Origin of the sequence: Mesobacillus zeae (assembly GCF_003570705.1) — a bacterium.
Taxonomy (GTDB): Bacteria; Bacillota; Bacilli; order Bacillales; family Cytobacillaceae; genus Mesobacillus_C; species Mesobacillus_C zeae.
Window position 1 is genome coordinate 1 of sequence record NZ_QWVT01000033.1, and the last position, 57,671, is coordinate 57,671.

Below are 57,671 nucleotides of genomic sequence, written 5' to 3' on the forward strand. Positions count from 1 at the left end.
AACCAGTAAAAACTGGTTAACCTTATAATACGAACGCACCCGTTGGACAAGACTTATTGTAGTGTTGACTTATTATGTGAAGTGAATAAAAAAGACGTCTAGTAGTATAGAACGTCTCTCTTTCAAAAATTATTTGGTAAGGGACTTAAATGCTCGTGAATTAAAAGCCAGACATCGGATTCTTTGACGAATACATTTGTGGCCCTTCCATGGCCGCTTGCATATTTATCATTGACAAAGCCTTCATAGAAATAGGTATAAGTACAAGTTGCCGAGTTACTTCCTGTGAATAGCCAGTGCACTTCTTGTGCTTCGTAGTTTTCATTTTTAACAATTGACCATGCGTTTTCAAAATATGTCTGTATTTCTTCGTGAGTTGTACAATTTCGATCTGAGAAGAAATAAACAGCATTAGGATGAAGAAATTTTTTAACTTCATCAAATTTATGAGTGTTTGTTGCCTGGATGTAATTGTGTAATACCTTCAATTTTATACCCTCCTATCGTCTCTTATAAAGAAACACAAAATTTATTAGGAGATTGGGAGTTGTTAATTCACAGTTCGACCATACTACGCTTCTTCAACTGCCCCTCCTTAAGAAAAAGAGCTGTCGAAGCAACTCTCTTATTGAAGTAAAGCACCCGTTCGTACAATATTTCACAAACTTCACTTACTGCGTTAAGTATTAGTTTTGGAACTCTTCAATTCTATCCAACCATTCATTTAATAGAGTGCTAAAAAGTTGTGGTTGTTCAATTTGTAAATTGTGACCTGCTATATCCAATACAGCAAATGTTCCTCGCGGATACTTGTTTACTATGTCAAGAGCATCTTTATATCCAACCGAAGAGTCTTGTCTTCCTAACAGGAATACACTGGGTTTAATAAAATCAGACTGGTCAATCTTAAAAGAAAACCCATATTTATTCTTAACTTTATTTAGAAACTTTTCATCTCCAATTTTACAACCACTTAGAATTTCTTTGTTGTACCTTAACCATGTGTACTCATCAAGTACAATGTTGTTATTTCTAAAATCTTCTAATTCATCCTTTGATAAATTTTCAATAAACTTTTCATCCGTTCTCAATATTTTATGTTTCTCAACTGTTCTATTTTCTGGAAGAGGAATAATAACAGGACATATAAATGCTGCACCGAGTATTTGTTCTTGATGCTTTTCAATAATGCCCCTAGCTATATAGCCACCGTAAGATTCCCCAGCAATTACGTACTCTTGGTTAGGAATTACAGCTTGAATAAAATCTAAAACAGCATTCAACATTTCATCAGAACTGCTTATTTCGTTATATTCTTTTGTTAATCCCATTCCAGGTAGGTCAATATAAATACGTCGCCAACCCTCCCTCTTAGTAAATATAGGTTCCATACAACCACTCATTAATCGATGGTCCGGAGAATAACCGTGTATCATTAAAATTGGTTTACCTTCCCCTAAATCTTTATAATGTATTTCAGCTTGGCGAACTTTGCAATATGCCATATTAATCCTTCTTTCTATAAAAATCATTTTAACTAACAGTACCTATTCTCTTTTTGTTTCTTCAATTCCTTGTTCAACTAACCCCTTTAGTTCAACAAGGAAAATTAAAGTTATTTCTATTTCCCATAGGGTGGTAGGTTATTGCAGAACTGCTGTAGAAAGTTAATATAATATAATATTCCATTCCCTAGATTAGGAGGGTTACAAATTGGAAAAACAATTATTAACTATGGCCCAGATCGCAAAACAATAAAATCTTGCTGAATCTACAGCAAGATTTTATAGAGATCGTTTCGAAGATTACATACCATCTGTTGGTGAAGGAAGAAAAAAAAGATATAGACCCGAGACAGTCGAGGTATTGCGGTTTATTGCGGAAGGATTTAAACGCAACCTAACCGCAACGGATATCGAGGATGGTTTAACCCGCATGGTTGCAAGAAATATTGAAGTTGAAAAAGAAACCGCAATAACAACAGCAGCAACGCAGCAACAACCAGAAAACGAACTAAAACAATATGCTTTACAACTTCAAATTGCACTCGAACAAATGAGTGCAACTATGCAAATTATTGCTGATCAAAAAGAAGAGATTGCGGAATTGCAGAAATGATATGGAGAAGGTAAAGTTATCAACAATGGAATCTAGTGAATGTAGGCCAGCTTTTAGGAATATGATTTAATTACCATAACACAGATTAGTTTAAATGAATGATGAGATGAATTCCACTCTCCTCAAGGTGGAAAAAAATCTTTAACGAACCCTCAAAAAAAGCCACCGGAGCTATTGCCCCGGCGGCTTACACTAACTGAATTCGATCTAACTCAACCCAGCTCATCCCGCACCTGCTACGCCAGGTTCACCAGCGCATGCAGGTCGGCTGTGGACATTTCGGTGATCCAGCTTTCGCTCTGGAGAATCTGGTCGTTTAGCGTTTGCTTTTTCTCGAGCATCATATCAATTTTTTCTTCAAGCGTGCCTGTGCTGATCAGCTTGTGCACGTGCACGAACCTGCTTTGACCGATGCGGTAAGCGCGGTCGGTCGCCTGATTCTCAACGGCCGGGTTCCACCAGCGGTCATAGTGGATCACATGGTTGGCTGCGGTCAGGTTAAGGCCAGTGCCGCCCGCTTTAAGCGACAGCAGGAAGATCGGGAATTTCCGCTCCTGGAACTGCTGGATCAAATCATCGCGCTTCGTTTTTGGCATGCTGCCGTGCAGGAACGGCACCTCGACATTATAGGAATCCTTCAATGCGGTGCGGATCATTTCGCCCATTCCGATGTACTGGGTGAAAATAATGCAGCTTTCTTCCTGATCGAGCACACTGCCTGTCAGGTCAATCAACTTCTCCATTTTTGCTGAGCGGGTGATAAGCTCGGCTGGGTGCTCTTCTTTCAGATAAAGCGCCGGATGGTTGCAGAGCTGCTTCAGTCGGCCAAGCATCTGCAAGATCAAGCCTTTCCGCTCAAACGCCGACAGCTCCTCGATTTTTGCAAATGTATCCTTGACGAGCTGCTCGTACAGGGAAGCCTGCTCGGCGGAAAGCGGGCAGTATTCCTTCTGTTCGACTTTGTCCGGCAGGTTCAGGGCAACTTCCTCATCCTTCTTCGTCCTGCGGAGGAGGAACGGGCGGATCAACCCTTGCAGCCTGGCAATTTGTTCTTTTTCACCGTCCTTCTCGATCGGGACGATGAATTGTTTCTGGAACTGTCCCGCGGTGCCGAGATAGCCGCGGTTCGTGAAGTCGAAAATCGACCATAGCTCAGAGAGCCTGTTCTCCATCGGTGTCCCTGTGAGGGCGATATGGTGGCGGCCATTGAGCTTCCGAACCGCTCGAGACTGCTTCGTATCGGCATTTTTGATGTTCTGCGCCTCGTCGATTACCACCGTGCTCCACTCGACTGGTTCAAGCTCCTCGAAATCGAGATGCGTCAATCCGTACGAGGTGAGGACAATATCCGCATCCTGGAGCGTATCGGTGAGTTTTTCGCCTTTTATCCGGCCTGCACCGTAATGCAGATGGACATTCAGCTCTGGCGCAAACCGTTCGATTTCTTTTTGCCAGTTGCCAAGCACCGATGTCGGGCAAATGATCAGGGCAGGGGATAGCTCTTTTTCCTGCTCTTTTACACCGAGCAGGTACGAAATCAGCTGGATGGTCTTCCCGAGGCCCATATCGTCGGCGAGAACCGCGCCAAATCCGTACTGGCGCAGGAACAAAAGCCAGTTCATGCCAAGCTTCTGATAAGGCCTTAGCTCGCCGTTCAGCCCGGCAGGCAGCGGTACATCGGGAATTTCTTTTGTTTCCTTAAGCTGTGTGATCATTTGCTTCCAGTGCCGGTTCAGCTCAATCTGGATTTTGGCAAAAGCACGCGGATCGTCAAGCTCCTCCGAAGGCTCCACATCCGGATCGGCGAGCTCCTGCTGCAGAAGGTCGCGAATATGCAAGCCTTCCTTGTCGGCTTTTTTCATAAGCGTCTGGATTTGGCGGATAAAGCCGTGGTCAAGCTTGATCCAGCGTCCGCGCATGAACACGAGCCGCCTTTTTTCATTGACAAGCCGCTGGAACTCTTCTTCGGACAGGTCAACACCATTCATGGAGAAGCGCCAATCGTAATCGACCAATGCGTTCAGGCCGACGAACGACCTGCGGTAGCCGCCTTTGCTCTTAAGCTTTGCTTTGACTCTCAGGTTGGCATTTCTCACGGCTTCCCACCATGATGGCAAAAGAATTTCGATGCCAAGGGCCATCATCGTTTCGCTCGCTTCTGTTAAAAACAGCCACGCTTCCTCTTCGTTAAGGTGGGCACGTATGCGGCCGTCTTCTTCAAGCCAGGGAAAAGTATTGGCAAGCCGCGCTTCTTCGGCTTCAATTTTTTCAAGGAACCCTTCCCAGTCAGCAGGGTAGGATGCATAATCCCTCGCATCAATAAGCATATTCGGCTGCTGCTTCCCGCGCAAAAACAAATTCAGCTCCCAGCTGCCATCATCCTCAAGCGGTTCTTCCAGCCGTATACCAAGGGTGAACGGTGAGGGATCCTCCTTAAGGCCAATCCATTCAAGCCAGCGCGCCTCATCAAAGTAAGCAGCCAGCTGCTCGGCGGAAAGCTCTTTATTGTGAAGAAGGTCCAGTTTTTCGCCAAGCAGGTACTTCAGGCTCTCATTTTCATTAAAATAAGCCTCGAGCGCGTCATGGAATAAATTGGAGATGAACTCCTTGACGGGCCAATCCTCCCCTTGCTCGCGAATCGTCCTTTCCCAGAAATCAGCGTGGAATTCCTCAATCACTTGTTCTGGCAGCGACCAGCGGAATTCTCCATCCCCAAGGGCGGCAAAGTCAGGATGCCAATCCTTCTCGACGATCGCTTCATGAATTTTGTGCGCGGATGCGAGACAGAGCTCTGATAGCTCATCCCATTCCCATTCCACCATCATGTTGAAGCTTTCCTCGGCAAACAGCGTAACCAGCTGCCAGCCGCTCACGACGAGGCCTACTTTCCCCATATGGACGCCGTCATTAAGCATCGTTCCGTAAAAACTTTCTTTATGCCTGTTAAAAAGGAGATGCTTCCATTGCAGGATCCCAAGCATTTCTTCTTTTTCATCCAGTGCGTAAAGGAAATAGCTCCCGCTGCCCAATGGGACAGTGTGTATTTCTATTTGTCTAGATTTAAGCATGGAAGCATGCTCCTTCCTGATGGTTAATCTCAGCAGTTTCTGTTGTGCGGTGCAGGGAGCTCTGACGCACTTGTGTGGTAAGTCCCGAGCACAGGCAGCTTAAATCCCGCTGCTCTGGCTGCGATGCATCATGAAAATCCGCCGCACGCTTTTTACAGTTACTTTTTTTATTAAAACCCATTCATTTTCAGCAAATATAATGAAAAAGCACATCATCCGCTCGTTTTTAGCTTGAAAATTGGGTGTTAAGCCTGTCGATAGGTGGCGGGAAAAGTTTTATTCCCGGTTAGCTGGTGTTTATTCCCGATTACGGCCGAGTTATTCCCGATTAGGTATGATATATTCCCGATTAACGTGAATATATTCCAAGTAGATGTAATAAAATTACAATCTATGTTTTTCATCCGCATTCTCTGCCGGAACACCATACGAACAATGTTCCTCGGCACCATTAACACCTGCACCAAGACCACCCAAGCCCAATCCGTTAGTCCTCCTGCACCTCAATCAGCTTGCTACGCGCGCATTCTTCGTGAAAGGCGCGGAGGCGCTTTGTACGCGTAAGAAGCTTTTCGAAGAACATTTCCCATTCACCAACGCGCTTTAATTTCTTATAGATGGTGCGCAGCTTTTTTAAAAGGCGCACGGCCTGGCGGTAGCTGGCACGATTCTTTTGTGAAATGAACATGTCCGTCGCGTGATGCAGGATGGGCAGCAGTACTGCTGGATTCTCTTTTTGCACAATCTTGATTTTGTCATTGGGCAGTTCAAGCGCATCGAAGTTGGCGTAGGTGTACAGCTCGCTCCACTTTTCGTAATCGCCTTTTTCGAATAAAAAACTTTCATATTCAACAAAGCTGTAGGGCAGGGACTGGTTCATCAGGCGCTCAAGCAAATCCAGCTTCCCGGTTTCCCGGCAGTACAGGGAGACCGCTTTGACCGAGTGCTTGACGAACACCCGACCTGCATAATAGTCGTCAGTATCAGCGAGGTAAACCCGAATCTGCTGCACAAGCAAATCGGCGTAAGAACCCATCCGGCTCCATTCGCGCGCGCGCGGCAGCTCATCAAGCCAGTAAAAAAGGCAGGGGAGTGCCGGGCGACCGTTCCGCTTCACGATTTCAAGCGTTTCTTTATCACGTTTCGTTAAAAAGTAATGGTGGGCAAGCGCAATCTCCTCGGCAAACAATCTTTTGCCTTCACCGAACTTTTCAAGCCTTTCCCGTTCCGCATCACGCCATACCGTTTTCTTCAGCATACTTGTCCAGAGGATACGGTACAGGTGAATACGTTCAAAATCAAACATGCCTGAATGCTCGACAAGCCGTGAAGTGTTTGCGGCAATTTTTTCGATAAAAGGGTCGAAGTCAAACGGCAGTGATAACAATGACATCTCTTCCGCAGTCAATTCGATCTTGTCGGTGAGCGAGTCGAACACATAGCCATAATACCGTTCAATCGTCTCGCCCGAATAGCCGAGCTCCTCGCTCAGCTCCGAAAGAAGGTGGAAAGCCTCGATGGAGCCTATTAGGTCGTAAAGCTCCTTCCACTCCTTCTTGAACGGCGCGGATGCCTCCACTTTCCGAAGGTAGGCCTGCACGAGGTTGGAAATCACATAGGGAGTCGGCTTCCCATATGAGTTCATGATCTCACGGAAGGTATTTTTAAAAGAATCAATCCAGCAGTCATAGTCGTATGCGAGCGTCCCGCCTGTTTTGATCAGGTCCTTTGCCCGCTGAAGGCCGAGCTGGCTCGCAATATTCATTTCCTTCGCCGGTTTCCGCCACTCTTCCACCCAATCCGACACGCTGTCTGCCTGGGAGTAAGAATGCATGAATGCGGCCATCCTGTGCCGGCAGAAGCCCTGCGCCGGGCATGTGCAGCTGCTGTCCTCAGGGTCCTCAAGTGAGATATAGATCCGGGCAGGGGTTACATCCTGGACCGTCGCCCAGATGGAGTTGGCCATTAACTTTTGATGATGGACAAGGCCCTGACGATACAGCATCAATCCTTTCTGGAAAATGCGCGCATCCTCTTCCACCTCAGGCCTCAGAAGCCCCGCCACTTTAACAGCAGCGCTTTTAAGCTGTTGTACGATTGCTTCCGATATCAGTGCCACCTGCCATTCCTCCCCTTCACAAGCCGTTTTGGCTGTCCGCCAATCGGGCTTAATTTCTCAAAGCTTCCTATATAAAAGAAATAAAATTCATAAGCAAATCCATTCAGACTGGAAAACCAATCCCATTGAAAAAACCATATTCTTTTATTATAACTAAAAATTGTGCGAGATAGGAGTGGGAAGGTGATTTTAGGGAAGGTTTCCCTTACATTCATGAAGACAATGGCGCATTGGCTCCATAAACCATCATGACATTCGGACAAATCTTTTTCATTTTAGAAAAAAAGGAGGATTTCCCATATCGCAGGCTGAATTATTCTTATAAAAGGAGTCTTCTTAAAGAAGGGGTGATGTTAAACTATCATTGATACAGGCGAAATGTGTCAAACCCAATAATTCAATTACGACAAAACGATGAATATATGAAGAAATAAAACAACAAATTTTTCCTATAAGCTACAATAGAAACATCAATTCATTTGGAGACAACGTGGGGGAAAATAATCATGATGCTTTATAACGGCCTCAAGAATCCGAATTACCAATCACACCAAATCCGCGATAGTGAAAGTATGAAGGGGCTGTGGCGGAGCGCCATCCTGATGGTTTTGGCAAGCTGTCTCGTCTTTGGCATGAGCGCCTATTTCGGCGTGGGATCTGAATATCTTTCGAAAAAGCTGACAAGCATTTCGGGAGCGGAATATGAGATGCATAAATCTCTGTTTGTGGCTGGCCAGGTTCTCTGGGGCATGTTTTATGGAGCGGGTATTCTGTTTGTCCCGGCTTTGTTTTTCTGGTCGCTGACCGATACAGGTCTCGATAAGTTTCTTTACATACAGTTTCTCGTGCTCGCCATCCTGCTTCTTGAAAAAACGGCAGAAATGATCCTTGCAGTGACGCTTGGACTGCCGGAAATCTCGTCACCTTTTTCTCTCGGCGTGCTGGGGCAGTACATAACGGGCAATAGCTTTATTGTTTATTTTCTCGCATCGATTACGATTTTCAAGATTTGGGCGATGTTCGTCCAATACACATATATTAAAGTGCTCACCGATAAAAGCAGAGGGGCAGTTCTCGGCATGGTCATCGGATTGAACGTCGCCCTTTGGCTATTGTCATCGCTATTCTCCATCATCCAGTTTGAGAAGCTTGTGTAACGGGGAGGCAAAGGAAAATGAAGAAGAAGGCAACAATCCTGCTTGCGGCAGGAGCGGTATTTGTATCAGGCAATCTTTATCTGTCCATGAAAGACGATGCCAAAGCCAAGCGCTCTACCTATCTCAATTCCTGGGAGCAGACAAAGTCGGAGGACCTGAAATTAACCCTCGGCACGGCTGGAGTAGTCACACCGTTGGAAGAGCATCATGTGTATTACAATGAAAAACCAGGCGGATTCAAGGAATTCCTTGTGAAAAAAGGCGACAAGGTCGACGAGGGAACGCCGCTGTACCATTATGCGTCCGATGAAGGAGACTCCGGCCGCAAGGAGCTGGAAAGTGAAAAAAGCCAGCTTGCCCGGGAAGCCGCTTTGATTGATGAGCAGATCCAGCAGCTCACCTATTTGAAATCCGTATCCTCTTCTTCTGGAAGCAGCACTGCTGTAACGGGAGACGGCACATATGGAACGCCTCCTCCTGCAGGCAACGGGGAGCTCTTGAGCGCCTCGATTGAAAAAGAAATTTTCGACAAGCAGACGGAAAAAAACCGGATCTTGGCAGAAATCGGCAAGTACGATGAATTGCTCCAGTCAGAAAATGAAGAGGATGGGCTCGGCATCAACAGCGATGTGACAGGCGTCGTCAAGGATGTGAACTACAAGCTTGAAAACCCAATCATGACAATCATTTCTGACAAGCCGAAAGTGGAAGGGACCTTTGCGGAGTCCGACCTGAAAAAGGTGGAGGAAGGCATGGAGGTGTATGTCACTTCAAGCCTGTTTAAAGGGAAAGTTCCCGGAATGCTGACGAAAATCTCCACGTACCCGGAAGAAAAGCCTTCCGTGAAGAAAAAAAGCCAGTTTCCGTACGAAATTGAGCTTGATGAAGACAGCAAAAAGATTGTCCAAGGCTCGCATGTAGACGTGCAGGTTGTAACGGACAAGGTGCTCGATGCGGCTACAGTGTCGGAGAAAGCTGTTGAGAAGGAAGGCAAGAAGAGCTACGTCTATATCTTGAACGAGTCTGGGAAAGTGGAAAAGCGCAAGTTCAAGAAAGGCATTCAGCGTCACGGAAGAGTGGAAGCGGAGGGTGGCGTCAAGAAGAAAGAGCTCGTCGCCAAGAGACCTGAAGACATCAAGAAGGCAGGCGATCCATTCTTTACCCCGCTCAACATAGACCATTTGGCAAAGCAGCCATTCAAAGAGGCAAGCGCCCGTTCCATTACCAAATACATCATGATCGGTTTTTCTAAAAGATAAAGAGTAAAACGCCTGGGAAGTGTCCAGGCGTTTTTTTTGAGTATTTCCAGACTATGACAAAAGCCTGCCTCCATGTAGGGGCAGGCTATAGGTTTAGCTTCCGGTATGGGAGGCTATATAGTAGAGATTAATAGAATCTCTTAAATCCTTCAAAATGTTTTTTGTAGTAGCTTGAATTCAGGCTGGAGACCGCTACGCCAACACCTGTATTGGCATGGATGAATTCGTTGTTGCCGAGATAGATGCCGATATGTGAGATTCCTTTTTTATACGTATTCTCAAAGAAAACCAGGTCTCCCGGCTGCGGCTTGCTGACATAGGAGCTGCGGTTATAGTAGCCCTCCGCGGATAATCGGCCGATACTTTTTCCGGCCTTGGTGAATGAATAGTAAATTAGCCCGCTGCAGTCAAAGCCGCCTGGCTGGCTCCCTCCCCATACATATGGTGTGCCCATGACTGCTTTTGCCTGTGCAATGGCAGCAGTACCGATATTTCCATCAGCGGGTACGGAAGGCTTGTTCGATGGTGGTATGACAGCGCCGGCCGCGCTTACCTTTAGCGTCTGTCCCACATAGATGACATCGCTTTTCAATCCGTTCCATGCTTTCAAGTCTCTGACGGTGACGTTGAATTGAATTGCGATTCTGCTCAGACTGTCTCCGCCTTGTACCTTATATGTCGCTGTACCTGCTGGCGGCGCTACCGGTTTGACCGGCGGCTTAGGCGCTGGATTCGATGATCCGGAGCTCTTGCCGGAGACGGACAGCTTCTGGCCTGGATAGATGATCGTGTTTTTCAGTCTGTTCCATTCCATCAGCTTTGCCACCGTCACACGGTACTTGCTGGCGATTTTGCTCAGGCTGTCGCCTTTTTGGACCGTATGGATTTTTACGTTTGCTGGCGGAGCAGGAGCTGGCGGCTTTGGTGAAGGGACTCGGTTGGACGACCCAGAATTCTTTCCGGACACCGACAGTCTTTGGCCAGGATAGATTAATGTGTTTTTTAATTTGTTCCATTCCATCAAATTAGCAACCGACACACGATATCGGCTAGCAATCTTGCCCAGCGTATCACCTTTTACAACGGTGTGCTGCTTTGCTGAACTGCCCTTGGATGAAGGCTGATTTGGCTTGTGTGAGGATGCTGATCCCTTTGAAGCCGTGACCTTTAACGTCTGCTGAACATAAATTAAATCAGAGGAGAGGCCGTTCAGACGCTTTAATTCTGAAATGCTCGTGGAGTACTTTTTGGCAATGTGACTGAGAGTGTCGCCTTTTTGTACATGATATGTATTTGTTGAGGCGGATGCAGGGCTGGCGGCGAATGCAGCGGATGAAAGAACGGCGAATGCGGCCAGTGATGCGACTTTCTTCATCATTTTCTTTAATCACGCTCCTTTATCAATAGATTTATGAGTCTATTCTACCATATAATAATAGGTATATAGAATCATATGAGATTCGTTCGCGCGAAATTATGAAAAACTATCTGCTTTTTATATATCGACACATGTTGTCCAAATGTTTAGTTGGTAATGTATATACAATTCATTTTCGGTGTTTTAAAATGTAAATATTGGAGAATTAGGGAGGTTCTTGTCGGTGGAACACTTTCAGGGGAAGATGGGATTTGACCAGGAACTATTTTTCGACGTCATGAAAAAGGTTTATGAAAAAGGACTGACAGACAACGAGATCACAATTGAACGAATCATGGAAGACCTCAAGGCTGACTTGCGTAGCTCCATGGGGGAATCAGACTGATACAAAATGAGGGTTCGACACAAAATCTACAAATACGAGTATAGAAAAATATAAATTTTTTTAAAAAATTTTCGATAAAATGAAAGTAAAAGAGAAACATCTTTTTAGAGAATGTTCTAGAATTAAAGCCATGGGAAGAAAGGGAAATTGTAATGTCAAACTATCACTCATTGACACCGGAGGAAAAATCAAGAAAGAAAAAGCGGAATACGATTATTATGTATGCTTTATTTATTGTACTAACCATATTTATTACTTCAGTAATGACATTATTGGTAGGGCAAATTTAGTAATTCTTTATTTGAAAAGGAGTCTGGCGAAACGCCGGACTCCTTTAAAATTAGTTCTCGGAAATGAGGTAGTCTGTTATATATTCAGCCCATAATGCATGCCCCTTGCTGCTCGGGGTATCCTGTCCTTCTTCAATGTATGATTTGAGTTCTTCACTGTTAGAGTCAGGCCAGGCGGTCCAATGGTCCAGGTAGGTTAGATTATTATCTTCTGCATACTGTTTCAATGATTGTACCTGGACAGGATAATAATTTGCCTGGTAAAGCGGATGAGGAGGCTGAAGTATTAAGGTGCTGTCAGAGTTGCTTTTCTCCAGACTGCTCTTAATAATGGATATATTAGAAAGAGTATCCTCAATGCGGACGTTCCCGTTATCCTTCAATGTAAAAGGTTCAAGAACTGTGAGATCCGGCTTCAGTTCTGCCAATTCATCTTCCTTATCCTGGTTAAGGAATTCAAGGGAGGTCATGTCATAGGCTCTAATCTCAACCTTGACCTCAGAACCGTAAGTTTGGTTTAAGTTTTTTGCAACAATTGAACTCCATCCACTTTCACCATTCCCTAGCGCAGTCGATCCGGCAAGCAAAATGACATATGGGCGTTTTTTCTTTAGTGATTTAGCAAAGTTCTCCTTGGCCTGTTCTGGCCAATTTGATGATTTTTTGATTAACGTTTCCCTGCTGGAGGCTGGGAATTGGGATGTCTGTTTAAAATTACCCGAATTTTCGTCAGCTTGAATGGACGGAGTAGTTGTAACGGTCGTTTTCTCTTTCCAGTGCAGACTCCCCAATATTGTTATTGAAACGCATCCAATTGCTAATAGAGCCACAATTAGTCTTTTCATTGTTGTCTCCTTTTCTTTTAATAGGAATAAAATATTTTTCAATTGCAATATACCTGTTCCTTTCGAGGTAGATTAAGGGTTATTATGTTTATTAAGGAAAGGTGACATTATTATTAAAATTATGACAAGGTATACCAAGTTTTACAAGGCTACATGATATAATACTTGAAGATTTGCAAAAAAAATTGTGGAGGAACATATGGAAGAAACAATTAGCTTAAAGGACCTGTTGGGAACCGTTAAAAAGCGGATGTCTCTTATATTAGCAATCACATTAACGGCCGTCATGGTAAGTAGCATTGTCAGTTTCTTTGTGCTGACACCAGTTTATCAGGCTTCAACGCAAATACTTGTAAGTCAAAAGAAGAACGATCAGGCTTCTGTCTATAATCCAAGCGAGGTTCAAACAAACCTGCAGCTAATCAATACATATAATGTCATCATTAAGAGCCCAGTCGTCTTGGAGCAGGTTATCAAAAACATGAAATTAAAACTGACGGTAGAAGAATTAAATGAAAAGATTATCGTCGGAAGCGAAAAAGACTCGCAAGTGGTGAATATATCTGTTAAGGATGAAGATGCCAAGCAAGCGGCAGCAATAGCCAATACTATTGCGGAAGTATTCAAAGAAAAGATTGTCGAAATAATGAGCATTGATAATGTCAGTATTTTGGCAAAGGCCTCAGTTGTGGATGGCCAATCACCTGTAGCACCACGGCCATTTATGAATATCGCCATTGCTCTCATTGTTGGATTGATGGGCGGCGTTGGTCTAGCCTTTCTTCTAGATTATATGGACAATACGGTCAAAAATGAACAAGATGTCGAGAAAGTGCTTGGGTTACCGGTTCTTGGCGCGATTTCTATAATTGAGGATTCGAAAATGGAAGAAATGAAAACAAGAAGAACGGCCCAGAAAACAAGAAGAGGTGAATCCATTGGCTCTTAAGCGAAAACCCGCAAAGACTTTAGGAGGCCAGCGAAGAAAGCTAGTAACCTCCTATGATCCAAAGTCACCAGTATCGGAACAATACCGGACAATCAGAACAAATATTCAATTTTCTGCAGTTGATCAAAATGTACAAGTAATCATGGTTACATCCTCAGGACCAGCCGAGGGAAAATCGACCACTGCAGCAAATCTCGCTGTTACGTTTGCGCAGCAGGAGAAAAAAGTCTTGATTGTGGATGCTGATCTGAGAAAACCAACAGCGCATTATACTTTCAATGTGACGAATACATTTGGTTTAACGACAGTACTGTCAAAGCAGCTGTTTTTGGCAGATGCTTATGAGGAAACGAATGTTCCCAACTTGTTCATCCTGTCGAGCGGGCCTATCCCGCCAAATCCTGCAGAGTTGCTCGGATCCGCAAGCATGGATACATTTTTGGAGGAAGCCAAGCAGCAGTTTGATATTATTATATTCGATACGCCACCAGTCCTCGCAGTCACTGATGCTCAAATCCTTGCCAATAAATGCGATGGCACAATCCTTGTCGTATACAGTGGAAAAACAGAAATAAATGGTGCAGCCAAGGCTAAAGAATTGCTGATTTCAGCAAAAGCAAAACTGCTTGGTGTAGTCTTGAACCATAAGGATCTTAAAAGCACTGATTACTATTATTATTACGGAAATTAGCCTTTCGATAGGAATTCGACAAAAAAGTATATATTAAGTCCGAAAAATGACAAAAATTGAAATAAGGAGGGGTTTATCGTGATAGACATACATACTCATATTTTAAGTGGAGTGGATGATGGTGCCCGTTTAATGGAAGACAGCCTAAATTTGGCTCAAACAGCTGTTAAGGACGGTATCCACACTGTTATTGCGACCCCTCACCATCGAAACAACCGATATGAAAACCCGAAGCAGGCAATTATCGAAAAGGTAGCCAGCTTGAACAGGGTTCTGCAGGAAAAAGGAATTCCGCTTACCGTACTGCCTGGACAGGAAACGGCAATATATGGAGAAATCGTTGATGACTACGAAAAAGGGGAAATCCAGACTTTGAATGGCACTTCCTATATGTTTGTTGAACTACCATCAGGACATGTTCCGCGATATACGGAACAGGTATTGTTCGATCTGCAGATGAAAGGGCTTGTTCCAATCATTGTCCATCCGGAGCGCAACCAGGAAATTCAGGAGCAGCCCGAACTTTTATATCAATTAATAAAAAAAGGAGCTTTGGCTCAACTGACCGCCTCTGCCCTTACAGGGAAATTCGGTAAAAGAGTAAAAACTTTTTCGCATGAGCTCATCCAGGCGAATCTTGTCCATTTCATTGCTTCTGATGCACATGATATAAAAAAGCGTGGTTTTAAGATGAGCGAAGCCTATGACACGATCCACTCGCAATATGGGGCTGATATGACCTATTTATTTCAGGAAAATGCTGAACTCCTTATAGAGGGGAACAATGTCTTCAGGGAGGCTCCAGAGAGAGTGAAGAAAAAGAAGTTCCTTGGGATTTTTTAAAGATTCCGAGGAATTAGTATTGACCTCAGCCATCATAATTGGTGCCAGAATCCTTACCTGGCCGGCGATGCCTCCTTGTCCGATACCCATGGAGGCACTCGATCATGCTGTGGGATGCAGGTTTGCAGGCCTTAGACACGCTGTTGTCGATAGTATGATGTGAGGATGGGTTAGATGCCCATTTTATTTAATAGTCTCTTCGATTTGTAGATATCTAACGAAAGCGAATGTACTTAAACGTATGTTTTCGTTAGATATTTATTTTGAATAGAAATTCTAACTTGGTGATATTACAAGATAATAAAGGTTGTTACAGGAGGATCGGAATGAGATATCGATACCGGCTGCTATTCCTGGCCGTACTGGATTCATTGTTTGTACTATCTGCAATGTATTTAAGCTATATCCTGCTTCATCCATCAATTGAGACTTTTGGTGGGAGGCAACTGATTTGGAGTGGGGGAGTCATGCTGCTCTGTTATCAAGGATTTGCTTCATTTTTCCTGCTTTACAATAAAGCATGGGAGTATGCAAGCATTGGCGAACTTCTTGGAATCGTGAAAGCGGTGACGTTTTCTGTTCTTGGAATGGTTGCCTTTCAATATGCCGTTGGATATGAAGTATACATAAGAGCCCTGATTACTGCCTGGATGCTTCAGTTCCTAATGATAGGTGGATCACGATTTTCATGGCGTGTATACCGTGACTCGTTTATGAAGCCGAGGAAAGAAATGAAAAAGGTGCTGATCATTGGGGCCGGGCAAGGAGGCTCGCTTGTTGCGAGGCAGTTATTGAATAATCCGGAACTAGGGCTTTCCCCGGCGGCGTTTATTGATGATGACAGAAACAAGCTTCGGCTGCAGATTCATGGGATTCCTGTTGCGGGTTCAACGAAGAGCATTAAAGAAGCTATTGTAAAGTTTCAAATTGACTTGATTGTTATAGCAATTCCTTCACTGGATAAAAAAGAATTAAATCGAATCTTTAAGGAATGCTCAAAGACAAATGTGAAAACTCAAACGATGCCCAAGATTGAAGATGTCATGCTAGGGCGTGTCTCGGTGAGTTCGTTCCGCGATGTCCAGGTTGAGGATTTGCTTGGGCGGGAACCGGTTGAGCTTGATATTGACGGTATCTCGGAATATGTATCGGGTAAAACAGTACTTGTCACAGGGGCAGGAGGCTCAATCGGCTCGGAAATATGCCGGCAGATTTGCAAGTTCAATCCGGCGAAAATCGTGCTGCTTGGCCACGGGGAAAATTCGATTTATTTAATTGATATGGAGCTTCGAAATTTATATGGAAATGTAATCGATATCGTACCGGTTATTGGAGATGTTCAAGACCGTAACCGTATGTTTGAAGTGATGGAACAGCATCAGCCTGATGTCGTTTACCATGCGGCAGCGCATAAGCATGTACCATTGATGGAATATAACCCAAGGGAAGCTGTGAAGAACAATGTATTCGGGACGAAGAATGTGGCAGAAGCGGCTGATATGTTTGGTGTGAAGACGTTCGTGATGATTTCTTCCGATAAAGCGGTTAACCCGACGAATGTAATGGGATCGACAAAACGGGTTGCGGAAATGGTGATCCAGAAGCTGGACCAGGAAAGCAACACGAAGTTTGTCGCCGTCCGTTTTGGAAATGTACTCGGAAGCCGTGGCAGCGTCATCCCGTTGTTCAAGAAACAGATAAAGGCAGGCGGACCCATTACCGTTACGCATCCTGACATGACCCGCTATTTCATGACCATTCCGGAAGCATCGCGCCTCGTCATTCAGGCAGGATCGCTGGCGCGTGGAGGAGAGGTGTTTGTCCTCGATATGGGCGAACCAGTCAAGATTGTCGACCTAGCTAAAAACCTGATCATAATGTCAGGCTATACTATAGAAGAAATTGGATTACATTATAGTGGAATCCGTCCAGGAGAGAAGTTGTTCGAGGAACTGCTCAACGAAAAAGAAGTCCATCCAGAGCCTATCTATCCGAGTATCTTCATCGGAAAAGCCATGCATGACCAGGAGAAGGAAATGGAATATCTTTTGGAGCGATTTGAGAACTTTACTGCCGATGAACTGAAAACATATGTGATTAATTTGGCAAATAGAAGAGAAAATGTAACGCTATCAATGGCGAAGTAAACATGGGGGTTACCAATGAAGAAAATTCGTAAAGCCATTATACCTGCAGCGGGCCTTGGAACAAGATTTCTGCCGGCCACAAAAGCAATGCCGAAAGAAATGCTGCCAATCGTGGATAAGCCTACGATTCAATATATTGTCGAAGAAGCCGTCCAATCGGGGATTGAAGATATCATCATCGTAACAGGTAAAGGCAAGCGGGCTATCGAAGATCACTTTGATTTTGCGTCGGAGCTTGAGCAAAATTTAGAGGAGAAAGGCAAACTCGATTTGCTGGAAAAAGTCCGTTACTCATCAAATCTTGCTGATATCCACTATATCCGCCAGAAAGAACCAAAAGGGCTTGGCCATGCCGTCTGGTGTGCGAGAAACTTCATCGGTGATGAACCATTTGCCGTTCTCCTTGGTGATGACATTGTCCAAAGTGAAACACCTTGTCTAAAACAGCTTATGAATGTATATGAAGAAACTCTATCATCGGTCATTGGGGTGCAAACAGTGCCTGACGAAGAAACGCATCGGTATGGAATTGTTGAACCCTCGGTGCAAATAGGCCGAAAATATCAAGTACAGAACTTCGTTGAGAAACCAAAGCAAGGTACAGCGCCATCCAATCTTGCAATAATGGGCCGTTATATTCTTACTCCTGAAATTTTCATGTTCTTAGACCAGCAGGAAAAAGGAGCGGGAGGAGAAATTCAGCTTACCGACGCCATCCAAAAACTAAACCAAATCCAACGCGTCTTTGCTTATGACTTTGAAGGTAAAAGGCATGATGTGGGTGAGAAATTTGGGTTTGTGAAGACTACGGTTGAGTTTGCATTGCAGGATGGAGAATTGAGAACGGAGTTGCTGAACTATTTAGAAGAAGTAATGGAGATACACAAAGTAAGGAAATGATAGTCTAGCCCCTGACGTCAATATAAATAGGGGCTTTTTATCTTTAGAAAGTTGAGCTACCCATAGTCTTAACGAAACAATATAGCTTAGTTAATTGTTGGTTAATTGGTTAGTCATTAGTTTTGTAAAAACCCGGTAACTAGGGAGTAACCAAGTAACTAACATGAAGGAGTGCAAAAGGATGTACTTAAAAATAAAAAGGTTAATAGATATTATACTTTCCTCTTTTGGACTAATTATACTTTCACCTGTTTTTCTAATTCTTATCATTGCAATAAAACTGGATTCAAAAGGCCCAGTGCTATTTAAACAAAAACGAGTAGGAATTCATAAAACATATTTTAATATTTTGAAATTCAGGACAATGAAAATTGATACTCCCAAGGACACACCAACACACCTTTTGGAAAATCCGGAGCAATATATTACCAGGGTGGGTAAGTTTTTAAGAAAAACATCTTTAGACGAGCTCCCACAAATTTGGAACATCTTTGTAGGACAAATGAGTATTATTGGTCCTAGACCTGCTTTATGGAATCAATATGACTTGATAGAAGAGAGAGATAACTATAAAGCCAATGATATACCTCCTGGACTTACTGGGTGGGCGCAGATTAATGGAAGAGATGAACTTCCCATCGAAATAAAGGCGATGTTGGATGGGGAGTATGTTAAAAAAATCAGTTTATGGATGGATGTAAGGTGCTTTTTCGGAACCATTCTAAGTGTAGCCAAGAGTGATGGGGTAGTTGAAGGTGGCACAGGCCCCCAAAGAGGAAAGTTGGAAGTAGTAAGGAGAACTTTACAAAATGAAAAAGATACTAATAACTGGAACAAATAGTTACGTTGGTTTAAGTTTGCAAATTTGGCTTTCCCAGTGGTCAAAAAATTATTCAGCAGATTTTATTTCTGTAAGAGATGGAAATTGGTCTAAAGAAGACTTTTCTAATTATGATATCCTCTTTCATACGGCTGCTTTAGTTCATAAAAAGGAACAACGAGAAATGGAAAGTGATTATTATAAGGTTAATACAGAATTGACTGCAGATTTAGCTGAAAAGGCAAAGTCTGAAGGTGTTAAGCAGTTTATTTTTATGAGTTCTATTTCAGTCTATGGTTTGATTGGCCAAATTGAAAAGCCTGTCATAATTACAAAAGATACTCCTTGCGAACCAACCACTTATTATGGGAAAAGTAAACTAGCTGCAGAAATAGCTTTAACACTACTAAGTGATGAGTCCTTCAAGGTAGCTATTATAAGAGCACCCATGATATATGGTCCCGACTCTCCAGGAAACTTCAAACGTCTAGAAGGTTTAATTTCGAAAGTGCCAGTTTTTCCGTCAGTTAACAATAACAGAAGCATGATTTATATAGACCATTTATCTGAATTTATAAGACTCCTAATTGAAAACCAAGGCCAAGGAACCTTTTATCCACAAAATAAGGAATTTGTTAGTACAAACGATTTGATTAAGGTAATTGCAAAAGAAAAAAAGCGAAAAATATACTTATCAAATTTTCTTGGACTAACATTAAGACTTATGAGTAAAAAAGCAAATATAGTAAATAAAGTATTTGGGAATTTAGTGATTGATTTAAGTCTATCTAACTATGCTGGATTTAGTTACTGTGTAAGCAGTTTTCATGAGTCAATCATATCTAGTGTGAATTTCACGAAGGAATAGGTGCTTTATTTTGAAAAAAGATGTACTCATAATGTGTCAGTATTTTTATCCGGAATACGTTTCTTCAGCTACTCTTCCTACTGAATTAGCTGAGGATTTAGTGAAAAAAGGGGTATCTGTTGATGTTGTTTGTGGATATCCACAAGTTTATTTTAAAGGTACTCCTGTAACTGAAAAGGAAGACTATAAGGGGATTGGAATTAATCGAGTTAAATACACCCAATTAAATAACAAATCAAAAATTGGCAGGATTATTAACTTTTTTTCTTTCTTTGTATCAGTACTATTTAAAATGCCTTTCCTATTTAAATATAAAACTATACTTGTATACTCTAACCCACCAATATTACCCTTAATCCCTTATTTAGTTTCTCGTTTTAGTAAGACTAAGTTTATTTTTGTAGCTTTTGATGTATATCCTGACAATGCTCTGATACTAGGTGCTATTAAAAATGGTAGTTTTATTGGAAAGCTAATGAAATATATCAACAGCAAAGTGTATCGATATTCTTCTGCAGTAGTAGCATTAAGTAATGACATGAAGGATTACTTGATTGAACACAAAATTGCAATAAAGCCAGAAATTATTAAGGTTATACCCAATTGGTATAGTCATGATAAGTTAGACACTAATGGAAAAGTATACAATGAAGAATTTAAGGAATTGAGAAAAAAATGGAAATTCATTGTCTTATATAGCGGAAATATGGGCTCCGCACAAGATATTGAGACAATCTTAGAGTCAATGAAGAAGTTTAAAAATAGCAAGGATATTTTATTCTTATTCTCTGGTCACGGGAATAAAGAAGAGCATGTAAAAGAATATATAGAAACAAATAGAATAAAAAATACTAGGGTCTATGGATTTCTCTTAGGAAATGATTACTCTGATATCCTTCAGATTGCAGACGTTTGTTTGGTAAGTTTGGCAAAAGGAATTGAAGGAATCGGGGTTCCGAGTAAGACATATGGATACTTAGCGGCAGGTAAACCAGTATTAGCCATAATGTCTAAGGAAACAGATATTGCAAAAGACTTAACTAAATATCAAGCGGGCGGATGTGTTGAGCAAGGAGATTCTATTGGACTCCAAAACCTTCTATTAAGTTATAGCGATAATAAAGAAATATTAATAACTTCTGCAGCCCAAGCCAAAAAACTCTATGAAAAATATTACACTCGAGAAATTTGCACAGAAAAATATTACAAGTTAATTAAGGAAATTAAATGAATCACTAGGATGGTGAAATACCTTGTTTACAGATAAAACTCTATTAATAACTGGCGGTACTGGGTCATTTGGAAATGCGGTAATGAATAGATTTTTGGATACGGACTTAAAAGAAATTCGTATTTTTTCACGTGATGAGAAAAAACAAGATGATATGAGAAAACAGTATAAAAGTGACAAACTTAAGTTTTATATTGGTGACGTAAGAGATTTGGCCAGTGTGAAAAACGCTATGCATGATGTAGATTATATTTTTCATGCTGCAGCACTTAAACAGGTGCCTTCATGTGAATTTTTTCCCTTGGAAGCTGTTAAAACTAACATTATCGGGACAGATAATGTCTTGACTGCTGCAATTGAATATAATGTGAAAAAAGTTATCTGCCTTTCTACAGATAAAGCAGCTTATCCTATCAATGCAATGGGAATTTCTAAAGCAATGATGGAGAAAGTGTTTGTTGCCAAGTCTAAAACGGTATCTCCAGATAGAACTCTTATCTGTGGAACAAGATATGGTAATGTAATGGCTTCTCGTGGATCGGTTATCCCCTTATTTATTGAACAAATTAAAGATGGACAGCCATTAACTGTTACTGATCCCTATATGACTAGGTTCCTCATGAGTTTGGAAGAAGCAGTTGAATTAGTAGTGTTTGCGTTCCATAACGCAATGGCAGGGGATATTATGGTTCAAAAATCTCCAGCGTCAACCGTAGGGGGATTGGCACAGGCGCTAAAAGAGTTATTTAATGTGGAAAATGAGATTAAAGTTATTGGCACCCGACATGGTGAAAAACTATACGAAACCTTGCTAACAAGAGAAGAAAATGTTGTTGCTGAAGACTTGGGTGGTTTCTATAGAGTACCAGCTGATAACAGAGATTTAAACTATGAAAAGTATTTTGCTGATGGAGATCATGATTTGTCTATGGGGGAAGAGTATAATTCACATAACACGAGAAGACTAAACATAGAACAAATTAAAGAAAAGCTGCTTGAACTAGAATATGTTAGAAATGAAATTCAATTATGGAATAAAAACGTTCCAATGTTAAATTAAGGGGAAAATAGATGAAGATACTTATTACTGGAACGAATGGGTTTATTGGTAAGAACCTAGTAGCGGAGCTTGGAAACCAAAAATATAATAACATTTTTGAGTATGCAAAAGAAACAGATGCTTCACTGCTTGATGAATATTGTAAGGAAGCAGATTTTGTGTTTCATCTAGCAGGAGTAAATCGTCCGAAGGACGAATCGGAATTTATGGATGGTAATTATGGTTTCACATCCACTCTATTAGAAACATTGGAAAAACATCAAAATAATTGTCCTGTATTAATTACATCTTCAATTCAAGCAGAACTGAACAACCCATATGGTGCTAGTAAAAAGGCATCTGAAGATTTACTGTTTGATTATGGCAACAGGACAAAAGCAAAGATACTTATCTATCGACTCCCAAACGTATTTGGAAAGTGGTGTAAACCGAATTATAATAGTGCAGTTGCTACGTTCTGTCATAATGTTTCTCACGATTTAGCTATAAATGTTAACGATCCTAATGTCGTAATGAACTTAGTTTATATTGATGATGTTGTAGAAGAACTAATCCGGGCATTGAATGGGAATCCAAATTTAGCAGGGGAATTCTGTGAAATACCAGTTGTCCATACTGTTAAACTTGGAGAAATAGTAGATTTGATTTATTCATTCAAGAAAAGCAGGGAAGACCGCTCTATTCCTAACATGTCTGATCCATTTACGAAGAAATTATACAGCACTTATCTAAGCTATTTGCCTGAAGATCAATTCAGTTACGAACTAAAGATGAATATTGATCAAAGAGGTTCATTTACGGAGTTTATTAAAAACCCTGATAGAGGGCAGGTTTCTGTAAATATATCGAAACCAGGGATAACGAAAGGGAATCACTGGCATCACACAAAGAATGAAAAATTTTTGGTCGCAAGCGGGATAGGAGTCATCCGTTTTAGAAAGATTGACTCAGATGAAGTCATTGAATATTTTGTTAGCGGAGAAAAGCTTGAAGTAGTTGATATACCAACTGGCTACACACATAATATAGAAAATCTTGGTGATACCGATATGGTTACGATTATGTGGGCAAATGAATTTTTTGATCCTGAGAAACCAGATACATTCTATTTGGAGGTTTAAGTTAATGAAGAAGTTAAAGGTCATGACAGTCGTTGGTACCCGGCCAGAAATCATAAGATTGTCTGCTGTAATTAATAAATTGGAAGAATCAGAAGCAATAGAACATATACTTGTTCACACAGGACAAAACTATGATTATGAATTGAATGAAGTATTTTTTAAAGATTTTAATCTAAAAAAACCGGATTACTTCCTTAACGCAGCTACTGGAACAGCAGTAGAAACAATCGGAAATATTCTCATCAAAGTTGACCCTATAATGGAAGAGGTTAAACCAGATGCATTTCTAGTCCTTGGTGATACAAATAGTTGTTTATGTGCTATTGCGGCAAAGAGAAGACAAATTCCGATTTTCCATATGGAAGCTGGTAATAGATGCTTTGACCAAAGGGTTCCGGAAGAAACAAACCGAAAAATCGTGGATCATACCTCGGATATCAACCTAACATATAGCGATATCGCAAGAGAATATCTATTAAGAGAAGGCCTTCCCGCAGACAGAGTAATCAAGACGGGAAGTCCAATGTTTGAAGTGCTCAATTCTAGAAAAGATGATATAGAGGCTTCAGATGTTCTAGAAAGATTAGATTTAACAGAAGGCGATTATTTTGTAGTATCAGCTCACAGAGATGAAAATATCAATTCTGAGATTAATTTTTTAGATTTAGTTGAGAGCTTGAATACGGTTGCGGAGAAGTATAATTTACCTGTAATCGTGAGTACACATCCTAGAACAAGAAAAATGATAGAAGCCAAAGGGATTGAGTTTAATCCATTGGTTAAGACCTTGAAACCTCTAGGATTTAATGATTATGTAAAACTTCAACTGAAAGCCAAAGCGGTTCTTAGTGACAGTGGTACAATTAGTGAAGAATCCTCAATTCTTGGGTTTAGGGCATTGAATATTAGACAAGCGCATGAAAGACCAGAAGCAATGGAAGAAGCTTCAGTTATGATGGTGGGACTGAGGAAAGAGAGAATCCTACAGGGGTTAGAAATACTAGAAACACAAGAAAAAAATACATTAAGACTCGTTTCTGATTATAACATGCCTAATGTATCGGACAAAGTATTAAGGATTATATTATCTTACACTGACTATGTGAATAGAGTTGTTTGGAGGTGTACTGATAAATGAACTTATTAGTTGCTGCTGATTCATTACTTTTTAGAACACCTGATGGGAAGTACTGGTGTAAAACTATTTATGGATATAATTTTTGGTTGCGTTATTTGACTGAATTTGAAAATGTTGCAGTTGTTTCTAGAACTAAAACTGCAAGTTTAATTGAAGTACAGGGATATCTTCGGGTAGATGGACCAAATGTCAGTGTATTAGAATTGCCATATATGAGAGGTGTGAAACAATATATTGCAAATTATTTTTCTTTCCGTAAAGCAGCTCAAAGGGCTGTGGCTAATGCGGAATGTGCATTAATAAGATTGCCTTCAGTTTCTGCAGACATGGTTTTAAGTTTTTATAAGAAGACTGGTAAACCATATGCATTAGAGGTGGTTGCTGATCCTTATGATGCATATTCTTCAAATAAAATAGCCCAAGCAATGTATACTCGTAAGCTAAAAGATGCAGCATTGCAGGCAAACGGTGTATCTTATGTAACTAAATATTATTTACAGAATAATTATCCGTCATATTCCAGAATTAATGGAGAAACTAATGAATACTTCGAAAGTTACTTTTCGACGATTGATTTACCAGATTCCTATTTCTCAACACCAAGGATTTTTGAAAAAGATAAGAAAAAGTATACTATTATTCATACAGCTAATAGTATAAACAATGATATAAAAGGGCATGAAACCGTAATTAAGGTTTTAAAAGAGATTAGAGAAAAACAATATGATGTAAATGTTATATTTATTGGTGATGGCAGTAAAAGAAGTTATTATGAGCAGATGGCAAGAGAGATGAATATTAGTGAGTTTGTAACGTTTACTGGTTTGCTTTCCTCTTCAAACGAAGTAAGAGAGCTTCTTATGGAGGGGGATATTTTTCTTTTTCCATCAAAGGCGGAGGGATTACCAAGAGCCGTGATTGAAGCGATGGCTGTTGGATTGCCATGCATATCAACACCAGTTAATGGTATTCCAGAATTATTGAATCAAGAGTTTTTATATGATCCACTTGATGTTGATGGATTTGTAAATAAGCTAATTACCCTTTTTAATAGCACTAGTAAATTGGAAGAAATGAGCAGAGAAAATATAGAAAAGGCTAAAGAATATTCCTATGATAAGCTTTTGGAAAAACGGAAGCAATATTATCGTAAATTACGAAAACTAACAGAAAACTATAATAGCAAAAAATAAAATTAGTTGTTTGGAATACTACTTGTCTGGGGGATTTCACAGTTGATTAGGCAGACAAACTCAAATGAAAATAAATTAAAAATGTCTGATGTGATATCACTAATGTTAGATACATTAATTTTAGGGATTAGCTTAATAGTTGTTTTTTCTACAAAAGATCGAATTGAAACTCTACCTATTATCGGGTATTTAATAATCGGAATATCCATCTATCTTTGTTTTAAAGTTAGAAAAAATGAAAAGCTATTGTTTTTATTTGCAATAGTTAGTTTTATAAATATTTCAATTGGATTTACTGACTGCATAAATAAAGGACTTTATGTTTCCCCTTGGCAGATACCTCTTAGAGAATCAGAATACAACTCTTATACAGCAAAGAGTATCCTTTTGTTTCTTTGTATAATTAATATGTTTCTAAGTACAAAATGGCTGCATTCTAAAGCAGTAAATATTCGTTATACAGAATTAATCAGAAGAGAAAATTTAATAATTGGCTATATAGGTACAATACTTATGTTCGCTATTCTCTTAATGGGCTATGACACCAGTGTAAAAGTTAATAATACATATGTTAGTAATAGCAATCCACTAATTGAGTATTCTGTTATTATTTTTGCAGTAGTTTGGCTTTATATAGGGAAGAATAAAAAACTCCATTTTCTTTTAAGTTTATATGCTTTTCTATATATACTGTACTCCTTATCATTTGGTGATAGATCTGCCGCATTTTTAATGATACTTTTATACTACCTTTTGTATGTTGGAAATAAAATTCGCTTATCACTTACTAGAGTTTTTATACTTGCTATATTAGCGATAACTTTATCTAACTTTATTGCAGAGTACAGATCTGGTAAGTCCTTGGAGATTATGTCTATGTTACAAAGTGCTATTCAAAGGGGGGTTTATTCCGATACTGTTTCTTATAGTTATTATGCATCAATTACTATCTCAGCAGTAAAGCATATAGATAATTCAGTTGTCTATTTCCTTCAGTATTTAAAGACAATTTTATTGGGTGGGGGCAGTAGTGAATTTGGTAATTTAGCCAACTTTGTAAAAGAAAATTATTTATATAATGTAGGAGGGGGATTATATACATCTTATTTTTACTTTGGGTTAGGCTATCCAGGCGTTATTATGGCAAGTGCTATATTAGGTTTTATTATCCGAGGTGTTTACTCTAAAAAGGGGAATTTTGCAGTTTTATATCAAATTTTAATTCCGGTACTTTCTATAAGATGGTATTTATATGGGCCTACATCGCTTTATCGTAGTGTTTTTATCATCGCTACTTTTGTGTTGTTATCTTGTATCATATTTGATCAACTTGTAAGTAAAAAAAGACAATTGAATTAAGTTTATTTAGTATTACATTAACACAGAACATTTTTGTTAAGATGGAGTTTGAGATGCGGATAGAAAAATACTTTAAAAATAGTCAGTGGGCGGGTGTAATTACTTTAGGGTTAGGAACTGTAATTGCACAGTCAATTAATATAATTATTCAACCTTTTTTAACAAGACTGATATCACCAGAGGAATTAGGTATTTATAATTTCATCATATCAATGGCAAATTTAATAATTCCTGTTGCTTCACTTAAGTTGTCTATGCTTATTGTAATTGAAAGTGAAGAAGATAATGTAGACTTATTGACTGATGTTAGCATATTTACGGTTTTTTTAATATCCTCTATGTATACTTTGTTTATAATAATAATGTTACAAATAGGGAATAACTCCTTTTACAATATAGGCGGGTTATCCTTAATAATTCCGTTAATTGTTTTTACAAATGGAATTAGATTTATATTTGCAAGCCATAATAACAGGTACAAAAAGTATTCATTGATGTCAAAAGTAGATATTATAAGGGAATTAATAAAAGGGATAATGCAAATTTTTTCTGGGATATTTGGTGGGGGGGCTTTCGGTCAATCCCTTGGATATGCATTATCTCCTGTCGCGGGTGTTAGTATTCAAGCTAAAGATTATTTACAACGATTTAAGTATAGGAAAAAGATTAAATTTAAAATAATTTTATCTATTTATAAGAAATACAAGAAACATATATTATATTTGGTTCCTGCACAATTTATAAACTCTTTTTCTTATACTTTGATAACTACTTCAGTAATTTCCTTGTTTTCAGCAACTGAGACAGGATACTATTCCATATCTGTTATGGTGCTTGGGTTACCTCTAGTACTTATTTCTAACAATGTTAGCCGTGTTTATTTACAAAAAATAGGCAAGGATTATAAGGAGGGTAAATCAGTCTGGCCTATTTATCTCTCTTTTATTAAAGTTTTGGGAATAATGTCAGCAATAGGGTTTTCCTTTTTAGCTATTATAGCGCCCAATGTTTCAGAATTCGTATTTGGTAATGGATATGGAGAAGCAGGCAGATATATCACAATTCTGTGTTTCATGTATGCCTTAAGGTTTATTGCTTCCTCTTTAATGGGGGGGTACATAGTATTTAATAGGCAAAGAAATGACACTATTTTCCAGTCTTTGTTAGTATTATCTGGTGCATGTGTTTATATTGTTACAAAAAAATATAACTTGAATATTTATGAATTCCTAGAGTTGATAAGTTTTAGTTATGGTCTAATTTATATGCTGATCATAATTAATTTAGGGTATATTTGTAGAAAGTCTGTTTTTGTTTAACTATTTAACATAGAAGTTCTATATAGAATTCAGTTAATAAAAAGGAATATAACTTTAATTTATGTTGGAATTGTATTGTGTAAATTTGTTAGAGGGGAAGGCATTTGTATGTACAAAATCGCTGTTGCCGGCACAGGCTACGTAGGCCTAGTCGCTGGCGTTTGTTTTGCCGAGGTTGGTCACCAGGTGACTTGCGTAGATATTGATGAGAAGAAAGTGGACCTTATGAAATCGGGTGTTTCGCCGATTTATGAGGCTGGTTTGGAAGAATTGATGCAGATGAATTATGCTGCTGGCCGGATTGAGTATACAACGGATTATAAGCAGGCATACCGCGATGCGGATGCTATTTTTATTGGTGTTGGTACCCCGGAGCAGCCGGATGGTTCGGCTAATCTTTCTTATATTGCGACGGTTGCTAGGCAGATTGCCGAGAACATTGAAAAGGACTGCCTTGTTGTTGTTAAATCGACCGTTCCGGTGGGGACAAATGATAAGGTTGAGCAGTTCATTCAAGACTTTTTGGTGAATGATGTAAAAGTTGAAGTTGCTTCTAACCCAGAATTCCTGGCCCAAGGTTCTGCTGTCCATGATACTCTGTATGCCGAGAGGATAATTATCGGGACAGAGAGTAAATGGGCAGAAGGGCTTCTGAAGAAGATTTATGAACCATTTCATTTACCTATCGTAGCGGTAAACAGAAGATCAGCTGAAATGATTAAATATGCTTCCAACGACTTCCTGGCTCTTAAGATTTCTTATATGAACGATATTGCTAACCTATGTGAGCTGGTTGGTGCGGATATTCAGGATGTTGCCAGAGGGATGAGCTTTGACGAGAGGATTGGCAGCAAGTTTTTAAATGCGGGGATTGGCTATGGTGGTTCATGCTTCCCGAAAGACACCAAGGCTCTGGAATATATCGCTAAGCAGAATGGTTATGAGCTGAAAACTGTAAAGGCTGCGATTGATGTCAATAAAGACCAGAAGACTTTGCTATACAAAAAAGCAAGCAAACGGCTAATTACATTTAATGGCCTTAAAGTAGCTGTACTTGGTCTGACATTTAAGCCTGGAACGGATGATTTAAGAGAAGCGCCATCTCTTGATAATGTTCCGTTATTATTAGAACAGGGTGCCGATATCTATGCTTACGACCCGGTCGGTGCTGAAAACTTTGCCAAGCTGTATCCACAAGGAAAGAACGGTAAAGGCAGCATTACTTATGTTGGAAATGTTGAAGAAGCTCTGGAAGAAGCTAATGTCTGCTTTGTTTTCACTGAATGGGGTGAGATTAAAGCAGTGACTCCTGCAGATTACAAGAAGTTAATGAGGACACCTCTAGTGTTCGACGGAAGAAATCTGTATGGTGTATATGTGATGGGAGAAGCAGGAGTGGAGTATCACTCAGTTGGAAGACAAACTTCAGCTGCCGGACGCTCTAGAAATCAATCAGAGGAGCCAGTTAAAGATGAAACAAAACTTCAATCAATTGGATCCTAATAAGACATACCTCATTACAGGAGCAGCCGGTTTTATTGGCTACTTTCTTTCAAAGAAGCTGCTGGATCAGGGCTGCCGGGTAATTGGGATTGATAATATGAATGATTACTATGATGTAAATCTTAAGCATGCTCGCCTGGAGAAGCTGAAGCCATTTGGGAGATTTACCTTTATTAAAGGGGATATTGCAGACAAGGAAATGCTTACGAAAATCTTTGAAGAGTACAAGCCAAATATCGTTGTAAATTTGGCTGCCCAGGCGGGGGTAAGGTATTCTATCGAGAATCCGGATGTCTATATCCAAAGCAACCTTATTGGCTTTTTTAACATTCTAGAAGCTTGCAGGCACAACCCTGTAGATCATTTAGTCTATGCCTCATCAAGCTCGGTTTATGGAGCTAACAAGAAGGTACCTTTTGAGGAGACAGATAATGTAGATACCCCCGTTTCATTATATGCAGCGACTAAGAAGTCAAACGAATTGATGGCTCATACATATAGCCATTTATACAAAATCCCGGCTACGGGCTTGCGCTTCTTTACTGTATATGGACCAATGGGCAGGCCTGATATGGCTTATTTCGGTTTTACTGACAAGTATTTCGCTGGTGAGCCTATCAAAATTTTTAATAATGGAGATTTTGAAAACGACCTTTATCGCGATTTTACTTTTATCGATGACATTGTGGAAGGGATTGAGCGGCTGTTAAGCAACCCTCCTGAGGGAGGGGGAGAAGTCCCTCATAAAGTCTTTAACATCGGTAACAACAGTCCGGAAAAGCTAATGACGTTTATCAATACTCTTGAGAAATGCCTAAGTAATTCTTTGGGCAGGGAAGTGGTATTTGAGAAAGTGTTCGAGCCAATCAAGCCAGGAGATGTGCCAGCAACATTTGCCTCAACAGAAAAGTTGGAAGAGGCGGTTGGGTTTAAGCCGAAAACCTCTATTGAGGTTGGGCTGCAGAGATTTGCGGACTGGTATTGTGAGTATTATAAAATCCAGTAAAGAATCCGGAGCCGGCAATCAAAAAGAGCGAACCAGAGTAATAGGCGCTGGTTCGCTCTTTTTGCCATGCTTAAGAAAGCAAGGCCTCAATATCAATGCACTCCGCCCCAATAAGTTTGCAGCACCAGGTCCCTGACGGCCTTGAAAAGGGCTGCTTCTTTGCTGTCAGGATCGCTGCCGAAAGCGATGATGTCTTTATAGGGTGGATGGTCCTGGCAGATGGTGGCGATCACCTCATAGTGCATGGGATATTGCAGAATTTCGGCTTCTATTTCGTCACCGTGCTCGTTGATCCATTGCATAACCTCTCTTGAGATATAGCCTCTGTTGTCCATGGTTGACCCACCAATCCAAGTAGTTTTATACATATTTATGATACGGTTTCTTCAAACTCCATGATTTCACAGACGCTGTCGATATTGAGGGCGTTTGCTATTTTCTCTATATGACTGAAATGCATGCTGCTCCTTTTGCCGTTTTTCAGCTCGCTCAGGACTGCATGGCGTATATTGGTGAGACGAGACAGCTCTCTTAGGCTGAGATTATACTCTTGTAATAATTTATCAATGTTCACCTTTACTTTTCTTTCCATTGGTTCCTCCTCATAATTGTCCCTTATAGTGAAAATCTATCATTTTAGGAAAATGCAGGTGGTACGCAATTGCGTACCAATTGGACATATCTTCTGACAATCTCATGAAATTTTCTAAAGTAGATATGTTCGTCCTATAAATGAATTTACTTGATGAGGAAAAATTCGTCGGAAAGAAAGATGTTTTAATTTGTAACTAAAAAGGGATAGACGGTAGTGGAGCAACTAATATTTTAAAGTTGGGCAGATTATAGATATACATTAATGGTTTCAGTGTGGAGGTAACCTAGTCAATGGCAAATACTAAAATAAGCGTAAGCCTAATCAGGCTATTCAGTTTCGCATTTTTTACTCTCTTAGTTTTTAATGTTTTCGGTAAAACCATCCTGCAGCCCTATAAGGATCTTGCATTGGTGACAATAGATGTCACCCTCTATCTGTCATTTTTTCTGCTTATTTATGCAGTTATTAAGGACAAGGGCTATGTGATTGGTTATTTTAATATCTATATAGGGTTTATATTGTTAAGTGGCATTTATTTAGCCAGTCACATCTATCATGGTAATTTCGAGCAAAATGAACAGCTTCTTTTTTTGTTCCTTATTTTTGTATTCATCCTGGCAGTTATGAAAATCAAATGGACACCAAGCCATTTGATTATTTTTGGGCATTTGGCGAATATCATAATCCTTTATTTCTTTTTCCAGTGGATTGGCAATGGATATATTGCCTATATGTATAAAGGGGTATTCGGCAACCCTAATGTTTTTGCTAACTTCCTTTTTGCTATCCTTTATTTTCAAGTAATAAATATACAGAAAAAAACGCTCGGTCTTAAGCTGTATTTTATGGTGGGAATCATTATTAACTTATTGCTGATTTTTATGTCCACTTCAAGAACAGTATGGCTCTCTCTTGCCGTTATAGTCGGGTCCTTTCTGGTCATGAAATTCTCCAGAAAGCTCTTTTCAAAACTATTCTATTTCGTGCTGGGGGGGAACTTCCTATTTCTTATAACATATGTCTATTTGGCTAGGACACAATATGCAGATACAATCAATGATCTGACTATGAAACTTACCAGCAAGCCATTCTTTTCAGGGAGAGAAGAATTTTGGGGTGACGTAATCGATTTCGGCCTGACATCACCTTTAATTGGCCATAAAGTAGGTATTCAGTTGAATGAATATATGCCAGGGATTAAAAACGTTCATGTTCACAACCAATATTTGCAGGTTTTTGTTGAAAGCGGCTTTTTAGGTCTTTTTGCTTTCCTGCTATTGTTATATTTTATTTGGAAGGCGTACCAAGTGAACCTTGACTCACATTATGTACAATGGTCGGCTTGTTTCTTATTAGGCCTGCTAATCTACCAGAACTTCGAAATATCCATGTTTTCTAATATGCTCTCAATCGGTTTAATCCAATGGCTTGGCATTTCCATAGGTGTAAGCATGGCGATTCATAAGGATGATGGAATAGGTTCCTATATGAGAGATTAAGCTGAAACTTGCTCTGTATTAAACTCAGCCATAATAAAAGTAAGTTTAGTAATATTGGAGAGTAAGCAGGTGGCTACTCTCCAGTTTTTATTAGACAGACCCACAGAATGAATTGGATTTCTAAACATAACTGTGTGATCTCATCTTGATTTTTGGAATTCCCCTCAGCAAAACTCCATTTCATAAAGCTCCTCAAAGTACATTTCCTGGAACTTCTTGTTGAGGATTCCGGTATAATACGCGATCGGGTTTTTGGCTTTTGCTTTTGATTTTAGCTTACGGACGAGCTGCTTGAAGGAGTCGAGCGATACGGACAGTAAGGTTTCTGTTTCTTTCTCACGGTTATTGCGGTAGGCGGCGATTGTGCTCATTCTCCAGAATTCTTCGATCGACTTTGCATGTGGATAGAAATACTTCACCAATTCTACAAATGCTGTTGGCACACGGTCACTGACAAACAGATGGTCTTCAGGTGCATTTTCAGTATGAGTTGCTGAATCAGTATTAATTGTTACGGCAGGGGGCATTTCTTCACGTTTATTATTCTTTTTAATATTAGTTTTAGAAGGAATGATAGTTTTATTATGGTGGTTCAACTTTTCTTCTTTGGGTGGTTCATGATGGGGAAAACGATTGAACACATAAAGGTTGCTCGATTGTGAGCCGTTCTTCCGCTCGGTTTCATGCACAGTGAAAATGCCAAGGTTATTCGCTTTGATGATCATCCGTTTGAAAGTGGAGCGGGAAATGCCCATGTCCTGATATTCCTCATGGATTGCCTTCAGCACCGTACCGATTTTTGCATTGCAAACGCCAGGGATTTTCGCTGCAAAGCGGACGAGGCGCTTGAGGCCTACCAATTCCCCTTTAGTGAACTCATTCTTGTACTCTGACATCCACATCTCCATATGATTATTAAATTCCCCCAGCGTCGCAAACTGTGAATACTCTTCAAACCTCTTAATAGTACCTGATTTAATCGTCATCATTTTGCACCACCCTTTCACCGTCTATATAGGGAAGGGGAGGCAAAAAGGACAGGGTGGGCAGGGGATTATTGTGGCAAAGTTGTGACGGATAAAAAAATAAAAACCATCCCGCTTGTTTTTAACGCGATGGTTTTTTGAGTGTTAATCAGTTATTTGGCTACGCTTTTCCATGCAGCTTGTCGGGCAAACCCTGGATTGATTGGACGACTGTATCCAGCTTCGCTTCGATTCGGTGGAGCAGGTACAGGGTCACAACGATCGGGAATCCAACGTCGCTGATGAATGGAATCAGCTGTTCCATTTCCGCTTCCTCCTCTCGTGCTTTTACGTAAAAAGCCGGTCGCCAACAGGCAACCGGCTCACGTTTCTTACACTAGTTTGTATTCGGTTACGTTCCGTTCGACGACACGTGCTTCGCCGATGGCAACAAGGGTGCCGCTCTTCATCAGGAACGCATTGGATGCAATGATTTGCTCCATCGCAAGCTTGACTGCTGCTGGATCAATCGGCTCCTTCGGGTTATCAACTGTCAGCTTGGCGCTTTTGCCAAGGTCGGTGCCAAATTGCAATTCAAGTACTTTAGTCATGTTTTTCACCTCCTATTAAGTTGGTCTCATTTTCGATTAGATGATTTCCGAGCTGTCATTACGTTCGACGGAACTTAGCGAATAAGCGCTAAGGCCTCCAAGCGCAAGAGCTGCCTGCTGAACCTGGTTAGCGGTAGCATCCTTGCTCACATTGCTGTAAGTCTTGCCTTTGTAGATCGTCTTTCCTTCTCCGTCCATCCCGGCATCAAACGTCAGCCTGATATTCGAATCCTTTAGAATTGCCATTGCCATGTCTCTCACCTCCTTCACCCCTTATATACAAGCGGGGAGGCGAAAAGGATAGGGCGGGGGAAAAATAAATTTAAAAAAGAGAGCGGGATTCCGCTCTCCTTACAATATAGTTACTCCCCTGGCTCGTAGGCCGTCCAAGTTTTAATACGGTTTTTTGATCAAATTGACCTTCATTTAATATATATTTGATTTTTGCTTAATGCGCAAGACCATTGGAAAAGTTAAAACGATATAGCGTATCGTTGGTTTTTAGGTCTTGGCTTTTATGTTAGAGTACCTCGCTTTTCAACATTTGGAAAAACTACGAGCTCCGCTTTAATGATACATACCTCTTTGAAAAGATTTTCATCGTATATGAGAGATAGCTCTGAGAAAAAATTAATTAGTTCAAATCACATTTTCATTGGTTCAACACATGTAAAAGCGGTGAAAACTGTCTCTTTTTTATGTTATTTGAGTACAAATATCTGCCGCCATCTAATCAAGCTCCAAAGGCAAAAAAGCATATTCTCCGTCCTTAATAATCTCACATTTACGAACTGGAATAGGATGTTTAAAAATGGGCCCATCTATTACTGTGGTATGGAACTCTCCACCTTCTCCGCAGGGGTCAATAGCACGAGCTTCAAGCTCCTTCACGTATTCATGTGTTAACGTTCGCCCTAAATCGTCTTCTCGCATTCCTAAAGATAAATTAATTGTTACAATGATCGTTACAAATCCTAGATTTATGAACTCTTCGACAGCTTCACGATGATTCATTTTCCATAATGGCATCCCAAGCTTTAATCCAGCATTCTTCGTAACCTTTTCATGCCAACAGCCATGAGCAGGCATATCCAAGTCTCCAGTTACTAATACTTCTGCTCCTTGATTTTTAGCATTTTCTAAAAGGTGCGTAAATACTTTTTCATAATTTGTCCAACTTGCAACCCCAGTATATACGGGCAAACCTATTGATTTAGCTTGGGCAAGTATGAGCTCCGGTGGCATTCCATGGGATCTGGAACGTTTTCCTTCTTCCTCCATCATGACGATCAGTCCAACCGCTTCTCCAACCTGCATTGCTTTATATAAAGCTAGGACACTATCCTTTCCTCCGCTAAAAGAAGTAATAAATTTATGCCCGCTAGCACCATTTTTCCAATCCAATAATTCTGCCATTCATATCTTTCCCCTTTATTCTAATGACTCTTTTCACGATGCATATTATGAGCCAATTAGATATTTTATATATGAAAATTCATAGCTCTATTTGTTTGATTTTATCACGCTTGGACCTTACAGATAAGATATTATGGCACAAAAAAACTTGAAGTTCTAATGATGAATATAAGAGAAGTTCATCTCAAAGACACTACTTCACTGTCAACGTAATACGTCCTGGTCAAAGTAGAACAAAACCAGCTGGAATAGTGTTTCCTAGGTGTCCTCATTGCGCTGCCGGTTCCTTTACAGACGTCCTTTTTAGTTGGCAATACTTTTATCTCCAAGAGTAAGTGTACAAGGAAGCAATATTAAAGGGGTAGGTGTTAATGATGGCAGGGATGTATTATAAATTAGAGGGTATCCCGAATGAATGGCTAGACAAGGTTGTTCGAAAGCAGGATATTGATCAGCTAATTGAAAGGTTTTACCGGTATTGTGCTAATAAAGCCGTTATCGAGGAGTACAGAAGTTTATAAGTGAAAGATTGGTCATTGAGGCTGTCGGTTAGAAAAACCGGCAGCTTTGTTACTCAGATGGATTTTCTGAACGTCTGGTTAATAGTATTATGGCCAATGACTTTTAATTAGAATCAATTGTGGGCAGTGGTAGGAGCCCATCGCACAATTTAAATACTGAGTCGTTTCGCACGAATAAAATAGACTATAAAAAAATAAGAAAAGGATCATAGGTGGGTCTTTTTTCTTATTTTTCCTGTTATTTCCCTGTAAGACTTGAATACTAGTACCTTGGTTCGTAAAATAAACTGGAATGAACTAACATTTTATCCAACAGACAGATATTTTTATAGGAAGAGAGTGGGGATGACGATGAGCGAATCGCATCAAAAGCAAATGAAAGCATTGGCGATGGAAAGGGTCCATAGCCTTTTGTACGAATCAGACAGGGAAGTCCCGCTGGAGTACTGGCCCGTGATCAAGGAATTCACCAATCTGTTCCTCGATGATCTCAATGTATATGAAAACCTGCTTGAAGCTTTCCGTCATGACATGGAAAGCATGGAGCTATACAGCCTGGATGTGGACATTTTTTACCGGAAAGGGGCTGGCCTGCATTCGATTTCGTTCCTAGGCAAGGAGTTCGCGCTGGATCGCGCGCTTTTCGCTGATTATTTGGCAAGCTGTGTGGAGATGATGCGGCCGCTTTTGCCGCTTGGGTCTGTCGTGGAGTTGGACCCGCGGTATTTCCAACCGGACCCGTCGATTGATTCTGCAGTGAAAGTCGTCATTACCGCTCGCTACGTCGCTCCAAAAGGGTACCGGTCCTATTTTCCTTATGCCGGGGTCATTTATCCGCTCGGTGAAATCAAGAAGGAAAGCATCATCCATTTCACCAGGCCGCTCACCCAGAGTGTCATCCATGAGGGCTACCGCGACGAAATGGAGACGTCTTTCGAACTGCTGATGAAAAAAGAAATGATCATCGACAAGGGGCTGAAGTCGATTGAGTTTTCGCCGGAGGACATGGCGCAGCTTGAGCAGAAGGTAAAAACAAAAGTGGAAGCGGGTGAACATTGATGCGGCTGTACGATTATGATTTTTGCCACGGCATTGTCCATGGGGGATGGGGCGGCGGCATCATAGGAAGCCTGAATGACATGCGCGAATCCCTTTGGGAGAACTTCAGGGAGATGGATTTCGAGAACGCGGATGCAAAGGAAGAGATGCGGGATGTCATAGAGGAAATGACCGCTGAGATCAATGACCTGATCTCCGATATCCAGTCCGTTCATTTTAGGTAGTGCTAAATTGATGACTTGATCTCCGATATCGAGACGTTCCATTCCAGGTAAAAAGAAGTGAGGCAAAGGGGTGTAAACAGTTGGCAAGCCAAAATATCAAATTGAACCTCGATGAGCTGGAGTCAGCGCTGAGTGCGCTGAAAGCTAGCATTTCCGATTTCAAGAGCTATACGACAAACTTCCGCTCCGGGACCCGGAGTCAGCTGAAAAGTTTCAATTCCGACTTCGTCGACGCGGTCGACGACCTGCTCGACAATATGAACGACGATAGTAACACGAAGCTGCTCAAGCACCTGGATGCTATACATGATGCCGGCGCCATGCTGGTCAAGCAGATGAAGGAGACAGACGAGAAAATCGGCACCAAAATCAGGGGGGGATCGAAATGAAGCGCGATCTGCAAATCAATTATGGCATTCTCGACAACATCATCGAGCAGCTCCATACCTATAAGAATGCGCTGAACAAGATGGAATCCTCCCTGGAAAAGATCAATTCCTTCATCGCCCATAACCAGGGCGAAAGCATCGAAGCCTGGGAAGACCAGGTGCGGGGAATCAAGCGTGATATTAAGAACTACCGCACGCAGGTGAAGGACCTCACCAACCTGTTCGAAAACTATGTGGAGAGGACCACCACCCACATCGCCCCACTTTCCAGGAATGCGATGATGCGGGTGGATAGGAATGATATCTCCTGGAATCTTGATTCCATCGATAATGCAGTTACAGGTACGATGTACGGATTGATAGGCCATGCGGATAGGGCTCCTTTCCCCCGTTTTTTTGAGGATATATCCGATAGTGAAAAAGAGAAGAGCCAGGCCAATAAGGCGAAGCTTGAAGGCATCAAGTCTAAACTCAAGCATTCTGAAACCCGCCTGAAGAATAAGGTGGAAAAGCTTTGGAGGATCCATGAGACGAAGGTCATCAAATTTGAGAATACAGACGATGATTTTCACAATAAAGCACTTAATGTGAATATGAAATATACAAGCTTCTTGGATGGTATATCCGACACATTTGAAAAAGGCTGGGAAGTTCTATCCGGATTGGTGAAGGGCCTGGCGGTGGCAGTTGCAGGCCTCGTAACTGGCGTTCTGGTCCTGGCAAAAGACGGCATCGTTGTCAGCCTTTCTTCCCAAATACCTGATGCAGTGGAGCCCGATTTCCTGAAAGAAGAAGCGAATGCCACCATCGACAAATATAAAAAGGCCGCCATGCAGGCAATCAAGGATCCAGGCGGTATTTTAGAAGCGATTGGCCAATCATTTTCTGATACCTATGAAAAGGAGGGTATCGCCTACCTGACGGGTGCGGCATTGCCATCGCTTGTGCCAGTTGCTGGGGTGGCAGGCAAAATCTCCAAGGTCGGAAAGCTTGCCGGCAAGGCTCCCGCTTCAAAAACGAAGGGCTTTTCTGGTAATATAAAAGCAAAAGTAGATGATCTCGTCGGAAAAGGCAATACCTTTGAAGGCTTCAAGACCCGTGTCTCAGGTGCAGTCAGCAGCACCACAAGCCAGTTCACCAAAGCCATCAAGGCCCCATTCAGCAACAAATTCGTCCAGCGGGCCCTGAACAAGGCCAGAAGCGATTTGGCGGAAATCGGACGTGCCCTCGGAGGATTGAAAGTCCCTGTCGCTATCGAGAAACGGGCCCTCGCCACTGATTTTGGCCAAATCAACACCTACGGCCTAAAAACCAAAAACCTCAACGACCAGTTCCCGCAGTTTGCGAAGGTTGTCGATCGGGTTGAGGGGAGTGGGGGTAAAGGTGAGGTTGCTAAGGGTGCGGGTAAGTCTAATTTAACAAATGATATTTATAAAGTAACGTCTAAAGATGTTCAACAAGCAATTAAAGGTTATGAACAAACGGGAAAATTCACAGCACACTTTAAAGGTTTTGAAGTAAAAGCACAACGTTCATTATCACATTTATCAGATAAACAATTGAAGTTTTTATTTAAAAAAGGGTATTCTCCAAAAGATGGAGCGAATGATACAGTTATACTTCACCATCACGTACAAAAAGTTGAAGGGCCAATAATTGAGATGCCTAGTAGATACCATGATTTAGGAAACAAAAGACAGCATCCATTTGGAAATAAAGGTGGAGTTGGTAAAGGGGAAGAGAGGCAGCAATTCGATAAATGGCGTAAAGAATATTGGAAAGCAAGGTATGCAAATGAACTGATTAAAAGGGGAATAATAGAATGAAAATAGAACTATTACAAGCAATTGATGAAGAATTCGAAATGTGTGCTGAAGCATTTGGAGGACCTGTTGAAGAAGAGGAAGTTAGAGAAGCTGAAGATGATTTACAGATAAAGCTACCTCATGATTATAAGATGTTTCTTTTGAAATATGGGTCTGGTGCAGTGGGAGAAGTGATTGTTTTAGGATTGAAAGAGGCTGAGTTTGTCGCGACACCGTCTTTTGTAGAACAATCACTTAAGTTTAGAAAAAATCTTCCAGAAAGCTATGAGAAATTTACTGTAATTGGAATAGATGGTGCAGGTAATCCGATAGGCTTTAATTTACCCAATACAGAAATTATAAGATTTCATATTGATTTAGGTGAACAAGAGGTAATTGTAAATAGTTTTGAAGAATACTTAGAAAAGGCTCTTAAAGAAGAGATAAATATACATTTTTAATGAATTAGATTACTACTTAAAAACATGTAAGTATAATAGATGAGTGAACTGTGCCTATTTAACGGACAGGTTAAGAAAAAGTGCATATTGCGGCAACAAATGATCTCGCTATTGTGAAGTGACCCTTGTCAAACATACTGTTATTACAATGGGATAAAACTTAAGATAATATAGAAACTACATGTTAACTTAAAGCACTTGATTGTCTACTAAAGGCAACAAGTGCTTTTTTGCGTTTTGGCGCAAGAAACGAACAGGTACACAATAATTTTATAAGTGCATTAAGTGTTAAATTTTTATAGATTGTAATGGCTGTTTACAGTGTATGGCGATAGTAGAGGGGAAAATAAAGGGTTGTGTTATGTTTTGAAGTCATCGTACAGTGTGTTGTAACGGATGCACGTTACGAACATGTTATCCGCAAAAAACGGGTAAACGTTACAGGGATTGTAATTGCTGTAACGGGAAGGAGTTTGATATGGAAGGGAAAGTGAATTTGCCAGTTCATATGAAGCAAGAATTAATCAAATACCTGCGGAAATAAATCCAAAGGTCCGTTTTGAAGGAAAAACGGGTGAATCACTAGTTTCCCTTAAGCCACCGCCTGACACAAAATTAAAACAAATGTTAGATCAAGCTGGTATAGCTGGTATACAGTATAAAAATGGAGTTCCTGATTTTTCACCAGTAGCAAAAGCACAAGTAGAAATTACCTATATGCTAGGTGGAAAAGGCAATTATGGTGGAAAAGCTAGACGAGCTAATTTTATTCAATCAGACCAAAAGTTAGCTAACCAACTTAATAATTCACCTGAATTAGCAAGGCAATTTGGAATGGAGTCTGGTAAAGTCAGTGCAAAAGATATTAAGATATACCGAGAAAAAACAATTTAACTTGGCATGAATTAAATGATATACCTCCCCCTGAACCTGGTGATTAAGTATCTCTTCAATCATTTTCCTTCTTTTCTCTTGCTCAATAGACATTCGTCTCTCTTCCCCCTTTTACAAAAAAAAGACCGCAAAGGAGCCATGTTAATATAAACAGAGCTACTTTGGGTCTTTCCCATTAAAGAACAAGTAAGTTTCCAGCCGTTAGCAAAATGTTAGCAAATCCCTTTTTCTGGTCCAACCGCTTAGAAGCAGAAAATACAAAAAAGCCTTGAATCTCTTATTATTACAAGGTTTCAAGGCTTTTTTCATGTATGATTCCTACTGGGTTCGAACCATCGACCTCCACCCTGTCAAGGTAGAAGGGTATTTTTTTTATAACAGCTAAAGAACGCGATTATTTATTTATTAGGTCCAATTTTTTGTTTAATGTTGTTTGGTTAGATGTTTTTGGTGGCATTAGGCTCAATTTTGCCACCATTTCACCACCAACTTCTCCCACGTTTTCCAGGATACGATTATTTTTGTAAACCTCTTTTAAATTCTCAACAGGAAACCGCACCATAAAACTAAAAGGAAAACCCGCTGCAACGGTTTTTCTCTTCATTTAATAAGGCATAGCACTGACAATGGTTGTCCAGCCGCTGTATACCTTTGTTTTCCCAACTGTACGATAGGCCCGGATTTTATAATAGTACGTCTTCTTCTTGGTCAAACCGGTATTAATATAAGAAGAAGAAGTCGTCCCTTTCACATAGCTGTAAGTGCCTGTTTTTGAGGTTGCCCTATACACTTGATAGCCTGTTGCTCCCGATACCTTGCTCCAGGTCAGCTTGATACTGGAGGATGAATATCGTGCTGCCTTCAGATTGGCTGGGATAGAAGGAACCGGCTTTGCGGAGACAACTCCTGAATAATTCCCATAAACCTTAGACGACCCAACCAGCCGGTAGGTCCTAACTTTATAGTAATACGTTTTATTCGTTGTAAGCCCAGTGTTCGTATAGCTTGTTGAAGAAGTTGTCCCAACGTAGGAATACGTCCCCGTGCTGGAGGTTGCCCGGTATACCGCGTATCCATTTGCCCCGCTTACTGCTGCCCAGCTTGTTTTAATGCTGTTATAGGATGCAGACGCCGCTTTGACTGAACCCGGCACGGAAGGAACCGGCTTTGCAGAAACAACCGGGGAAAAATCCCCATAAACCTTAATTGAACTTACCAGCCTGTAGGCCCTGACTTTATAGTAATACGAAGTATTCGTCGTAAGACCAGTATGGGTAAAGTTCGTCGATGAGGTCGTCACGACAGGGGAATATTTTCCCGTGCTGGAGGTTGCCCGATCAACTTCATATCCGTTTGCCCCGCTTACGCCAATCCAGCTGATTTTAATGCTGTTATAGGATACTGAGGTTGCTTTTGGACTGCTTGGCTTGGCAGGGTTCGGAATCCATTTTGCATAAAGAGTGGTATTTTCTTTAACGGTTTCTTTACTGAAATCCCACTGGTGGATGCAGCTTGCTTCTTTATACCAGCCGCCAAATGTGTATCCTGTCTTTTTGGGAGCAGCAGGGGTAGAAACAGTTGAATTAAAGTTTATTGTTTGTCCCGCAACTTGAGTCCCGCCCTGGCTATTAAACGTTACTGAATATCTATTAATTTTCCAATCGGCATACAGAGTTTGGTCGGAGGCCACCGTATCAAAAGCAAAATCCCATAGGGAGGTTAATAAAAGATCTTTATTCCAACCTATAAACGTGTACCCTGCTTTTATAGGGTTTTCCGGTTTAGCAATAGGCATACCGTATTTACCAAAATAGTCTGCTATATTGCTTCCGCCTTGCGAGTCAAAATGGATTGTATACTCATTTGGTTCCCATTTTGCATATAAGGTAATATTGTCAGTGAGTTTATCAGTATTGAAATCCCATGCTGTGTCATACAGGGAGTCTTTATACCAACCGCTAAACGCATAACCTGTTTTCATTGGCTTTTCTGGTTCCTGGATTGCCGTACCATAAGTACCGGTAATATCTGCAATGTAACTTCCGCCCTGAGCATCAAAGCTGACTGTATAGTTCTTTGGTTCCCATTTTGCATACAAAGTAATATCTTCGGTTAACTTCTTAGCAAAATCATATTCAGAGGACAAATTCTCATCCTTATACCAGCCCTTGAACTCGTAGCCTTGTTTTTCGGGGTCTTCTGGCCTGTCGATAAGGGAATAAAAGTTCTTTACCTGATTTTTAAGAAGAGTCCCTCCGAATGTTTCAAATTGGACATTTATATTGATTTCAGTATTTTTTAGGACAGTTACTTTCCACTTTTCTACAGTTCCATCCTCTGCGGTCACATTATAGTCGGCCGGTGAGGTAAAATCTTGATACTCTTCATTGCTAGGCTCAATTGTTGATCCAACAGATATCCCTATGTTTGGTCTAACATTGGTTAAGTCGGTATCACTGGGAACAATCAACTTTACCTCATGGTTCACCAGATCAATTTGAGCCGGAACAAATTCATTTCCAATCGAGAAAGTAACAATATTGGCCAGGCTTGATCTAAGGTCAAACACTACTTTTGTCGGCTCATATGCATAATTATAAGAACCGGTACCCAGTTCACCTTCATAATTGATCCCTTTTGCATAAATTGAACCATCCGACTTGACCATCAATTGAAATTGCGAAGAAGGAGCTATTTCCTGCACACCCTCGACGTCATCCATTTTTACGGGAGAACTAAGGAATTGGTCGGTTGGGTTGTTTATTATGCCGAAGGCCTCTCCCCACCCATAGAAAACATGATCTGCATCCTTAGCAAATGCTCTATTTTCTGTAATATAAAGTTCCTTTATATTTGAAAGTCCCTGTATTTGGGTAGGAAGAATTCTTTTAGCCTGAGAATTCGGGCCTAAAAGATAGGAATGGCTGCTGCCCCACCCCCACACAGTTCCATCGTCACGTAAGGCAATTGTAATTCCTGGTTGAGCATGAATAGATGTAACATGATCAATATTTAGCGTCTTAACCGGAGTAGTCTTTGATGTTAAAGTACCATCTCCTAATTGGCCATTATCATTATTACCCCAGTTCCAGACAGTGCCATCTTCTTTAAGCGCAACATAGTGATCATTACTGCAAGCTATATCAATAAAATCTCCCTGGCTTATCTCCTTGGTCAAAAAACTGATTGGGTCACCTCCGGAAGATCTGGTATACTTCCAGATTGAACCATCCACCGTAAGAGCAAGTACGTCATATCCAGAAGTAGCTATTTTCTTCACATGGTTAAGTCCATCAATTTTATAGACGTTTGGAACTCCTGGCAGGGCGGTGCTGTTGTTCGTCTTTCCCCTTGAGCCCACAATAAAGACTTCTCCTGCACTATTGAGTAATATGAAACTACTAATTGAAGGCTTTACATCTACAATATTCGTAATACCTGGTAGCATGAGCGGAACATTACTATTAATCAAATTGCCATTGCCCAACTGTCCGACATCATTTTTCCCCCACGCCTTGACAATGCCTTCTTCATTTAAAACAAGGACATGGTCTTCACTGATCGAAACATTTGATATGTAGTCAAGATTCTCGACTTTATACTCAGAATCTACCTTTTCAAACAATTTCCCCTTTATCTTGACCTTCCCTGATGCGGTAACCGCAACAATAGCTTCTGGTGCAGTCTTGAATATTGCTATCCCTTCCAAGTCGTTCAAAAGAGTAGGGCCAACAGTTCCACCCCCATCCGCTTCATTTAAAAGCCCATTACTATTTTTTCCCCATCCCCAAATAGTTCCATCACTTTTCTTTATTAGTGCAAAATTCGAATTGGCCTCAATGCTTGTCACATTTGTCAAATTATAAACAAGGGTGGGTGTTGAGGTTGAACCAGAACCGCTCCCGATCAAATAATTACTATTTCGGCCCCATCCCCACAGAAAACCATTTTCGTCGATTGCAAACGAAGTATTTTCGCCTGCCACTATTTTATTTATATTATTTGCGACCAAAACCTGGACCGGGGTGCTGCTTGAAGTCAGCGTTCCATTCCCCAATTGACCATAATTATTGCGGCCCCAGGCCCAGACTGTACCGTCCTCTTTTAGAGCCAGTGCGTATTCTTTACTGACTGATACTGCGACAACATCTTTAAGTGTTTCAATTTGGGATATACCTTGGCTATATCCTCCCCTATTTGGGTCGTCTATGCTCCCTCCCGTCCCCAGTCTGCCATAGTAACTTGATCCGACCGAGTAAACAGTTCCATCCTTTTTCAGGATAATTGCATAATCGTCTCCTAACGATACTTCTTTTACGTTATCAATACCCTCTAGCTGAACAGGGATATTCGATTTACTGTAACCGGTATTGTAGGAATCCTGCAGTGGGAAAAACGTATTTCCCCACCACCAAAGTGTGCCGTCTTCCATGACTGCCATGGAAAATCTGTTTGACGTACTTATCGATTTAATATTCTTTAAACCGATTGCCGAAACAGGAGTACTGCTGAATATAACGTTTTCCCTGCCCAGCTGATTATCAGAATTGTCACCCCAGAGCCAGACGGTCCCATCCATTTTTTTTATGGCTGAATTTCTGCCTCCCGCAACGGCTTTTTGCACGGGACTATTATTCTCAATAGTAATATTCTCAGCATTCACTTTGTCGAGCGAAAAAAAAACTGCTGAGAACATATTTAAAAGCAGAATGAAAATTGTAAATCTAATTATGTTTTTCATTATTGAACCCCTATCATATTATTCTCTATCTTTGTATTATATCCTGGCTGTTCCTTTGCTGAGAATACTCTATCAACCGTTTCCGAATAGAAATAAATAGATTAAGAGTAAAAGAAAGGAATTGAAAGGCGTGTTACCATACTTCTACTTATTTTTTATAGTTATATTCAAAATTTTGTATAGTGAATAATGAAATTCTCTTAATAGTTAAAAAGTCCCCTTCTAGCTCTCTGGAAGGGGACTTTTTAATTGCTTAACTGTTACTTTCACAGACTTGCTGACATTTCCAGCCTTGTTTTTTGCCGATACATACAGCGACGTGTTTCTCTTCTGAGCTTTTATTTTTACTTTAAATTTCCCGTATTTGTCAGTGGCTGCCGTTCCGATTATCTTTGTTCCCACCTTAATGGTGATGACTGAATAACGTTCGGCTGCTGTAACGTAAGTTGAAGTGCTTTTAACCGTATTAACCTTCGGTGCTGCAGGAGGCGTCTCATCGATCGTGAACTTGACAGTTGTTTTATTACCCGCTGAATAGGGTGTCAAGCTGTCGGAAGTGTTTCCGGAATGCCGTGAGCTGGAATATGTCTATGACTATGGCGACAACTGGCAACATCGCATAGTGTTGGAGAAAGTGATCAACGACTATGGAAGAAATCGCGTTGTTTGCCTGGGGGAACGGAAAGACGCCTCTAGAAGATGTGGGCGGGGAAGGGGGATATGCGGCATTTCTTGAAACGATTGCCGACCCGGACAATCCCGATCGTGAGCATATGCTCGAATGGGCAAGGTGGCAGGGGTATAAAGAGTTTGATATTAGAACAGGCTGCTAGAATGTCTTTAGCTAAAAAACCCTCGGGCAACCGAGGGTTTTTCTCTTTATGCGCCTTGCATAGGCGTAGTCTATAGGGGCAATCCTGAACCGCTAAGGCAGCTATAATGAAGCATACTAGGTAGAGAGAATGATTGATGATTATTGTGCCAATAATCCTGTTTGTCCTGGAGATGTCTCAAGACACTCCGCCCCAAGACGTCGACGGGGAAGGGGGATATGCATCAACCTTTGAAGTCCTTGCCGATCCGGTACATCCTGATCATGAACCTATGCTTCATTCGGGCAGTTTGCGGGGATATGGGGAGTTCGACATTTAGAAGATAAATGGTCAGCTGAAACGGCTGTAGTGTTCGGTGTTCTCCTAGCAATGAATACAGAAGTGAAAAATCCCCCGAATATCGGGGGATTTTGATTAAGCATATTTGATGCCGGCAGGCTTTACGTTATTTATATCTTCAGAACCACAAGGTGTTACAGCATATGTCATTTCACATTTTGGACAGTTCATAACGACTGTTTCCAATGTGAATACCTCTCCACACTCACAAACGATATCATGCGCAACGCTGGGAGGATTGTTTTCTTTTCCTTTGCTCTTTACATGATCCACGATAGACTTGCCATCCTTCAAACTAGAACATCCACAGCTCATGAGGCAACTCTCCTTTGCTATCTGTGATTTTTTCTGACAATATCATAAAAGTAACATAAAATGGTGGAAAATAATGTAGCAAAAGTCACAGGCGAGATAAGGTAGAGGTTCCTAGATAAAATTTTCGATCCCCAACAGAATTCCTGTTGGGGACCGCTGGCCATTACTGCTCTTCTTTCTCTTCAAGGATATCCGCAAAGTTTGTGATTACTCCGTTTGCCCCCATTTTTTGCAGCGATTGTGCTGGTTCTTTTTCGTTGACGGTGTAGGGGTGGAGGAAGAGTCCCGCCTCTTTCACTTTTTTGACATAACTCTTCGTCATTCTTGAAAATTTGGGGCCGACGCCGACTGCGTATGTCTTGATTTCGGCGAGGTCTTCTTTCGTTACTTTTTTTGATTTTTTCAAGTGCTGGAGTTGGATGAGCGGGATATCTTTGTTGAGCTTGTGGATGTTGGTCAGACTGTCGCTGCTGAAGGATTGGATGACGACTTCGCCTTTCGATAAATCCCCGTTAAGCAGTCCATATTCGCCCAGCAACTTGATCAGTTCTTTTTCCATGCCGGGATGGTCTTTTGGGTGCTTCGTTTCGATATAGTAGTTTGCCTTGCTCCCGAATGTTTCCAATATTTCCTTCAGGGTCGGTATGGTCAGGTCGGCATACTTTGGATTGCTGTGCTCGGGGTATTTCTTGTTGAACCATGACCCGGCGTCGAGCTTCTTCAGTTCTTTCAGCGTGTAATCTTTGACATAGCCTTTCCCGTTTGTCGTCCTGTTCACTTTTTCATCATGCATGGCGACAAGCTGGCCGTCCTTGGTCATCTGGAGGTCGATTTCAATATAGTCGGCGCCCATTTCATGTGCCAGCTTATACGATTCTATCGTGTGCTCGGGCGCATAGCCGCTGGCCCCGCGGTGGGCAATGATTAAGAATTTATCTTCTTTCAGCATATCCTCCTGACTTTCTGCCTCAATGAACTGTATCGTAAAGAAGGCTGAAGATCCCACAACAGCCAAAGCGAGGATTGCTGCTAACACTTTTTTCAACAGAATCACCCTTCTTATGTGATGGCCGAAATATGAATTGGTTTTTTTAATGTTTGTAAAAACAAAATAAAAATACCTGGTGTTTGCCGGAAGTTTAGCGGTGTGCCTGCCTTTCGTGCAGAAAAGTTCCATATTGAAAATGGAGGGGCAAGGGTGTGCTGGCCTGTCAATTTTTTATGAGGAAGGTGAGTGTATGGAAAATTGTGAAGGAGCTGTGCTTGAAGCGGAGGAAAACTTTGTGGGTATGCTTCTGCTGTTTCCTGAAAGAGTGAGGGAGTGCATTATTGCTGCTGATCAGCTTGTCTGCGGAAAGTTGCGGCGGCTGTTTGAAGTGATTCTTTCCCTCGATGAGCAAGGAATCCCTGTTGATGTATTTTCAATTGTGAGTGAGGTAGGAACGGAAAAGCTCGAGAGCATTGGCGGAATTCGCTATATGGTCGACATCGCTGTCAAAGTACCGTTCGATGCTAACTTTTACGACTGCCAATACATCGTCAGCGATTTTGATTGGCAGAGGAGGCGGGAGTAAGTGAAGGACAGGGGGAGCCAAAGGGATCATTTCCCTAAAGGCTACCCTTTTTTATTTTGGCCGTGAAAAAGAGCCGTTAGGACGAGATTATATGTGATAACGCAAAAGATGGAGGGGGGATTTTTATAAAAACCTGAGTGCTAGAAGATTCGGACTGAAGGGCGAATTGATGAATTGTGCTGACTAGAGGTTTGGACCTAATGCCCCACAATAAGCAACTTGACTAACGGTTTAGGAAAAGCTCGGCTTTCTCTTCCCCAAAAGCTTGCTCATGTTTTCTAATGACTTGTTCGAGCCTTTCGCTAAACCGTTGCGCCTTTTCACTGTTAATCCCGTGCTCCAGCACAATCTCTATAAAAGTTTCTTTAAATAAAGAAAGTTGTAATTCTAGATATTCTTCTTCAAGTGGATGCATGACTTAAGACTCCCTTATTTACATATTTACACAACGACAAAGACTATTTTATCGAATTTTCACAAATTAAGTATGGGTAATTGATACTGATTTATTCCGCTCCTGATGTTGTTTTCTTATTTATGAGTCGTTTAAGTAGGTAAAAGTTCCTATTATCTTGTTTTTTTGTATAGTGAAGTGGGGATTGGAGGACCTTGGGAGCATCGGCGGAATCCGCTATATGGTCGACATCGCTGTCAAAGTACCGTTCGATGCTGACTTTTACGACTGCCAATATAACGTCAGCGATTTTGATTGGCAGAGGAGGCGGGTGGGGCGGGAGTAAAGGGCATAAGTATTTTGGAGAAATGTTAGTTAGAGTGTTAGACATAATTAAAGGAAAGCCAATGAGGTGGGGTGGCCTCATCCACTTTCCTTCTGTTTTGCTGCTTTTATGCGAAGGTCTGCGAAAAGCCCATTAAAAAATTACGATATTCCGCCAAAACAAAAACCCACCCGCAAGCAGCTTTCGTGCATTTGCGGGTGGGTTTCTTCTATTAATGTATGATTGCGGTTAGCTTAGAATAATTTCAATAGGTTGCCGAGCAGGATGCCGACGATTCCGAAGTCGGCGTCGCCGAATGTTGTTCCGTTGAAGCCTAATGAGCCGAGTACTGGCAGCAACAGTGCCGGCAGGAAGCTGATGATGAGTCCGTTGGCGAGTGAGCCAAGGATGGCTCCGCGTCTTCCACCTGTTGCGTTCCCGAAAACACCGGCTGCTGCGCCTGTGAAAAAGTGGGGAACGAGGCCTGGCACAATGATGGCAAGTCCGAAGATTGGCAGGATGAACATACTGACGACACCTGCGACAAAACTGGACAGGAAGCCGATGATCACAGCGTTTGGCGCAAATGGGAAGACGACAGGGCAGTCAAGTGCCGGTTTTGCATTAGGAACGACTTTGTCAGCGATTCCTTTGAACGCCGGTACGATTTCAGCAATGACCATCCGCACACCAGCGAGTACGATGTAGACGCCGCCGGCGAATGTGATTGCTTGTGTAAGCGAGAACACGATGAAGTTTGTTCCGCCGCTCAATTCTTTTTCAATGAAGGTCGGGCCTGTGAACGCGGCAACGATGATGAACATCAAAGCCATTGTCAACGCGAGTGCGACAGAAGAGTCACGCAAAAATCCAAGCGATTTTGGTACTTTGATTTCTTCGGTTGTTTTTTCTTTATCGCCAAAGTACTTTCCGATTGTACCGGAAACGAAGTAGCCGATCGAACCGAAGTGGCCGACAGCCATGTCATCTGATCCGGTGATTTGTCGTGTGTATGGCTGGAGAAGTGCTGGCATTAAAACCATGAGCGCGCCAAGGATGACGGAGCCGATGGCAACAAGCAGTGGTCCTTTGATTCCGCTTGCAGCAAGTACAGCAGCAAGCATACAAGCCATGAACATCGTATGGTGGCCTGTCAGGAAAATGTACTTGAATTTCGTGTAGCGGGCAAGCAGGATGTTCACAATCATACCAAAGACCATAATCATCGCGGTTTCAGTCCCGAATGTTTCCTGGGCGAGCGCAACGATTGCTTCATTGTTCGGGATGATTCCTTTAATGTGGAACGCTTCCTCGAACATTTGACCAAACAGATTCAGCGCACCGACAAGAACTGTCGCACCAGCGCCGAGAATGATAAAGCCCATGATTGTCTTCAACGTGCCGGATACAACTTCGGCAATCGCTTTTTTCTGCAGCAGCAGGCCGATCAAGGCAAATAGTCCAACCAGGATGGCAGGGGTGCCTAAAATATCATTCATAATTAATCGCAGCATATTTATCTTCCTTCCAATACATGAGTAGTTAACGCTTTTTTGATCTCATCCATGCTGAACATGTTGACTAGGGAAATAATTTTTCTGTTTCCATCATTCAGCTGGTCCATGATTTCCGGTGCCCCGATGTAGTAATCCGCATTTTCGGTTTTTGCGCTTGCAAGGTCGGTATGTGAGCAAGTTCCTTCCATGTTCAGTTCCTTCATCGCTTTTTGCACGTTCATGGACATCATGAAGCTGCTTCCCAATCCGTTTCCGCATACGACTAAAATTTTCATTTTGACTCCTCCTTTAAAATAGTAAAGACTTCACTTTCACTTCTGGCAGCAGCCAGCCTTGCAACATTTTCTTCGTTTGATAAGAGTGATGACAATTCGGATAGAAGCGCCAGGTGCGATTCCGGATCCGTTGCTGCAAGCACAAGGAAGACGCTTGCGGCTTTTTCGTCGTTAAAAAGTGTTTCTTTTCCCAGGATAAGCAGGCTGACTCCCAGCTTGTTCACACCGTTTTCCGGTCGTGCATGGGGCATTGCGAAACCAGGCACCATGACAATATACGGGCCAAACTCTTTAACATTGCTGATCATCGTATCGATGTATTCTTTTTCAATAAATTGCTGTTCTAAGAGCGGCTGTGAGGCAATCTTGATTGCTTCCTCCCAATTCTCCGCGCTTTCTTTAAACGAAATCATCTCTGATGTGAGATATTCGCTGAGCATCGGCAGCACCCCCTTTCAGTCTAGTATCTATATCTTGGTGGTGAATTGATTATGCGGGCATAGCTGCAGCTCCGGCCTTTCAGGTTTTGTATCTATCCTGTTGTGGTGAGGCTGGTATCCTCCGCAGTGTTGAATTGTTTAATCCAGCGGTAAATTCACGCGGATGAAGGTGGCGATTTTCTCCGGCGTTTTGGCCTGAAGCAATGTTTCCACGGAGTTTTCATCCGACAGCAGGCTGTTCAGCTGCGACAATGCTTTCAGATGGGCTTCCCCGTCAATGGCGGCCAGTACGATTAGCAGTCGGACATCGTGGCTGTCCTGGTCTGAAAAAGATACAGCATGCTGAAGCTTTAACAGACTCATGCCAAGGCAGTTGACCCCATCCTCCGGTCCTGCGTGAGGAATGGCTACGTGTGGAGCGATGACGATATACGGCCCAAGCTTCTCAACATTAGCGAGCATTTTTTCAACATAGGCAGATGTGATGCACCCGTTTAGCAGCAATGGCGCAGCGGCCGTTACTATGGCATCCTTCCAATCTGCGGCTTCCTTTTTCACCTGGATATATTCCGGCTGAAGCAGGGAAGATAGCGAAGGTCTGCCATGGTCATGGGTGATCCTAGCTGGTCTGTGTAAAAACTGTTTCAGTTCCTGCTGCAGGCCACTTTGGTCGAAGATACTGGCATGCTTTTCAATGATGTTCATCAATGCTTCCACAGAAGCGCTTTGTCCGGTAACCGGTTCTACCTGTCCAAGGACTTTTTTCAGGAGTGTTTCTTTTTCAGCTTCAGTCAGGATAGGATTGACCACAAAGACTGGCGTGGTACTTTCCTCCATAGGTATGGTGGAGATGATGAAGTCCGCATCATAGTCGTTCTTTTGAAACTCCCTTAATGAAACGCTTCCAATTAAATCCACGGTGGAGAACAGGCCTTCCAGCTGGTGAAGCAGCAAACGTGAGGTTCCGACGCCGTTGTTGCAGACGAGCAGTGCTTTTTTCCTCGCTGCCGGCTTGGCCCCGACCTTCCGCATCCATCCACCAAAGTGCATGCTGATGAGTGCAACTTCATTGTCGTTGATGCTTTTTCCAACTGCAGCTTCGAGATGGGAAATCGATTTTTTTGTTAAAAGAAAGACGTCATGATACTGCTTCTTGATTAGTTCGGTCATTTCTGTTTCAAACTCGAGCCCGTATTTGATCCGGTAATAGGCCGGCTTCACGTGAAGCATGAGGTTATTCTCGATTTCCTCCCGGTTTTGGAAAAAAACGCAGGCGTACTTCTGGAAGTCTGTCACCATCCGTGTGACGATTTGAGCTAGAAGCTGGTCCTCGTGCTGCTGACTGGTCAACACTGGCTCCCCGGAAAATTGAATTCTCGACGCAAGCAGATGCTTCGTGATGTAAAAAATTTCGTCCTCAGGGAATTCGATTTTAAACAATGTCGAAAGCTTGCGGCCGATCGTGACGGCAGCCTGATAATGCTTGGTTGCCTGCAGAACTTCTTTTTCAATCGGATCGATTGAAACTTTCTTCCCTTGGGCAACACGTTTGCAAAAAAGCAGGAGGCGGAAGGCAAGGCTGTACAGAAACTCATCGGTAAACTGAAGGTTCAGCTCGGCTTCACTTTCGCTCACGATATTCTGGACGGTCAGGAGTTTTTCAAAATTAACCGGGCTGAAATCGTCAGCTTCGTGGTTCAGGATAATCGGGATTTTTGCAAGAAACGACTGCCAATTCTGTTCTGGGAGCACATGGTGCAGGTAGTGGACGATGGCTTTCCGCTTGTCGTCTTCCTTTCCAGCGATGCTGTAACCGGTCTTCCGTTCGAAATCGAGCGAAAGCTCAAAGCGCTCCAGCTCGGCTTTCAGCACTTTCAAATCCTCGATCGTCGTGTTGCGGCTGACCCGCGTTTTTTCCATCAGGTCGTCAAGGAACAGTGCTTTTTCCCGTGCCGTCAGATAGATGGCGAGCCAAGCCTTGCGCTCCTTCGCAGAATACTCGTAATGCCACGTTTTTAAATGGCCAAGCTTCTCTGGTGCATGGATGGCGGCTTCTTCCTCCAGGATAAATCCCGCGGACCGCACATGTTTCACGATTGGAAGTTGGTTATCCTCGAGCCAATCATTGATTTTTCCTATATCGTAATACACCGTTCTTCGCGAAATGTGGAATTTCTCGGTGAGTTCGCCGGCAGAAACGAACGTGCCAGCTTTGATTAAGTGGGACAAAATTGCAGTACTGCGCTGATCAAGCGACATGTACCACACCTCCTTTGCACAATAGTTTGTGCAAATAAGTACCTTATTAACTTCGAGCAATTGCTTAGCTTTACTATACGTCTTTGTTTCGCGAATGTGGAGACCAAATGCTGTCAGCGTGTTTGTGCAATGGTTGGACTGTGGGGAGGTGGGTGTGCAAAGTGTGGTGGATGAGCTGGGTGTAGCTTTGAAACAAAGTTTGATCAAATTAATACAAAAAACCTTGATAAATGAACATATAGAAAGGGCATGTTTTGAAAAAAGATTAATCAAAACATGCCCTTAAAATATTTAATTGGATTATTCTTTATAAAAAAGATTGATCATTTTTGTGTTCCTTAATGAACCAACGCTACCCTCTAGCATTCCTGTAGATTGCTAAATATCGGCTTTGAAAAAAAGAGAGCCCCTCAGTAAGATATGAGTATAGACACCACTCTAACTCACAATCTTAGGAGGAACCCTACTATGAAGTTTAAAATGCAGAACCAACAAAATCAACTAATAGAAAGAATTTCCGTTAAACACCTCGTTGTTGGTGTGGACATCGCTCAACAATTTCACGTGGCTAGAGCTGTAAATTTTCGAGGTATTGTTGTCGGTGATCCACTTACCTTCAAAAATAATGAAGAGGGATTTGAAAGTTTACTAATATGGATTAAAAATCTTCAAAGATTAAATAGCCTTGATGCCGTTATAGTTGGTATGGAACCTACCGGACACTACTGGATCAATCTTTCAAAATGGCTTTTTAGACAAAATATTGAGGTAGTAACGGTAAACCCATATTTAGTAAAAAGGAATAAAGAAAACCGTGATAATACTCAATCAAAAAGTGATAAAAAGGATGCCTTAGTTATCGCTGATATGGTGAAGAACGGTTACTACTCCAATGTTAGATATACTTCAGAATCATTTGAAAAACTAAGGGTTCTTATGTCGAATCGTGATGTAGTTGTTAAACGTCTTGTTAGTTCTATTAATCAATTAAATCGTTGGGTAGATATTGTCTTTCCAGAACTCCGACAAGTGTTCAAAAACATTACTGCTAAAGGGGCTATCGCAACCCTTCGTCTATTTCCAACTCCTATAGAATTAGCTTCCAAGCAGCCTCATGAGGTTATTATGGGTTGGAAATCACTGATGAAGAGACAACCTGGATTAAAGAAGGCCCAATTACTTCTTCAGGTAGCCACAAGCTCTATCGGATCAAGACAAGCACTTGATGCGTATAAATTTCATTTGGAACAATTACTTGAGGAATATGATCTAGCAGTAATACAACTCGAAAGAGTTGAAAAGCAAGTGACCGATGTATTAAATAAAATTCCCTTCGCTAAAAAGTTACTTACCATTAAAGGAATTAGTAAGATTTCATTAGCTGGCATATTAGGTGAAGCTGGAGATATTAGTGGATTTTCTCACGGTAATTCTCTGCTTCGACATGCAGGACTACACCTAGCTGAGGCTAGTTCAGGAAAGTGGAAAGGACAAATTGTGTTATCAAAACGTGGAAGGTCGAGGCTGCGGCGATTCCTCTACTTAGCTACAATGAGTCTTGTGATGAACAACCCAGAATTTCAAGCAATTCACTCCCATAATGTTAAGGTTAAAAAAATGAAGAAAATGAAATCAATTATGAAATTAATTGGTAAATTGGCTAGAATTTTTGTGGGAATGGCACGACGAAATGAATCCTATAGTCCTGAAAAACTCCAAACACTTACACCTATGGCAGCTTAATGCGAATAGAATTGTAGAATTTCACTCGTTCTTAATATGGACATCGAAAAAGTAATAGAACACTATACACTATAAAGTCTAATACAAAGCGAATATTGGCTTATTCGTAGGATTTCAAATATATGTACGGAGTACCAGATTACTTAAACATAAGGGCACTGACCCATTCCTTTAGCAAAACTGGCCTCCACCCCTTGGATAGGCATGACGAAGGAATGATAGGGCAAACGACCCGTTGAGACATGGGAGGGAAAGCCTCTAGGGGCGGCGTGGAGCATGTACATTATATGGTAAAATATGGAGTCTTAGTATTCTCCTTTATTTCACTATGCCTCCACTAAGCTATTAATGGCTCTAGGTCCAATTCATTATTCGTTAAAAGATATCAAGGTACATGAAATCCTGCGAATAAGCGAGTATTCGGGAGAAAATCGTATTTAACTGAGGGAGTTTAAGTACATTTCTTCACAAATTTTATAGTGATATTAGCATAAATATCCAATAAAAAATCATCTCACCTCTAAGAAACCTATAGAGGTGAGATGGTTTTAATCAAACTTTATTACAAATTATCAATCTTTATTATAAATAATCAAACTTTTTTACAAAGCTACATTGGGGGGATGTGATGCGTGCAGGGGTCTGGAGGTGGTGGAATGTTGGCGCGGTGTGGTGAGAGAAGCTGTGGAATGTAGTGTGGGGGAAGGTTTGGTTTAGGAGCTGGGGGTGCTTTTTCGGAGGGAGAATAGTTGAGTGAGGGTGGTGGATTTTTACATGTATTGTCTAATTGTCCGAATCAGGATGTTTTTTGTCCTAATCAAGCGAATTGTTGTCCGAATCAAAACGTTTATTGTCCGAATCCATCATTTTCTTGTCCAAATCATGGTATTTCCCGAGAGAATACGTTATTTCCCGGGTTTCGCGACGCTAAATAAAGGAGAGCTGTCTAGTTAGAGTGCAATTTAAAGAAATAATTACCGCGACTTTAAGGTTCGAGCGGAAATTTTATTAAAAGCCGCGGCATGAAGTTTTCAGTAATTGTCAAATGGGGAGAATGGGACCGTTTCGGGCAGAGTCGCCACGTTTTTGGGGAGGGTGAGCCTGTTTTTGGGAAAAATCAAGTTGTTTTCGGGATAAATGAAATCATTTTTATGGAGTGGAACTGCTTTGTGGAAAGGTTTTCCCCCACCTTAAGTACACGAGTACGGATGATACGTAAGAATTTTCCCGTAGCAATTTAAGAAACAGTGCAGAAATCCTCCTACAGATACAATAATGAAATATCAACAAAAAACCTCTTTCATAAATAGGAGAATAGGTTTGAAAAGTTACAGGACAGTTTGTATAAAAAAAACTCCCCTTAGAGAGGAGAGCTTTTTCGGCTATTGTACGGTTATATAGACAGTTTTACTTTTGTTTTTGGCGCGGTCTGTTGTGAATAGTGTTAACTTTGCCCCTTTTGACTGTGCTTTAATCTTCATTTTATATGTTCCATTGGATGAAGTGGCGGCGTAACCGATTTTCGTTTTTCCTTTATACACGTAAACAGTCGACCCAGCTTCAGCTTTGCCTGAAATGATGGTTGAGTGCCTGGTCACCTTGCTTGCAGTTGGGGTGGCAGGCGGAGTCTTATCGGCTACGGTAACTGTTATTTTTTTTGTTCCATACTCGTTTTTCGCCCATAATTCAAGTTTGGCTCCCGCTTTTTGT

The 57,671-nt window shown here is 41.4% G+C and carries 57 protein-coding genes and 1 pseudogene (1 of these 58 running past the window's edge); 34 read left to right on the top strand and 24 right to left on the bottom strand.

Annotation, left to right across the window (positions count from 1 at the left end):
* Window positions 1-122 precede the first annotated feature (122 nt).
* Window positions 123-488, bottom strand: coding sequence for a YybH family protein (locus tag D1970_RS18030; RefSeq protein WP_119114250.1), 366 nt, complete (start codon window positions 486-488; stop codon window positions 123-125).
* A gap of 198 nt (window positions 489-686) precedes the next feature.
* Complete coding sequence (locus tag D1970_RS18035; RefSeq protein WP_119114251.1) at window positions 687-1,505, bottom strand: alpha/beta fold hydrolase; 819 nt, start codon at window positions 1,503-1,505, stop codon at window positions 687-689.
* A 361-nt stretch (window positions 1,506-1,866) separates the two neighbouring features.
* Between D1970_RS18035 and D1970_RS18040 the strand changes: the two genes are divergently transcribed.
* Entirely contained in the window at window positions 1,867-2,118 is a 252-nt protein-coding gene (locus D1970_RS18040; RefSeq protein ID WP_246370268.1) for a hypothetical protein, read from the top strand.
* A 236-nt stretch (window positions 2,119-2,354) separates the two neighbouring features.
* Here D1970_RS18040 and D1970_RS18045 read toward each other — a convergent pair whose 3' ends face one another.
* Together D1970_RS18045 and D1970_RS18050 are read right to left on the bottom strand one after the other, a co-directional pair.
* On the bottom strand, window positions 2,355-5,186 hold the full coding sequence (locus D1970_RS18045; protein WP_119114253.1) for a DEAD/DEAH box helicase: 2,832 nt from the start codon (window positions 5,184-5,186) through the stop codon (window positions 2,355-2,357).
* Between the two features lie 487 nt (window positions 5,187-5,673).
* Complete coding sequence (locus D1970_RS18050; RefSeq protein ID WP_119114254.1) at window positions 5,674-7,305, bottom strand: SWIM zinc finger family protein; 1,632 nt, start codon at window positions 7,303-7,305, stop codon at window positions 5,674-5,676.
* Between the two features lie 506 nt (window positions 7,306-7,811).
* Between D1970_RS18050 and D1970_RS18055 the strand changes: the two genes are divergently transcribed.
* Together D1970_RS18055 and D1970_RS18060 are read left to right on the top strand one after the other, a co-directional pair.
* A complete protein-coding gene (locus D1970_RS18055) occupies window positions 7,812-8,462 on the top strand; it encodes a hypothetical protein (RefSeq protein WP_119114255.1) in 651 nt (216 codons plus the stop codon).
* Between the two features lie 17 nt (window positions 8,463-8,479).
* Window positions 8,480-9,721 (top strand): efflux RND transporter periplasmic adaptor subunit, encoded by a 1,242-nt coding sequence (locus D1970_RS18060; protein WP_119114256.1) that lies wholly within the window; start codon window positions 8,480-8,482, stop codon window positions 9,719-9,721.
* A gap of 127 nt (window positions 9,722-9,848) precedes the next feature.
* Here the strand turns inward: D1970_RS18060 and D1970_RS18065 are convergent, their stop codons facing one another.
* Window positions 9,849-11,099 (bottom strand): C40 family peptidase, encoded by a 1,251-nt coding sequence (locus D1970_RS18065; protein ID WP_181213431.1) that lies wholly within the window; start codon window positions 11,097-11,099, stop codon window positions 9,849-9,851.
* Between the two features lie 223 nt (window positions 11,100-11,322).
* On the opposite strand from D1970_RS18065, the gene D1970_RS22490 reads away from it, so the two are divergent.
* Window positions 11,323-11,484 (top strand): YwzD family small protein, encoded by a 162-nt coding sequence (locus tag D1970_RS22490; RefSeq protein WP_181213430.1) that lies wholly within the window; start codon window positions 11,323-11,325, stop codon window positions 11,482-11,484.
* A 340-nt stretch (window positions 11,485-11,824) separates the two neighbouring features.
* Here D1970_RS22490 and D1970_RS18070 read toward each other — a convergent pair whose 3' ends face one another.
* Entirely contained in the window at window positions 11,825-12,619 is a 795-nt protein-coding gene (locus D1970_RS18070; RefSeq protein ID WP_142921030.1) for an SGNH/GDSL hydrolase family protein, read from the bottom strand.
* Window positions 12,620-12,818: 199 nt separating this feature from the next.
* On the opposite strand from D1970_RS18070, the gene D1970_RS18075 reads away from it, so the two are divergent.
* From D1970_RS18075 to D1970_RS18150, 16 genes are all read left to right on the top strand, one after another.
* The gene (locus D1970_RS18075) at window positions 12,819-13,568 is read left to right on the top strand and encodes a YveK family protein (protein ID WP_119114258.1); all 750 of its coding nucleotides are present in this window, start codon (window positions 12,819-12,821) and stop codon (window positions 13,566-13,568) included.
* Window positions 13,558-14,259: a CpsD/CapB family tyrosine-protein kinase gene (locus D1970_RS18080; RefSeq protein ID WP_119114259.1), complete on the top strand. Its 702-nt coding sequence runs from the start codon at window positions 13,558-13,560 to the stop codon at window positions 14,257-14,259. The genes D1970_RS18075 and D1970_RS18080 overlap by 11 nt, the downstream gene beginning before the upstream one ends.
* Window positions 14,260-14,337: 78 nt before the next feature.
* Window positions 14,338-15,102 carry a tyrosine-protein phosphatase gene (locus D1970_RS18085; protein ID WP_119114260.1) on the top strand — a complete coding sequence of 255 codons (765 nt, stop codon included), beginning with the start codon at window positions 14,338-14,340 and terminating at the stop codon, window positions 15,100-15,102.
* Window positions 15,103-15,428: 326 nt separating this feature from the next.
* Window positions 15,429-17,249, top strand: coding sequence for a polysaccharide biosynthesis protein (locus tag D1970_RS18090; protein WP_119114261.1), 1,821 nt, complete (start codon window positions 15,429-15,431; stop codon window positions 17,247-17,249).
* A 15-nt stretch (window positions 17,250-17,264) separates the two neighbouring features.
* A complete protein-coding gene (gene galU, locus D1970_RS18095; protein WP_119114262.1) occupies window positions 17,265-18,149 on the top strand; it encodes a UTP--glucose-1-phosphate uridylyltransferase GalU in 885 nt (294 codons plus the stop codon).
* A 181-nt stretch (window positions 18,150-18,330) separates the two neighbouring features.
* Window positions 18,331-18,990 (top strand): sugar transferase, encoded by a 660-nt coding sequence (locus tag D1970_RS18100; protein ID WP_119114263.1) that lies wholly within the window; start codon window positions 18,331-18,333, stop codon window positions 18,988-18,990.
* Window positions 18,959-19,837: an NAD-dependent epimerase/dehydratase family protein gene (locus D1970_RS18105; RefSeq protein WP_119114264.1), complete on the top strand. Its 879-nt coding sequence runs from the start codon at window positions 18,959-18,961 to the stop codon at window positions 19,835-19,837. Before D1970_RS18100 ends, D1970_RS18105 begins: the two co-directional genes overlap by 32 nt.
* A gap of 10 nt (window positions 19,838-19,847) precedes the next feature.
* A complete protein-coding gene (locus tag D1970_RS18110; protein ID WP_181213429.1) occupies window positions 19,848-21,068 on the top strand; it encodes a glycosyltransferase family 4 protein in 1,221 nt (406 codons plus the stop codon).
* 22 nt (window positions 21,069-21,090) lie between these two features.
* The gene (locus D1970_RS18115; RefSeq protein ID WP_119114265.1) at window positions 21,091-22,128 is read left to right on the top strand and encodes a polysaccharide biosynthesis protein; all 1,038 of its coding nucleotides are present in this window, start codon (window positions 21,091-21,093) and stop codon (window positions 22,126-22,128) included.
* A gap of 11 nt (window positions 22,129-22,139) precedes the next feature.
* Window positions 22,140-23,249, top strand: a complete 1,110-nt coding sequence (locus D1970_RS18120; RefSeq protein ID WP_119114266.1) for a capsular polysaccharide biosynthesis protein CapF — start codon at window positions 22,140-22,142, stop codon at window positions 23,247-23,249.
* Window positions 23,250-23,253: 4 nt separating this feature from the next.
* Window positions 23,254-24,387: a non-hydrolyzing UDP-N-acetylglucosamine 2-epimerase gene (wecB, locus tag D1970_RS18125; protein ID WP_119114267.1), complete on the top strand. Its 1,134-nt coding sequence runs from the start codon at window positions 23,254-23,256 to the stop codon at window positions 24,385-24,387.
* A complete protein-coding gene (locus D1970_RS18130) occupies window positions 24,384-25,580 on the top strand; it encodes a glycosyltransferase family 4 protein (RefSeq protein ID WP_119114268.1) in 1,197 nt (398 codons plus the stop codon). The genes wecB and D1970_RS18130 overlap by 4 nt, the downstream gene beginning before the upstream one ends.
* Before the next feature lie 42 nt (window positions 25,581-25,622).
* Complete coding sequence (gene wzy / locus D1970_RS18135; protein WP_119114269.1) at window positions 25,623-26,939, top strand: O-antigen polysaccharide polymerase Wzy; 1,317 nt, start codon at window positions 25,623-25,625, stop codon at window positions 26,937-26,939.
* Window positions 26,940-26,992: 53 nt separating this feature from the next.
* Entirely contained in the window at window positions 26,993-28,258 is a 1,266-nt protein-coding gene (locus D1970_RS18140; protein ID WP_181213428.1) for a lipopolysaccharide biosynthesis protein, read from the top strand.
* Between the two features lie 108 nt (window positions 28,259-28,366).
* Window positions 28,367-29,761, top strand: coding sequence for a UDP-glucose dehydrogenase family protein (locus D1970_RS18145; RefSeq protein ID WP_119114271.1), 1,395 nt, complete (start codon window positions 28,367-28,369; stop codon window positions 29,759-29,761).
* Window positions 29,730-30,767, top strand: coding sequence for an SDR family NAD(P)-dependent oxidoreductase (locus D1970_RS18150; RefSeq protein ID WP_119114272.1), 1,038 nt, complete (start codon window positions 29,730-29,732; stop codon window positions 30,765-30,767). The genes D1970_RS18145 and D1970_RS18150 overlap by 32 nt, the downstream gene beginning before the upstream one ends.
* 92 nt (window positions 30,768-30,859) lie before the next feature.
* Here D1970_RS18150 and D1970_RS18155 read toward each other — a convergent pair whose 3' ends face one another.
* Both D1970_RS18155 and D1970_RS18160 read right to left on the bottom strand, forming a co-directional pair.
* Entirely contained in the window at window positions 30,860-31,102 is a 243-nt protein-coding gene (locus D1970_RS18155) for a hypothetical protein (RefSeq protein ID WP_119114273.1), read from the bottom strand.
* A gap of 35 nt (window positions 31,103-31,137) precedes the next feature.
* The gene (locus D1970_RS18160; RefSeq protein WP_119114274.1) at window positions 31,138-31,359 is read right to left on the bottom strand and encodes a helix-turn-helix domain-containing protein; all 222 of its coding nucleotides are present in this window, start codon (window positions 31,357-31,359) and stop codon (window positions 31,138-31,140) included.
* 293 nt (window positions 31,360-31,652) lie between these two features.
* On the opposite strand from D1970_RS18160, the gene D1970_RS18165 reads away from it, so the two are divergent.
* Entirely contained in the window at window positions 31,653-32,861 is a 1,209-nt protein-coding gene (locus D1970_RS18165; RefSeq protein ID WP_119114275.1) for an O-antigen ligase family protein, read from the top strand.
* Between the two features lie 164 nt (window positions 32,862-33,025).
* On the opposite strand, the gene D1970_RS18170 is transcribed toward D1970_RS18165, so the two are convergent.
* From D1970_RS18170 to D1970_RS18190, 5 genes are all read right to left on the bottom strand, one after another.
* The gene (locus tag D1970_RS18170; protein WP_246370266.1) at window positions 33,026-33,850 is read right to left on the bottom strand and encodes a hypothetical protein; all 825 of its coding nucleotides are present in this window, start codon (window positions 33,848-33,850) and stop codon (window positions 33,026-33,028) included.
* 157 nt (window positions 33,851-34,007) lie between these two features.
* On the bottom strand, window positions 34,008-34,151 hold the full coding sequence (locus D1970_RS18175) for a YvrJ family protein (protein WP_119114276.1): 144 nt from the start codon (window positions 34,149-34,151) through the stop codon (window positions 34,008-34,010).
* Between the two features lie 67 nt (window positions 34,152-34,218).
* Complete coding sequence (locus D1970_RS18180; RefSeq protein WP_119114277.1) at window positions 34,219-34,437, bottom strand: DUF2922 domain-containing protein; 219 nt, start codon at window positions 34,435-34,437, stop codon at window positions 34,219-34,221.
* A gap of 36 nt (window positions 34,438-34,473) precedes the next feature.
* A complete protein-coding gene (locus tag D1970_RS18185; RefSeq protein WP_119114278.1) occupies window positions 34,474-34,689 on the bottom strand; it encodes a DUF1659 domain-containing protein in 216 nt (71 codons plus the stop codon).
* Between the two features lie 477 nt (window positions 34,690-35,166).
* Window positions 35,167-35,853 (bottom strand): Dph6-related ATP pyrophosphatase, encoded by a 687-nt coding sequence (locus tag D1970_RS18190; protein WP_119114279.1) that lies wholly within the window; start codon window positions 35,851-35,853, stop codon window positions 35,167-35,169.
* Window positions 35,854-36,224: 371 nt separating this feature from the next.
* On the opposite strand from D1970_RS18190, the gene D1970_RS22495 reads away from it, so the two are divergent.
* The 7 genes and pseudogenes from D1970_RS22495 to D1970_RS18220 all read left to right on the top strand — a co-directional run.
* Entirely contained in the window at window positions 36,225-36,374 is a 150-nt protein-coding gene (locus tag D1970_RS22495) for a hypothetical protein (protein WP_181213427.1), read from the top strand.
* Window positions 36,375-36,719: 345 nt separating this feature from the next.
* Complete coding sequence (locus D1970_RS18195; RefSeq protein ID WP_119114280.1) at window positions 36,720-37,433, top strand: DUF4176 domain-containing protein; 714 nt, start codon at window positions 36,720-36,722, stop codon at window positions 37,431-37,433.
* Window positions 37,430-37,657, top strand: a complete 228-nt coding sequence (locus D1970_RS18200) for a hypothetical protein (protein WP_142921031.1) — start codon at window positions 37,430-37,432, stop codon at window positions 37,655-37,657. Before D1970_RS18195 ends, D1970_RS18200 begins: the two co-directional genes overlap by 4 nt.
* An 80-nt stretch (window positions 37,658-37,737) precedes the next feature.
* Window positions 37,738-38,046 carry a hypothetical protein gene (locus D1970_RS18205; protein ID WP_119114282.1) on the top strand — a complete coding sequence of 103 codons (309 nt, stop codon included), beginning with the start codon at window positions 37,738-37,740 and terminating at the stop codon, window positions 38,044-38,046.
* The gene (locus D1970_RS18210; protein WP_119114283.1) at window positions 38,043-39,872 is read left to right on the top strand and encodes an HNH/ENDO VII family nuclease; all 1,830 of its coding nucleotides are present in this window, start codon (window positions 38,043-38,045) and stop codon (window positions 39,870-39,872) included. Before D1970_RS18205 ends, D1970_RS18210 begins: the two co-directional genes overlap by 4 nt.
* Entirely contained in the window at window positions 39,869-40,312 is a 444-nt protein-coding gene (locus D1970_RS18215; protein ID WP_119114284.1) for an SMI1/KNR4 family protein, read from the top strand. Before D1970_RS18210 ends, D1970_RS18215 begins: the two co-directional genes overlap by 4 nt.
* 483 nt (window positions 40,313-40,795) lie before the next feature.
* A pseudogene (locus D1970_RS18220) lies at window positions 40,796-41,229 on the top strand (HNH endonuclease); the annotation flags it as partial.
* 371 nt (window positions 41,230-41,600) lie between these two features.
* Here D1970_RS18220 and D1970_RS18225 read toward each other — a convergent pair.
* The 3 genes from D1970_RS18225 to D1970_RS18235 all read right to left on the bottom strand — a co-directional run bounded on the left by D1970_RS18225 (window position 41,601) and on the right by D1970_RS18235 (window position 46,493).
* Entirely contained in the window at window positions 41,601-41,810 is a 210-nt protein-coding gene (locus D1970_RS18225) for a hypothetical protein (protein WP_119114285.1), read from the bottom strand.
* Window positions 41,811-45,947 (bottom strand): RCC1 domain-containing protein, encoded by a 4,137-nt coding sequence (locus tag D1970_RS18230; RefSeq protein ID WP_119114286.1) that lies wholly within the window; start codon window positions 45,945-45,947, stop codon window positions 41,811-41,813.
* Window positions 45,948-46,169: 222 nt separating this feature from the next.
* Window positions 46,170-46,493: an Ig-like domain-containing protein gene (locus D1970_RS18235; RefSeq protein WP_119114287.1), complete on the bottom strand. Its 324-nt coding sequence runs from the start codon at window positions 46,491-46,493 to the stop codon at window positions 46,170-46,172.
* Between the two features lie 10 nt (window positions 46,494-46,503).
* On the opposite strand from D1970_RS18235, the gene D1970_RS23605 reads away from it, so the two are divergent.
* The 3 genes from D1970_RS23605 to D1970_RS18250 all read left to right on the top strand — a co-directional run bounded on the left by D1970_RS23605 (window position 46,504) and on the right by D1970_RS18250 (window position 47,099).
* A complete protein-coding gene (locus tag D1970_RS23605) occupies window positions 46,504-46,683 on the top strand; it encodes an IS1096 element passenger TnpR family protein (protein WP_181213426.1) in 180 nt (59 codons plus the stop codon).
* A complete protein-coding gene (locus D1970_RS23610) occupies window positions 46,604-46,780 on the top strand; it encodes an IS1096 element passenger TnpR family protein (protein WP_498071993.1) in 177 nt (58 codons plus the stop codon). The genes D1970_RS23605 and D1970_RS23610 overlap by 80 nt, the downstream gene beginning before the upstream one ends.
* A 136-nt stretch (window positions 46,781-46,916) precedes the next feature.
* Window positions 46,917-47,099, top strand: a complete 183-nt coding sequence (locus D1970_RS18250) for an IS1096 element passenger TnpR family protein (RefSeq protein ID WP_119114290.1) — start codon at window positions 46,917-46,919, stop codon at window positions 47,097-47,099.
* A gap of 95 nt (window positions 47,100-47,194) precedes the next feature.
* Here the strand turns inward: D1970_RS18250 and D1970_RS18255 are convergent, their stop codons facing one another.
* Entirely contained in the window at window positions 47,195-47,434 is a 240-nt protein-coding gene (locus D1970_RS18255) for a hypothetical protein (RefSeq protein ID WP_119114291.1), read from the bottom strand.
* A 163-nt stretch (window positions 47,435-47,597) separates the two neighbouring features.
* The gene (locus tag D1970_RS18260) at window positions 47,598-48,479 is read right to left on the bottom strand and encodes a glycerophosphodiester phosphodiesterase (protein WP_246370264.1); all 882 of its coding nucleotides are present in this window, start codon (window positions 48,477-48,479) and stop codon (window positions 47,598-47,600) included.
* A gap of 193 nt (window positions 48,480-48,672) precedes the next feature.
* Between D1970_RS18260 and D1970_RS18265 the strand changes: the two genes are divergently transcribed.
* Entirely contained in the window at window positions 48,673-49,008 is a 336-nt protein-coding gene (locus tag D1970_RS18265) for a DnaB-like helicase N-terminal domain-containing protein (RefSeq protein ID WP_181213425.1), read from the top strand.
* A 223-nt stretch (window positions 49,009-49,231) separates the two neighbouring features.
* Here the strand turns inward: D1970_RS18265 and D1970_RS18270 are convergent, their stop codons facing one another.
* Entirely contained in the window at window positions 49,232-49,423 is a 192-nt protein-coding gene (locus D1970_RS18270) for a hypothetical protein (protein ID WP_119114294.1), read from the bottom strand.
* A 184-nt stretch (window positions 49,424-49,607) separates the two neighbouring features.
* On the opposite strand from D1970_RS18270, the gene D1970_RS22500 reads away from it, so the two are divergent.
* Complete coding sequence (locus tag D1970_RS22500; RefSeq protein ID WP_181213424.1) at window positions 49,608-49,748, top strand: hypothetical protein; 141 nt, start codon at window positions 49,608-49,610, stop codon at window positions 49,746-49,748.
* Window positions 49,749-49,981: 233 nt separating this feature from the next.
* Here D1970_RS22500 and ulaA read toward each other — a convergent pair whose 3' ends face one another.
* From ulaA to D1970_RS18295, 4 genes are all read right to left on the bottom strand, one after another.
* Complete coding sequence (gene ulaA / locus D1970_RS18280; RefSeq protein WP_119114296.1) at window positions 49,982-51,241, bottom strand: PTS ascorbate transporter subunit IIC; 1,260 nt, start codon at window positions 51,239-51,241, stop codon at window positions 49,982-49,984.
* 2 nt (window positions 51,242-51,243) lie between these two features.
* The gene (locus D1970_RS18285) at window positions 51,244-51,519 is read right to left on the bottom strand and encodes a PTS sugar transporter subunit IIB (protein WP_119114297.1); all 276 of its coding nucleotides are present in this window, start codon (window positions 51,517-51,519) and stop codon (window positions 51,244-51,246) included.
* Window positions 51,516-51,959 (bottom strand): PTS sugar transporter subunit IIA, encoded by a 444-nt coding sequence (locus D1970_RS18290; protein WP_209796933.1) that lies wholly within the window; start codon window positions 51,957-51,959, stop codon window positions 51,516-51,518. Before D1970_RS18290 ends, D1970_RS18285 begins: the two co-directional genes overlap by 4 nt.
* Before the next feature lie 138 nt (window positions 51,960-52,097).
* On the bottom strand, window positions 52,098-54,218 hold the full coding sequence (locus tag D1970_RS18295) for a BglG family transcription antiterminator (protein ID WP_119114298.1): 2,121 nt from the start codon (window positions 54,216-54,218) through the stop codon (window positions 52,098-52,100).
* Window positions 54,219-54,686: 468 nt separating this feature from the next.
* On the opposite strand from D1970_RS18295, the gene D1970_RS18300 reads away from it, so the two are divergent.
* Window positions 54,687-55,961 carry an IS110 family RNA-guided transposase gene (locus tag D1970_RS18300; protein ID WP_119114299.1) on the top strand — a complete coding sequence of 425 codons (1,275 nt, stop codon included), beginning with the start codon at window positions 54,687-54,689 and terminating at the stop codon, window positions 55,959-55,961.
* 1,382 nt (window positions 55,962-57,343) lie between these two features.
* On the opposite strand, the gene D1970_RS18310 is transcribed toward D1970_RS18300, so the two are convergent.
* Window positions 57,344-57,671, bottom strand: partial view of an Ig-like domain-containing protein gene (locus D1970_RS18310; protein ID WP_142921033.1) — the 3' end only. 1,292 nt of this gene lie beyond the right edge of the window; 328 of the gene's 1,620 nt are visible here — the last part of the coding sequence; its start codon lies off the right edge, out of view; the stop codon is at window positions 57,344-57,346.

Coding starts and splice junctions, on each gene's coding strand:
- D1970_RS18295 (WP_119114298.1), bottom strand. CDS start 54,218: ATGTCGCTTGATCAGCGCAGTACTGCAATTTTGTCCCACTTAATCAAA.
- D1970_RS18120 (WP_119114266.1), top strand. CDS start 22,140: ATGAAGATACTTATTACTGGAACGAATGGGTTTATTGGTAAGAACCTA.
- D1970_RS18180 (WP_119114277.1), bottom strand. CDS start 34,437: ATGACTAAAGTACTTGAATTGCAATTTGGCACCGACCTTGGCAAAAGC.
- D1970_RS18230 (WP_119114286.1), bottom strand. CDS start 45,947: ATGAAAAACATAATTAGATTTACAATTTTCATTCTGCTTTTAAATATG.
- wecB (WP_119114267.1), top strand. CDS start 23,254: ATGAAGAAGTTAAAGGTCATGACAGTCGTTGGTACCCGGCCAGAAATC.
- D1970_RS18070 (WP_142921030.1), bottom strand. CDS start 12,619: ATGAAAAGACTAATTGTGGCTCTATTAGCAATTGGATGCGTTTCAATA.
- D1970_RS18190 (WP_119114279.1), bottom strand. CDS start 35,853: ATGGCAGAATTATTGGATTGGAAAAATGGTGCTAGCGGGCATAAATTT.
- D1970_RS18225 (WP_119114285.1), bottom strand. CDS start 41,810: ATGAAGAGAAAAACCGTTGCAGCGGGTTTTCCTTTTAGTTTTATGGTG.
- D1970_RS18065 (WP_181213431.1), bottom strand. CDS start 11,099: ATGATGAAGAAAGTCGCATCACTGGCCGCATTCGCCGTTCTTTCATCC.
- D1970_RS18210 (WP_119114283.1), top strand. CDS start 38,043: ATGAAGCGCGATCTGCAAATCAATTATGGCATTCTCGACAACATCATC.
- D1970_RS18105 (WP_119114264.1), top strand. CDS start 18,959: ATGAAAAAGATACTAATAACTGGAACAAATAGTTACGTTGGTTTAAGT.
- D1970_RS18155 (WP_119114273.1), bottom strand. CDS start 31,102: ATGGACAACAGAGGCTATATCTCAAGAGAGGTTATGCAATGGATCAAC.
- D1970_RS18165 (WP_119114275.1), top strand. CDS start 31,653: ATGGCAAATACTAAAATAAGCGTAAGCCTAATCAGGCTATTCAGTTTC.
- D1970_RS18170 (WP_246370266.1), bottom strand. CDS start 33,850: ATGATGACGATTAAATCAGGTACTATTAAGAGGTTTGAAGAGTATTCA.
- galU (WP_119114262.1), top strand. CDS start 17,265: ATGAAGAAAATTCGTAAAGCCATTATACCTGCAGCGGGCCTTGGAACA.
- D1970_RS18075 (WP_119114258.1), top strand. CDS start 12,819: ATGGAAGAAACAATTAGCTTAAAGGACCTGTTGGGAACCGTTAAAAAG.
- D1970_RS22495 (WP_181213427.1), top strand. CDS start 36,225: ATGATGGCAGGGATGTATTATAAATTAGAGGGTATCCCGAATGAATGG.
- D1970_RS18045 (WP_119114253.1), bottom strand. CDS start 5,186: ATGCTTAAATCTAGACAAATAGAAATACACACTGTCCCATTGGGCAGC.
- D1970_RS18300 (WP_119114299.1), top strand. CDS start 54,687: ATGAAGTTTAAAATGCAGAACCAACAAAATCAACTAATAGAAAGAATT.
- D1970_RS18250 (WP_119114290.1), top strand. CDS start 46,917: ATGATTATTGTGCCAATAATCCTGTTTGTCCTGGAGATGTCTCAAGAC.
- D1970_RS18145 (WP_119114271.1), top strand. CDS start 28,367: ATGTACAAAATCGCTGTTGCCGGCACAGGCTACGTAGGCCTAGTCGCT.
- D1970_RS18285 (WP_119114297.1), bottom strand. CDS start 51,519: ATGAAAATTTTAGTCGTATGCGGAAACGGATTGGGAAGCAGCTTCATG.
- D1970_RS18130 (WP_119114268.1), top strand. CDS start 24,384: ATGAACTTATTAGTTGCTGCTGATTCATTACTTTTTAGAACACCTGAT.
- D1970_RS18270 (WP_119114294.1), bottom strand. CDS start 49,423: ATGCATCCACTTGAAGAAGAATATCTAGAATTACAACTTTCTTTATTT.
- D1970_RS18140 (WP_181213428.1), top strand. CDS start 26,993: ATGCGGATAGAAAAATACTTTAAAAATAGTCAGTGGGCGGGTGTAATT.
- D1970_RS18055 (WP_119114255.1), top strand. CDS start 7,812: ATGATGCTTTATAACGGCCTCAAGAATCCGAATTACCAATCACACCAA.
- ulaA (WP_119114296.1), bottom strand. CDS start 51,241: ATGCTGCGATTAATTATGAATGATATTTTAGGCACCCCTGCCATCCTG.
- D1970_RS18160 (WP_119114274.1), bottom strand. CDS start 31,359: ATGGAAAGAAAAGTAAAGGTGAACATTGATAAATTATTACAAGAGTAT.
- D1970_RS18255 (WP_119114291.1), bottom strand. CDS start 47,434: ATGAGCTGTGGATGTTCTAGTTTGAAGGATGGCAAGTCTATCGTGGAT.
- D1970_RS18090 (WP_119114261.1), top strand. CDS start 15,429: ATGAGATATCGATACCGGCTGCTATTCCTGGCCGTACTGGATTCATTG.
- D1970_RS18265 (WP_181213425.1), top strand. CDS start 48,673: ATGGAAAATTGTGAAGGAGCTGTGCTTGAAGCGGAGGAAAACTTTGTG.
- D1970_RS18035 (WP_119114251.1), bottom strand. CDS start 1,505: ATGGCATATTGCAAAGTTCGCCAAGCTGAAATACATTATAAAGATTTA.
- D1970_RS18060 (WP_119114256.1), top strand. CDS start 8,480: ATGAAGAAGAAGGCAACAATCCTGCTTGCGGCAGGAGCGGTATTTGTA.
- D1970_RS18215 (WP_119114284.1), top strand. CDS start 39,869: ATGAAAATAGAACTATTACAAGCAATTGATGAAGAATTCGAAATGTGT.
- D1970_RS18290 (WP_209796933.1), bottom strand. CDS start 51,959: ATGCTCAGCGAATATCTCACATCAGAGATGATTTCGTTTAAAGAAAGC.
- D1970_RS18195 (WP_119114280.1), top strand. CDS start 36,720: ATGACGATGAGCGAATCGCATCAAAAGCAAATGAAAGCATTGGCGATG.
- D1970_RS18100 (WP_119114263.1), top strand. CDS start 18,331: ATGTACTTAAAAATAAAAAGGTTAATAGATATTATACTTTCCTCTTTT.
- D1970_RS18175 (WP_119114276.1), bottom strand. CDS start 34,151: ATGGAACAGCTGATTCCATTCATCAGCGACGTTGGATTCCCGATCGTT.
- D1970_RS18185 (WP_119114278.1), bottom strand. CDS start 34,689: ATGGCAATGGCAATTCTAAAGGATTCGAATATCAGGCTGACGTTTGAT.
- D1970_RS18150 (WP_119114272.1), top strand. CDS start 29,730: ATGAAACAAAACTTCAATCAATTGGATCCTAATAAGACATACCTCATT.